Annotated in this window: 47 protein-coding genes and 1 pseudogene (2 of these 48 only partly in view); 21 read left to right on the top strand and 27 right to left on the bottom strand. The window is 64.3% G+C overall.

What is annotated here, in order from left to right:
* The 5 genes from AB4Y82_RS04010 to AB4Y82_RS04030 form a co-directional block, all read right to left on the bottom strand.
* A protein-coding gene (locus AB4Y82_RS04010; protein WP_441602516.1) for an Hpt domain-containing protein crosses the window boundary here: on the bottom strand, window positions 1–5,812 show its 5' portion. Its footprint begins 272 nt before the window's first position; 5,812 of the gene's 6,084 nt are visible here — the first part of the coding sequence; it begins with the start codon at window positions 5,810–5,812; the stop codon falls past the left edge of the window.
* A 73-nt stretch (window positions 5,813–5,885) separates the two neighbouring features.
* On the bottom strand, window positions 5,886–7,916 hold the full coding sequence (locus tag AB4Y82_RS04015; protein WP_441602515.1) for a methyl-accepting chemotaxis protein: 2,031 nt from the start codon (window positions 7,914–7,916) through the stop codon (window positions 5,886–5,888).
* 115 nt (window positions 7,917–8,031) lie between these two features.
* The gene (locus AB4Y82_RS04020; protein WP_441602514.1) at window positions 8,032–8,571 is read right to left on the bottom strand and encodes a chemotaxis protein CheW; all 540 of its coding nucleotides are present in this window, start codon (window positions 8,569–8,571) and stop codon (window positions 8,032–8,034) included.
* Between the two features lie 7 nt (window positions 8,572–8,578).
* Window positions 8,579–8,950 (bottom strand): response regulator, encoded by a 372-nt coding sequence (locus AB4Y82_RS04025; protein WP_046970385.1) that lies wholly within the window; start codon window positions 8,948–8,950, stop codon window positions 8,579–8,581.
* Window positions 8,951–8,981: 31 nt separating this feature from the next.
* Entirely contained in the window at window positions 8,982–9,338 is a 357-nt protein-coding gene (locus AB4Y82_RS04030) for a response regulator (protein WP_019464684.1), read from the bottom strand.
* A gap of 469 nt (window positions 9,339–9,807) precedes the next feature.
* Here AB4Y82_RS04030 and gshB point away from each other — a divergent pair, with 469 nt between their 5' ends.
* From gshB to AB4Y82_RS04070, 8 genes are all read left to right on the top strand, one after another.
* Window positions 9,808–10,785 (top strand): glutathione synthase, encoded by a 978-nt coding sequence (gene gshB / locus AB4Y82_RS04035; protein WP_441611118.1) that lies wholly within the window; start codon window positions 9,808–9,810, stop codon window positions 10,783–10,785.
* Window positions 10,782–11,648: an energy transducer TonB gene (locus AB4Y82_RS04040; RefSeq protein WP_441602512.1), complete on the top strand. Its 867-nt coding sequence runs from the start codon at window positions 10,782–10,784 to the stop codon at window positions 11,646–11,648. The genes gshB and AB4Y82_RS04040 overlap by 4 nt, the downstream gene beginning before the upstream one ends.
* Before the next feature lie 82 nt (window positions 11,649–11,730).
* Window positions 11,731–12,306, top strand: a complete 576-nt coding sequence (locus tag AB4Y82_RS04045; protein ID WP_046970387.1) for a YqgE/AlgH family protein — start codon at window positions 11,731–11,733, stop codon at window positions 12,304–12,306.
* Window positions 12,303–12,737 carry a Holliday junction resolvase RuvX gene (ruvX, locus tag AB4Y82_RS04050; RefSeq protein ID WP_441611119.1) on the top strand — a complete coding sequence of 145 codons (435 nt, stop codon included), beginning with the start codon at window positions 12,303–12,305 and terminating at the stop codon, window positions 12,735–12,737. The genes AB4Y82_RS04045 and ruvX overlap by 4 nt, the downstream gene beginning before the upstream one ends.
* Before the next feature lie 19 nt (window positions 12,738–12,756).
* Window positions 12,757–13,683, top strand: coding sequence for an aspartate carbamoyltransferase catalytic subunit (locus AB4Y82_RS04055; RefSeq protein WP_121878116.1), 927 nt, complete (start codon window positions 12,757–12,759; stop codon window positions 13,681–13,683).
* Window positions 13,684–13,807: 124 nt separating this feature from the next.
* Window positions 13,808–15,964 carry an alpha/beta fold hydrolase gene (locus tag AB4Y82_RS04060; protein WP_441611120.1) on the top strand — a complete coding sequence of 719 codons (2,157 nt, stop codon included), beginning with the start codon at window positions 13,808–13,810 and terminating at the stop codon, window positions 15,962–15,964.
* A 97-nt stretch (window positions 15,965–16,061) separates the two neighbouring features.
* The gene (locus tag AB4Y82_RS04065; protein ID WP_441602509.1) at window positions 16,062–17,687 is read left to right on the top strand and encodes a type VI lipase adapter Tla3 domain-containing protein; all 1,626 of its coding nucleotides are present in this window, start codon (window positions 16,062–16,064) and stop codon (window positions 17,685–17,687) included.
* Between the two features lie 252 nt (window positions 17,688–17,939).
* On the top strand, window positions 17,940–19,703 hold the full coding sequence (locus AB4Y82_RS04070) for a hypothetical protein (RefSeq protein WP_441602508.1): 1,764 nt from the start codon (window positions 17,940–17,942) through the stop codon (window positions 19,701–19,703).
* A 69-nt stretch (window positions 19,704–19,772) separates the two neighbouring features.
* Here AB4Y82_RS04070 and AB4Y82_RS04075 read toward each other — a convergent pair whose 3' ends face one another.
* Complete coding sequence (locus tag AB4Y82_RS04075; RefSeq protein ID WP_441602507.1) at window positions 19,773–20,516, bottom strand: MHYT domain-containing protein; 744 nt, start codon at window positions 20,514–20,516, stop codon at window positions 19,773–19,775.
* A 61-nt stretch (window positions 20,517–20,577) separates the two neighbouring features.
* On the bottom strand, window positions 20,578–21,375 hold the full coding sequence (locus tag AB4Y82_RS04080) for a hypothetical protein (RefSeq protein WP_441602506.1): 798 nt from the start codon (window positions 21,373–21,375) through the stop codon (window positions 20,578–20,580).
* Between the two features lie 407 nt (window positions 21,376–21,782).
* On the opposite strand from AB4Y82_RS04080, the gene AB4Y82_RS04085 reads away from it, so the two are divergent.
* Complete coding sequence (locus AB4Y82_RS04085; protein WP_441602505.1) at window positions 21,783–22,145, top strand: BON domain-containing protein; 363 nt, start codon at window positions 21,783–21,785, stop codon at window positions 22,143–22,145.
* A gap of 80 nt (window positions 22,146–22,225) precedes the next feature.
* On the opposite strand, the gene AB4Y82_RS04090 is transcribed toward AB4Y82_RS04085, so the two are convergent.
* Window positions 22,226–23,392: a PilT/PilU family type 4a pilus ATPase gene (locus tag AB4Y82_RS04090; protein ID WP_046970393.1), complete on the bottom strand. Its 1,167-nt coding sequence runs from the start codon at window positions 23,390–23,392 to the stop codon at window positions 22,226–22,228.
* Window positions 23,393–23,501: 109 nt separating this feature from the next.
* Window positions 23,502–24,542 (bottom strand): type IV pilus twitching motility protein PilT, encoded by a 1,041-nt coding sequence (locus tag AB4Y82_RS04095; RefSeq protein WP_441602504.1) that lies wholly within the window; start codon window positions 24,540–24,542, stop codon window positions 23,502–23,504.
* A 305-nt stretch (window positions 24,543–24,847) separates the two neighbouring features.
* Here AB4Y82_RS04095 and proC point away from each other — a divergent pair, with 305 nt between their 5' ends.
* The 3 genes from proC to AB4Y82_RS04110 all read left to right on the top strand — a co-directional run bounded on the left by proC (window position 24,848) and on the right by AB4Y82_RS04110 (window position 28,423).
* On the top strand, window positions 24,848–25,672 hold the full coding sequence (gene proC / locus AB4Y82_RS04100) for a pyrroline-5-carboxylate reductase (RefSeq protein ID WP_441602503.1): 825 nt from the start codon (window positions 24,848–24,850) through the stop codon (window positions 25,670–25,672).
* Window positions 25,669–26,244: a YggT family protein gene (locus tag AB4Y82_RS04105; RefSeq protein WP_441602502.1), complete on the top strand. Its 576-nt coding sequence runs from the start codon at window positions 25,669–25,671 to the stop codon at window positions 26,242–26,244. Before proC ends, AB4Y82_RS04105 begins: the two co-directional genes overlap by 4 nt.
* A gap of 106 nt (window positions 26,245–26,350) precedes the next feature.
* Complete coding sequence (locus AB4Y82_RS04110; RefSeq protein WP_441602501.1) at window positions 26,351–28,423, top strand: M13 family metallopeptidase; 2,073 nt, start codon at window positions 26,351–26,353, stop codon at window positions 28,421–28,423.
* A 165-nt stretch (window positions 28,424–28,588) separates the two neighbouring features.
* On the opposite strand, the gene AB4Y82_RS04115 is transcribed toward AB4Y82_RS04110, so the two are convergent.
* From AB4Y82_RS04115 to pdxH, 3 genes are read right to left on the bottom strand one after another with little or no spacing between them, the layout of a single operon-like run.
* Window positions 28,589–29,413 (bottom strand): cobalamin-binding protein, encoded by an 825-nt coding sequence (locus tag AB4Y82_RS04115; RefSeq protein ID WP_441602500.1) that lies wholly within the window; start codon window positions 29,411–29,413, stop codon window positions 28,589–28,591.
* Window positions 29,414–29,417: 4 nt separating this feature from the next.
* Complete coding sequence (locus AB4Y82_RS04120; protein ID WP_441602499.1) at window positions 29,418–29,855, bottom strand: secondary thiamine-phosphate synthase enzyme YjbQ; 438 nt, start codon at window positions 29,853–29,855, stop codon at window positions 29,418–29,420.
* Between the two features lie 20 nt (window positions 29,856–29,875).
* Window positions 29,876–30,463 carry a pyridoxamine 5'-phosphate oxidase gene (gene pdxH, locus AB4Y82_RS04125; RefSeq protein WP_441602498.1) on the bottom strand — a complete coding sequence of 196 codons (588 nt, stop codon included), beginning with the start codon at window positions 30,461–30,463 and terminating at the stop codon, window positions 29,876–29,878.
* 42 nt (window positions 30,464–30,505) lie between these two features.
* On the opposite strand from pdxH, the gene AB4Y82_RS04130 reads away from it, so the two are divergent.
* A complete protein-coding gene (locus AB4Y82_RS04130) occupies window positions 30,506–31,336 on the top strand; it encodes a kinase (protein WP_441602497.1) in 831 nt (276 codons plus the stop codon).
* Here AB4Y82_RS04130 and AB4Y82_RS04135 read toward each other — a convergent pair whose 3' ends face one another.
* Both AB4Y82_RS04135 and AB4Y82_RS04140 read right to left on the bottom strand, forming a co-directional pair.
* On the bottom strand, window positions 31,337–31,681 hold the full coding sequence (locus tag AB4Y82_RS04135) for a YbjQ family protein (RefSeq protein ID WP_046970402.1): 345 nt from the start codon (window positions 31,679–31,681) through the stop codon (window positions 31,337–31,339).
* 69 nt (window positions 31,682–31,750) lie between these two features.
* Window positions 31,751–32,584: an NAD-dependent epimerase/dehydratase family protein gene (locus tag AB4Y82_RS04140; RefSeq protein ID WP_441602496.1), complete on the bottom strand. Its 834-nt coding sequence runs from the start codon at window positions 32,582–32,584 to the stop codon at window positions 31,751–31,753.
* Between the two features lie 58 nt (window positions 32,585–32,642).
* Between AB4Y82_RS04140 and AB4Y82_RS04145 the strand changes: the two genes are divergently transcribed.
* The 5 genes from AB4Y82_RS04145 to AB4Y82_RS04165 all read left to right on the top strand — a co-directional run bounded on the left by AB4Y82_RS04145 (window position 32,643) and on the right by AB4Y82_RS04165 (window position 38,889).
* A complete protein-coding gene (locus AB4Y82_RS04145; RefSeq protein WP_441602495.1) occupies window positions 32,643–33,170 on the top strand; it encodes a shikimate kinase in 528 nt (175 codons plus the stop codon).
* A gap of 4 nt (window positions 33,171–33,174) precedes the next feature.
* Complete coding sequence (gene aroB, locus AB4Y82_RS04150; protein WP_441602494.1) at window positions 33,175–34,278, top strand: 3-dehydroquinate synthase; 1,104 nt, start codon at window positions 33,175–33,177, stop codon at window positions 34,276–34,278.
* A gap of 216 nt (window positions 34,279–34,494) precedes the next feature.
* Entirely contained in the window at window positions 34,495–34,755 is a 261-nt protein-coding gene (locus AB4Y82_RS04155) for a WGR domain-containing protein (RefSeq protein ID WP_046970406.1), read from the top strand.
* Window position 34,756: 1 nt separating this feature from the next.
* Entirely contained in the window at window positions 34,757–35,824 is a 1,068-nt protein-coding gene (gene hemE / locus AB4Y82_RS04160) for a uroporphyrinogen decarboxylase (RefSeq protein WP_441602493.1), read from the top strand.
* Window positions 35,825–36,081: 257 nt separating this feature from the next.
* Window positions 36,082–38,889 carry a valine--tRNA ligase gene (locus AB4Y82_RS04165; protein WP_441611121.1) on the top strand — a complete coding sequence of 936 codons (2,808 nt, stop codon included), beginning with the start codon at window positions 36,082–36,084 and terminating at the stop codon, window positions 38,887–38,889.
* A 670-nt stretch (window positions 38,890–39,559) separates the two neighbouring features.
* On the opposite strand, the gene rimI is transcribed toward AB4Y82_RS04165, so the two are convergent.
* From rimI to pssA, 3 genes are read right to left on the bottom strand one after another with little or no spacing between them, the layout of a single operon-like run.
* A complete protein-coding gene (rimI, locus tag AB4Y82_RS04170) occupies window positions 39,560–40,030 on the bottom strand; it encodes a ribosomal protein S18-alanine N-acetyltransferase (protein ID WP_441602491.1) in 471 nt (156 codons plus the stop codon).
* Window positions 40,031–40,037: 7 nt separating this feature from the next.
* On the bottom strand, window positions 40,038–40,520 hold the full coding sequence (locus AB4Y82_RS04175) for a hypothetical protein (RefSeq protein WP_441602490.1): 483 nt from the start codon (window positions 40,518–40,520) through the stop codon (window positions 40,038–40,040).
* Complete coding sequence (gene pssA, locus AB4Y82_RS04180; RefSeq protein ID WP_441602489.1) at window positions 40,520–41,290, bottom strand: CDP-diacylglycerol--serine O-phosphatidyltransferase; 771 nt, start codon at window positions 41,288–41,290, stop codon at window positions 40,520–40,522. Before pssA ends, AB4Y82_RS04175 begins: the two co-directional genes overlap by 1 nt.
* A 200-nt stretch (window positions 41,291–41,490) precedes the next feature.
* Here pssA and AB4Y82_RS04185 point away from each other — a divergent pair, with 200 nt between their 5' ends.
* The 3 genes from AB4Y82_RS04185 to AB4Y82_RS04195 all read left to right on the top strand — a co-directional run bounded on the left by AB4Y82_RS04185 (window position 41,491) and on the right by AB4Y82_RS04195 (window position 44,368).
* Window positions 41,491–41,922 (top strand): DUF4124 domain-containing protein, encoded by a 432-nt coding sequence (locus tag AB4Y82_RS04185; RefSeq protein ID WP_441602488.1) that lies wholly within the window; start codon window positions 41,491–41,493, stop codon window positions 41,920–41,922.
* A gap of 92 nt (window positions 41,923–42,014) precedes the next feature.
* Entirely contained in the window at window positions 42,015–43,712 is a 1,698-nt protein-coding gene (locus AB4Y82_RS04190; protein ID WP_441602487.1) for a proline--tRNA ligase, read from the top strand.
* 329 nt (window positions 43,713–44,041) lie between these two features.
* Window positions 44,042–44,368 (top strand): H-NS histone family protein, encoded by a 327-nt coding sequence (locus AB4Y82_RS04195; protein ID WP_441602486.1) that lies wholly within the window; start codon window positions 44,042–44,044, stop codon window positions 44,366–44,368.
* A 76-nt stretch (window positions 44,369–44,444) separates the two neighbouring features.
* Here AB4Y82_RS04195 and AB4Y82_RS04200 read toward each other — a convergent pair whose 3' ends face one another.
* The 10 genes and pseudogenes from AB4Y82_RS04200 to AB4Y82_RS04245 all read right to left on the bottom strand — a co-directional run.
* Window positions 44,445–45,779: a porin gene (locus AB4Y82_RS04200; RefSeq protein ID WP_441611122.1), complete on the bottom strand. Its 1,335-nt coding sequence runs from the start codon at window positions 45,777–45,779 to the stop codon at window positions 44,445–44,447.
* A 93-nt stretch (window positions 45,780–45,872) separates the two neighbouring features.
* The gene (locus AB4Y82_RS04205) at window positions 45,873–47,201 is read right to left on the bottom strand and encodes an MFS transporter (protein WP_441602484.1); all 1,329 of its coding nucleotides are present in this window, start codon (window positions 47,199–47,201) and stop codon (window positions 45,873–45,875) included.
* Window positions 47,202–47,546: 345 nt separating this feature from the next.
* Window positions 47,547–48,224, bottom strand: coding sequence for a response regulator transcription factor (locus tag AB4Y82_RS04210; RefSeq protein WP_441602693.1), 678 nt, complete (start codon window positions 48,222–48,224; stop codon window positions 47,547–47,549).
* A 153-nt stretch (window positions 48,225–48,377) separates the two neighbouring features.
* Window positions 48,378–49,652 carry a threonine/serine ThrE exporter family protein gene (locus AB4Y82_RS04215; protein WP_441602483.1) on the bottom strand — a complete coding sequence of 425 codons (1,275 nt, stop codon included), beginning with the start codon at window positions 49,650–49,652 and terminating at the stop codon, window positions 48,378–48,380.
* A 735-nt stretch (window positions 49,653–50,387) separates the two neighbouring features.
* Window positions 50,388–50,834 (bottom strand): NfeD family protein, encoded by a 447-nt coding sequence (locus tag AB4Y82_RS04220; RefSeq protein WP_441602482.1) that lies wholly within the window; start codon window positions 50,832–50,834, stop codon window positions 50,388–50,390.
* Between the two features lie 19 nt (window positions 50,835–50,853).
* Complete coding sequence (locus tag AB4Y82_RS04225) at window positions 50,854–51,807, bottom strand: SPFH domain-containing protein (protein WP_441602481.1); 954 nt, start codon at window positions 51,805–51,807, stop codon at window positions 50,854–50,856.
* A 68-nt stretch (window positions 51,808–51,875) separates the two neighbouring features.
* A complete protein-coding gene (locus AB4Y82_RS04230; RefSeq protein WP_441602480.1) occupies window positions 51,876–53,258 on the bottom strand; it encodes a sensor histidine kinase in 1,383 nt (460 codons plus the stop codon).
* Window positions 53,259–53,748: 490 nt separating this feature from the next.
* Window positions 53,749–54,957, bottom strand: a pseudogene (locus AB4Y82_RS04235) (sigma-54-dependent transcriptional regulator); the annotation flags it as partial.
* 147 nt (window positions 54,958–55,104) lie between these two features.
* Window positions 55,105–56,910, bottom strand: a complete 1,806-nt coding sequence (locus AB4Y82_RS04240) for a DUF885 domain-containing protein (protein WP_441602477.1) — start codon at window positions 56,908–56,910, stop codon at window positions 55,105–55,107.
* 81 nt (window positions 56,911–56,991) lie between these two features.
* Window positions 56,992–57,671 carry the 3' portion of an ABC transporter permease gene (locus AB4Y82_RS04245; protein WP_441602476.1) on the bottom strand. 571 nt of this gene lie beyond the right edge of the window, so only the last 680 of its 1,251 coding nucleotides appear in the window; the start codon falls outside the window, past its right edge; it ends in the stop codon at window positions 56,992–56,994.

Raw genomic sequence — 57,671 nt, forward strand, 5'->3', positions numbered from 1 at the left:
TCTCGAGTGCGTCCACGCCGTCCTTCGCCGTGGCCACTTCGTACTCGTGGCGTTCCAGCACGCGGCCGGTGACCTTGCGCATGGTGATGGAATCGTCGACCACCATCACCAGCGGGCGCACGCGCTGTTCTTCCACCACCGGCGTTGCCACCGCGGTGAGACCTTCGTCCAGGCGCTGCAGGCGGCGGGAGATGCCGTGACGGACCAGCGGGGCGAGATCAAGAATGATCAGCACCGAGCCGTCACCCATGATGGTCGCGCCGAGGATGCCCGGCACCGAGCTGATCTGCGGGCCAACCGACTTCACCACGATTTCGCGCGAGCCGATCACGGCATCGATGCGGATCGCGGCACGCAGGTCGCCTGCTCGGGTCAGCAGCAACGGGATCTGCTCGTCGTCGCCCACATGCGTGGTCACCGCGCCCAGCAATTCGGACAGGTGATGGATGTCGAAGCTCTCGCCACCGTACAGGAAGGTCGGCTCCGGCTCGGCCATGCGCTCGGCCAGTTCCGCCGGGCTGATGCGCGCCACGCCCTGCACCGAGGTCATCGGGATGGCGTAGTTGGATTCGCCGATGCGAACCAGGATGGCCTGGGTGACCGCGAGCGTGAAGGGCAGTCGCAGCACGAAGGTCGTGCCCTGGCCTTCCTTCGATTCGATCGACAGCGCACCGCCGAGCTGCTTGATTTCGTTCGCCACCACGTCCATGCCCACGCCGCGACCGGCCAGCTGGGTCACGCTGCTGGCGGTGGAGAAGCCAGGCTGGGTGATGAGGGCAAGCACCTGATCGTCGCTCAGGCGCGTGTCGTTGCGGATCAGGCCACGCTCGATGCCGCGCTTGCGGATGGCGTCGCGATCCAGACCGCGGCCATCGTCGGTCACGCGCACCACCACCTCGGTGGCTTCGCGCGCCACGCGGATGCGCACGGCGCCTTCTTCCGGCTTGCCTGCCTTGCGACGATCCTTGGGCGATTCGATGCCGTGCGCCACAGCGTTACGCAGCATGTGTTCGAACGGCGCCTTGATGCGGTCGAGCAGGTTGCGATCCATTTCGCCGTGGGCGCCTTCCACGTACAGCTGGGCGCCCTTGCCTTCTTCCTGCGCGGCCTGGCGCAGCGTGCGGCGCAGGTTCGGCACCATCGTGTCGAACGGCAGCATGCGCGTGCGCAACAGGCCTTCCTGCAGCTCCGAGCTCACGCGCGACTGCTGGATCAGCAACGTTTCGGCCTGGCGGGTCAGTTCGTCCAGCATGCCCTGGATGGACACAAGGTCGGATACCGACTCGGCCAGCGCACGCGAGTACTGCTGCAGCTGGGAGAAACGATCGAGCTCGAGCGGATCGAATACCGAGATACCGGCTTCGCGATGCTCGCGCTGGAAGCGCGCGATGATCTGCGCTTCCGTTTCGATTTCCATCATGCGCAGCTGGCTGCGCAGACGCTGCACGGTCTGGTCCAGTTCGACCAGGTTGAAGCGGTAGCCGGCCACTTGCTGTTCGAGGCGCGAGCGGTAGATCGCCACCTCGCCTGCATGGTTCACCAGCGTATCGAGCAGTTCGGCGCGGACGCGGATCTGTTCCTGCGGCGTGCTCGGTGCGTCGTCGCGGTCTTCCGGCAACAGCTCCGGCAAGAGTTCGGGCAGCGGCTCGGACAACACCACCGGGCGAGCCGGGAACGGCACCACGTTGGGAGCTTCCGGCGCCTCGGCGGGCACCGCCGCCTCGCCTTCGCCGGACATCGCCAGGAAACGGTCGATGAGAGCCTTCGGGTAGGCCACCGCGCGGCCTTGCGAGACCAGTTGCACCAGACCGTGGAGCTTGTCGAAGCCCACTTCCAGCGCGGCAATCAGCTCGCCGATATGCGCCGATTCGGCGTGGATCGGCCGTTCCAGCGCGGTTTCGATGGCGTGCGTGAGATCGCCCACCGGCACCATGCCGGCAATGCGCGCACCGCCCTTGAGCGTGTGCAGGTCGCGCAGGATCTCGCCCAGATGTTCGATCGCACTCGGCTCGGCGCGCCACAAGGCCAGCACGCCGTCGGAGTGATCGAGAATCTCGCGTGCTTCCTCGATGAAGATTTCCAGCAGGTCCGGATCGATCTGGCTGGGCAGCAGTGCGTTCTCGTCGAATTCTTCTTCCGGCGCAGCCTGCGTCGGCGTCGCTTCGACCTCCGCTTCGGGGGCCGCCGCGGCTTCGACCAAGGCCTCTTCTTCGCTCGGCAGTTCCGGCGCATCGAGCACCGGCGCTTCCAGCACGATCTCTTCGATCGGCGTTTCCTCGAGCGTGACGATTTCCTCGACCGGCTCGATGTGTTCGATCACCGGCTCGGCAAGCTGCTCGAGTTCCGGCTCGGTCGACTCGATCTCGACGGACGGCGCCGTCTCCTCGAGCTCAGCTTCCGGCACCGCGACGTGTTCGACCGATGCCTCGTCCTCGTCGGCCACCGGACCGATTTCCAGCGTCTCGGCGTCGTCGAGCAGGTCGGCATAGGCCTTGCTGAAGTCGTCTTCGTCGATCGCCGGCACGTGGGTCGTTACGTGATGCGAGCTTGGCTCGCCCGTCGGCAAGTGGGCATCGAGATCGAACTCGCCCAAGGCGGCGAGCAGTTCGTCGGTGTACTTGTCGGTCTCGGATACGGCCGGCGGCGAGGCCAGCTCGATATGCTCGACCGGCTGCGAGGCGTCGGAGAGCGCTTCGTCCAGCGAGGCACCGAAAGTTGCTTCGTGCGAGGCTTCGGCGGCGTGCAGCGGTGCATCGTCCGAAACATCGGCAGGGGTTTCGAACAGCACGTGCGCCACTTGCGGCTCGGGCTGGCTGTCGCGCAGCTCCGTCAGGCGATGGATCAGATTGTCCAGATCCGGCAGCTGCGGCGACGGCACATCGAACTGACCCATGACGTGATCGACTGCATCGGCGCTCTGGCTCAGCAGCATCACGCCTTCCGGCGACAGCGGCAGGCCCGCGGCGCGCAGGCGCTTGAGCAGGCTTTCCAGCGGCGACAACAGCTGCGTCAGCACCGGGATGTCGACCATCGCGATGGCGCCATGCAGCGTGTGGACGGCGCGCAACAGGCTGTCCTCCACGCGCAGTTCGCCGTCGACGCGGTTGATCGCGGTGCGGATGGTGGCCAGGTACTGCGCCACTTCGCTGCGCAGGATTTCCAGCAGCACCGGATCGATCGGCGGCATCACCGGCGCGGCGATGAAGTCATGCACAGGCGCCACCGGCTCGGCCGGCGAGCTTTCGATCCCGGCCAGGCTGGACGCCGGAATGGCTTCGGCGGAGGTGTCCACACGCGGCACGCGACGGCGCACCACGCGTCGCACCGTCTCGGTGCCACTGACGGGAGCAATGTCGGCCAGGCGGGCATCGACCTGACCGGACGACAGGCGCTCGGAAATTTCCATGATGGCCGTGAGCGGGGCCGTGACCAGGCCATCGCCCGTCAGCGCGGTACGCAGTTGCGGCAAGGCGTCGATGGCGGCGCTGACCACTTCCTGCACGCCCTGGCTCGGCGGGATCGACTGATCCAGCACGCGGTTGAGCATGTTTTCGACCTTCCACGCGAACTCGCCGAGCATGGTGGCGCCGACCAGGCGGCCCGAACCCTTGAGCGTGTGGAAGGAGCGACGGATCGAGGTGAGCGAGTCCAGCTGTTGCGGATCGGCCAGCCAGGTCTTGCGCGCGGCATGCAGGTTGTCGATCTCTTCCTGCATTTCTTCCAGGAAGATGTCGCGGATGTCGTCGTCGATGCCGGCGGTGCTGGACTGGAAGCCCGCTTCGACCGCGGCGTAGCCGGAAACCGTCACTTCCTCGACGATTTCTTCTTCGATCTCGATCCAGTCGTCTTCGCTGGTCTGTACCGGTTCCTGCGGCGTGACGTGCACGGTATCGGCCAGGCGCAGGCCGGTGATCTCCTGCGGCACCGGCTCGGGCGTCTCGCTGTGACCCACGATCAGACCCGACAGGTCTTCACCGTGACCCAGGCTGACGCTTTCGGAAAGTTCCGGCTGGTTGGCGAGCGTGGCGGCAAGTGCGGCGTCCGCGGCGCGTGCGACGTCTGCCGGCGGCTCGTCCAGCTCGTCTTCCGACGGCGCACGGACGGCCGGCGGCGGCCAGTAACCGAGGCTGCTGAGGCTGTGCTCGGCGACATCGAGAATGTGTTCCAGACCGCCACGATGTTCGCGCGCGGCTTCGAGGTAGTACTCGAGGGCGGCGAGTGCGTCGGCGAGGTGATCCATCTGCGCGGTGCTGGGCACGCGGCGGTCGGCGAGCAGTTCGTTGCCGACGAAGCGGCCAATGCCCTCGGCCAGTTCGGCCGGACGCGGCGCGGACAGCATGCGCATCGCACCGGCGACTTCGTCCATCAGCGCGCCGACGTCGGCCAGCTGCGTCGCCTGCCAGCCCGATTCGACATAGGCGACGATGGCGTCCTTCACCTTGCCGGTGTTGGCGGTGGCCTCGTGCATCAGCGTGGCGAGGATGTGGCGCGCTTCGCTGCGCGGCAGCATTGCGGTCGGCATTTCGGCGGCGGTTTCGCCGTCGGCGCCGAGGCTCTCGATGTGATCGTCGAGCGAAGCTTCCACGTAAAGCAACGCTCCGGCGACATCGAGCAGCAGCTCTTCGTCCGGCGCACGCACGCGGCTGGCGATTTCTTCCAGCACGCGACGCTGTTCATTGACCACGCGACGCGGCACGCCCAAGGCAAGCATGCCCAGGGTGTCGCCCACGCGTTCGAGCACTTCGGTCTGGCTGGACAGCTGACCCGGATCGGCGTCGGTCTGGCGCAGGAACAGGTCGAGCGCTTCCTTGACCCGCAGCAGGTCGTCCTTGAGCGCCTTGGCGACGGAGTCCAGCAACGCGCGGTTGTGGCCTGCCATCGAACCGCGGGCGTGTTCGATCTCGCTTGCTTCGGGCAGCAATGCGTCCAGCGAATAAGTCTGGCGCAGCAGTTCCATGCGCGGGCTGCCCTGACGGACTTGCCCAACCACGTACAGCAGCTTGCGTGCGAGCTCATCGGCGTCGCCGCCGCGCAGGTTCGCTTCGCCGTGTTCCACCAGCTGGCGAATACTGCGGTCGACCTTGCCGATCAACTGGCGCACTTCGCCGGCCTGGGCCTTGAGTGCACCCTGCTGCACGCCTTCCAGCACGCCGGCCGCAATCCACCACAGGCGACGGCCCGGGATGGTGTGGCAGCGCGCGGTGATGGCGTCCAGCGTCTGGATCATGCCGCCCAGCTGCTGGTCGTTACCCTGGCCGCGGAACCACGACAGCAGCTGCTGCTGGAAGCGCAGGCGCAGCGCGGTGACTTCGCTGCGTTGACGCTCCACCAGCAATTCCGCCGGCGGCGTCGGCGCCTGCGCCGGCAGCGGGAATTCGAGATTGGGCGTGAACAGCGCCGATTCGTGCAGCGCCTGCTGGCCGCGGCTGGAACGCAGATCGTTGAGCAGCGGCAGCAGCACCACCGGCACGTCGCGATGACCGCCGGACAGGCGCTCCAGGTAATCGGGCAGCTGCATCAGGCCACGCATCAGCGCGGCGTAGGCTTCCTCACGGTTCGCCACATGGTCTTCGAGCAGCGAGATGGCGAGTGTTTCCATCTCCTCGGTGACCATGGCGGCGCCGTATAGCTCGACCATGCGCAGCGTGCCGTGCACCTGGTGCAGGCTGTCCGCACAGGAGCGCATCGCATCCCGGTTGCCCGGGTTGTCGACGTAGGACTCCAACGCCTCGCGGGCCACGGCGAGCGTCTCATCGAGCTCGGGCTTGACCCACTGCAGGGTGGTGAAATCGATATGGTCTTGAAGTCTCATGCGCCCCTCTCACCGATCACGTAACGGTTTGTCACGCAACCGCGAGGTTGCCCCCCGTGAAAAACGTTTTGTGTCAACCCGGCAGCTTAAAGTGCGCCACCGAGCGCCGCAGGTCACTCGCCAGCTGGGCCAGGTAACCGATCGAATCGGCCGTCTGGCTTGCGCCCTGCGAGGTCTGCGAAGTGATTTCCTGAATTGCGTTCATGGAAACCGAGATGTCCGATGCCGCGGTGGACTGTTGGCGCGCCTGGGTGGAGATGTTTTGAATCAGCGCCGACAAGTCATGCGACACGCGCTCGATATCGCCCAGTGCGCTACCCGCGTCCTCCGCGAGTCGGGCACCAGCCACCACTTCGGCGGTGGTCTGTTCCATCGAGTTCACCGCTTCGTTGGTATCGGACTGAATGGTCTGCACCAGCGTTTCGATTCGCTTCGTCGCGCTCGCCGAACGTTCGGCGAGGCGCTGCACTTCGTCCGCCACCACCGCGAAACCGCGACCCGCTTCACCCGCCGACGCGGCCTGGATGGCGGCGTTCAAGGCGAGGATGTTGGTCTGCTCGGCAATGTCGTTGATCAGTTCCACGATCGAGCCGATTTCCTGCGACGACTCACCCAGGCGCTTGATGCGCTTGGAGGTTTCCTGGATCTGGTCGCGGATCGAGTCCATGCCCGAGATCGTTTCGCGCACCACTTCGGCGCCGCGCGAAGCGATTTTCACCGAGCGCTCGGCCACGTCGGCCGACTCGGCCGAATCCTTGGACACCGTATCCATCAGGCTGGCGATCTGGTTGATCGCGGTGGTCGCCGTGCTGATGCGCTGCGCCTGGTTCTGCGCCGATTCGGCCAGGTGGCGCGCGGTGGTCTGCGTTTCCTGGGCCGAGGAGGACACCTGCTCGGAGGTTTCGTTGATCGTCGTCACCAGGGTGCGCAGCTCGTCGATGGCGTAGTTCACCGAGTCGGCGATGGCGCCCGTGATGTCTTCGGTCACGGTGGTCTTGACGGTCAGGTCACCTTCGGCGAGCGAACCCATTTCGTCCAGCAGGCGCATGATGGCCTCCTGGTTACGCTGGTTGAGTTCGGTCGACTCCTGGAAGCGGCGGCGTTGGTCGGAGACCAGCTGCACGATAAGCACGGCCAGGAAGGCCGCCGCGCCGATGGCGCCGAGCACGCCCCACCACAGGTTCGGGAACAGGCGGCGGGTTGGCAGCTTGCCGATCTGGTCGGCCAGTTCGTTGGCACGCAGCAGTACGTTCTGGGAATCGAGCGAGGCCTGGTTGCCGGCGCGCTTCACGTCGCTGAGGTTACCGGCGGCGCCTACCAGCTTGCCGACCGGGTCCTGCAGGTTGTCCCACTGGCCCTGCATGTCGGTGAGGATCTTGCGTGCATTGGCGTCGCCCATCGAGCGCACGCCCACTTCGGTGTTGCCTTCCAGCAGACCCTTGAGCACCGAGCCGTACAGCTGGCCGTCGCGGGCCAGGCCGTCGGCGGCGGGCTGCGAGGCGTCGCCACCCTGCAGCACTTCCTGCACTCGGCGGATCATACGGTCGGCCAGCAGCATCTGGCGGGCGGAGGTGTAGGTCTGCTCTGCGCTACCGCCGCGCTGCTGCAGGATGTTCACCACCTGCTCCATGCTGGAGTTCAGCACCGGCAGTTCGCGGCCCAGGGTGGCGGCGCGCTGCGAGGAGTCCACCACCAGCGCCTTGTTGGACAGGATCTTGCCGATGTCGGCGTCGAGCTGGCCCCAGGCATTGGTCAGGGCGCCGACGGCGCGACCGGCCGGCGTCGCGTTGTTGTCGGCATAAGGCTTCATGCCGCCCTTCTCATCGCCCTTGTTGAGGCGCTGGATGGCAGCATCGATGGTGTTGCGGTTTGTTTCGAGTTCCTTGAAGGAATCGACGTTACCGTCCGCGGCTTCTAGGGCAAGCTTTGCCGTCTGCTGCGACAACACCTGGATCTGGGTGGTGAGACCCGTCGCCTGTGTATCTTCGCGGCCACGCAAGGTAAGCATGGCGAAGTCGACACCCGTGAAACCGAACGCAATGACCAGCGCAATGATGAGGCCTGTATAGCCCCGCTCTTTGCCCATGCCCCCTGTAGTGCTCATTTCGTTCACCTCGCCCTTCTACGCCTCGCCGCCCATGCCGGCGAAGGCGTCGGATCATCGCCCTGATTCCGGCCTTGAGCAGCGCCGGTCCTACTTGTCGTTCAACGCTTGCGCGTCAGGCCGCAGCCTGACGGAAGTCCGGCGCACGAACCAGCTTGCCCATACTGAACACAGCCAGTCGCGAATCGCCTACACGATCATCCACGAAACGTGCCAAACGCGGGTCGTCTTCCTGCTCGGCCTGACGACGCTGCTCGGCGTCGACCGTACGCTGCCCGAAGACTTCATCCACCATCAGCGCCACGCTGCCTGCACCCTGGCGCACGACGAGCAATCGCGTGCGTTCGGTGGACAGTGTGCGTTCGCCAAACAGGAAACGCGCCAGATCGATCACCGGCACGAGATTGCCGCGCACGTTCGCCACGCCCATCAGCCAGGGCTGCGTGCCCGGCACCGGGGTCAGCGAGGGCACCGCCAGCAGTTCGCTGATCTCGTCGATTCCGCTGACGAATAGACGACTGCCTGCGCGATAGCCGATGCCGCGCCAGAGACCGGGAGCCTCCAGGCTTTCCTGCGTGCCGGAGGCATGCGCCAGCGAAAGACGCTCATACCGGGCAAGGATTTCGAACGGCGAGAGCGAGGCGGTCTGGCTCATGCTTGCCTCACGCGGCGTTGGGTAGCAGATCGTTGATGCATGCCAGCAGGTCCTTCTCGTTGACCGGCTTGGTGATGAAGGCACGCGCACCCTGGCGCAGCCCCCAGACCCGGTCGGTCTCCATGGACTTGGTGGTGATCATCACGATCGGAATATTGGAGGTCATCGGATCGCGCGTGAGCGTGCGGGTGGCCTGGAAGCCATTCATGCCGGGCATGATGACGTCCATGATGACCAGATCCGGTTTCTGCTCGCGTACGCGCTCGATGCCGTCTTCGGCGTTGCCGATGGAATCAACCTGATAGCCCGCACGTTCGAGCAGCGTGGTGAACACGCGCACGTCGGTCGGTGAATCGTCGATGATGAGAATATTGGCCACAGGCCCCCCTCAGACCCTGTAGTCGTCCGACTTAAACCGTAACGACATGTCGATGGATTGCACCCAGCAGTTCATCGCGCGTGAACGGCTTGGTCAGATATTGTTCCGCGCCCACGATGCGCCCGCGTGCCTTGTCGAACAGGCCGTCCTTCGAGCTGAGCATGATCACGGGCGTGCCGCGGAACTGCGGGTTGTTTTTGATCAGCGCGCACGTCTGATAGCCGTCAAGTCGCGGCATCATGATGTCGACGAAGATGATCGCGGGCTTCTGGTCGGAGATCTTGGCAAGCGCCTCGAAACCGTCCACCGCCGTAAGCACGTCGCAACCTTCTTTCTTGAGCAAGGTTTCGGCGGTTCGACGGATGGTTTTCGAGTCGTCGATAACCATGACCTTGAGGCCGGCCAAGCCATTTCCACTTATGTTCAAGTTCACAACACCCCCCTGCGACCCGCCCCTGGCTCAGGTAAATCCTGCGACCGCCAACCAATGGGCTAGCGGTCCCATGTTTGAGATACAAACCCGCACGTCCGTGAGGACGTACGGCAACCATTCAGCCGGCAGGCACTCGTGCGTAGCTGTTTACCGCCTGCCTGACCTAACGTCAAGCTGATTTCTTAAGTTAAGCGGGCTACGTCATTGAATCGAACGGTTTGCCTGCCTCGGGAGCCGACCGAGGGGCCGGTCGGCAATGTTTCCCTTCGGGGACAATCCGGACTTTCCTGCGCCTTTGGCGGACCACTTGATCGTTGGATCGATCAACGCAATCTCCGCCTCGGACGACATACACTGCCATGCTTTCGCCTGGCCGGCACGCCGGTCGCGAATGGTGAACAAGCACTACTACCGGAGAATGACGATGGCCCTCAAGGTCGCCGTGCTGATGGACCCGATCGGCTCGATCAAGATCGCCAAGGACACCACGTTTGCCATGCTGCTGGAGGCCCAGCGGCGTGGCCACAGCCTGTTTTACATGGAACAGGGCGACCTGTCCGCGCGCAGCGGCGAGCCCTGGGCGCGCCTGGCGCCACTGTCCGTGCGCGACGACCCCAGCGGCTGGTTCATGCTCGGCGAACCCCAGTGGCGCGACCTGCGCGAGATGGACGTGGTGTTGATGCGCAAGGATCCGCCGGTGGATCCGCAGTTCATCTACGACACCATGGTGGCCGAGCTGGCCGAGCGCGCCGGGGTGACCGTGGTCAACCGCCCGCAGGCGCTGCGCGACTGCAACGAGAAACTTTTTGCGATGCACTTCCCGCAGTGTATGGCCCCGACCCTGGTGACCCGCGACGCCGCCGAGCTGCGCGCCTTCTCCGCCGAGCACGGCGAAATCGTGCTCAAGCCGCTGGACGGCATGGGCGGGCGCGGGATCTTCCGCGTGAAGGCCGGCGACAGCAACTTGAACTCCATGCTGGAAACGCTGATCGCCGCCGGCCCCAAGGGCGAGCACAAGCAGTTCACCATGGCGCAGAAATTCATCCCGGAAATCACCTCGGGCGACAAGCGCATCCTCGTCGTCGACGGCGAACCGGTGCCGTACGCGCTGGCGCGCATCCCTCAGGGCAGCGACTTCCGCGGCAACCTGGCCGCCGGTGGCCGCGGCGTGGGCGTGCCGCTATCCCACCGCGACCGCTGGATCGTCTCCCAGGTAGCGCCGGAACTGCGCCGCCGCGGCCTGCTGTTCGTGGGCCTGGACGTGATCGGCGACTACCTCACCGAGATCAACGTCACATCACCGACGTGTGTGCGCGAACTGGACGCACAATTCGGGCTTAATATTGCCGGCCAGCTCTTCGATGTGATTGAGCAGAACCGACTCGGAACCCGCGCCGCGTGAGCCAACCTGCTGTCCGCACCGGCGCCGACATGTTCGGCGCCACGATGCTTTTCTCGCTATTGCTGCACGGCGTGGTGATCCTGGGCATCACCTTCACCTATGTGAAGGCCAAGCCCAGCCTGCCGACCCTGGACGTGACCCTGGTCGACGTGGCCAATCGCGAAGCGCCGGACAAGGCCGACTTCCTGGCCCAGGCCAACAACAGCGGCGGCGGCGAGAGCGACAAGGCCGCGCGCCCGTCGCAGCTGGTGTCCGGCGCCCTGCCCCGTCCCTCGCAAGGGGTGGCCCCGCAGCCGATCGAAGCGAGCGCACCGCGCCCGCAGGAAGCGACCGACGACAAGTTGCTCACCACCACGGGCAACAGTCACTACAGCGTCAGCACCAACAGCGCCAAGCTCGAGCAGACGCCGCAGGACCTTCCCGAGTCGCCGTCGGACATCAAGCGGCGCCAGGAAATGGCCCAGCTGGCCGCCGAAGTGCGCGATCGCAGCGAGCAATACGCCAAGCGGCCCAAGAAGAAATTCATCTCGTCCAACACCAAGGAATACGCCTATGCGGCGTATATGCGCGGCTGGGTGGACCGGGTGGAGCGCGTGGGCAATATCAACTATCCCAACGAGGCGCGTCGACGCGGCCTGCACGGCGACGTGCTGCTGACGGTGACGCTCAATCGCGATGGCTCGGTGAAGGGCATCGAGGTCGTGCAAAGCTCGGGCCAGCCGCTGCTCGACGCCGCCGCGCAACGCATCGTGCGCCTCGCCGCGCCGTTTCCCTCGCTGCCGGCGGACAAAGAGCGCATCGACGAGCTCAACATCACGCGCACCTGGCAGTTCATGCCCAACGACACGCTGCACAGCCGCTGAGTGAGGAGCGGGTGAACGTGTCACCTAAAGGGCCCGAACATGGCTGCGGACGCCCGGCGCATTCAGGGCATACAATGCGGCCATGGCTTCCCCACTATCCAGCCCGCAGTCTCTCGCCGGTCAGTTCCTGATCGCCATGCCCAGCCTGGCTGAGCCGCCGTTTTCGCGCGGCGTCGCTTTCATCTGCCAGCACGATGAAGACGGTGCCGTCGGACTGCTGGTGAACCAGCTCTCCGAATACCGCCTGGGCGATGTGCTGACCCAGATGAAACTCGAATGCAGCGACCTCGAACTTGCCGACGCGCCCGTGCTGATCGGTGGCCCGGTACAGCAGGAGCGTGGTTTCGTGCTGCATCGCGAGCCCGGTCATTGGGAATCGAGCTATCGCATCAACGACGAATGGTCGGTGACGACCTCGCGCGACATCCTGGTCGCCATGGCCCATGGTGAAGGCCCGCGCCTGGCCATGATGGCGCTGGGTTATGCCGGCTGGAGCGCGGGTCAGCTGGAGCAGGAACTGAAGGACAACACCTGGCTGACCGTCGAAGCGAGCGAGCGCGTGATCTTCCACACGCCGCTCGAAGAGCGCTGGAGCGCTGCCGCAGGCCTGGTCGGGGTCGACCCGTTGCAGTTGCCAGGTTACGCGGGACACGCATGAGCTGTGTGTTTGGTTTCGACTACGGCAGTCGTTTGATCGGCGTGGCCGTCGGCAATCGATTTACCGGAAGCGCGCGTGGGCTGGCCGCCATTGCGGTGCGCGAGGGCGAGCCCGACTGGTCGACGCTCGACACATTGCGCAAGGAATGGCTGCCCGACACCCTGGTGGTCGGCCTGCCGCTCGGCCTTGATGGCGAGGAGCAGCCCGCCAGCAAGGGCGCCCGCCGCTTTGCCGACAAGCTCAGCCAGCGTTACAACCTGCCGGTGCAGCTCACCGATGAACGCTACAGTTCGCAGGAAGCCGCGCAGCGCTTCGCCAGCGCGCGTGCTGCGGGCCTGAAGAAAAAGCGCGATGCTGCCACGATCGATGCCGAAGCCGCCGCGGTCATTCTTGAGCGCTGGCTGGCTACTCCCGACACCACCGGACCTTAAGCACGGACTTCCGCCCGCCATGAGCTCTCGCCTGCGCCACCTAACCACCCTGGAACACCTGCCCCGCGAGACCATCGAGCGCCTGCTCGATCGCGCCGAGTCCATGCGCGAAGGCTGCGCCCACGGCACGCGCAAGCTGGACCTGCTGTCGGGCCGCACCATCCTCAACCTGTTCTTCGAGCCGTCCACGCGCACGCGCACCTCGTTCGAACTGGCCGCGCGCCGGCTCAGCGCCGACGTGATCAATTTCGACATCGGCTTCTCCTCCACCAGCAAGGGCGAAGCGCTGTTCGACACGCTGCACACGCTGGAGGCGATGCACCTGGATGCCATCGTGGTGCGCCACAAGATCTCCGGCACGCCGGAGGAACTGGTGCGCCATGCCATGAGCGGCGTGTCGGTGATCAATGCGGGCGACGGCAATCGCGCCCATCCCACCCAGGGCCTGCTCGATGTCCTGACCATCCGCCAGCATCGCCCTGATTTCCGGCAGCTCACCGTGGTGATCTGCGGCGATGTGAAGCACTCGCGCGTGGCGCGTTCGGACGTCCATGCGCTCAAGGCGATGGGCGTGAAAGAAATCCGCCTGTGCTCGCCCAACGCGCTGATGCCCGATGAGTCGGAATTCCCCGGCTGCGTGATCACCGACGACTTCGACGCCGCCATCGAGGGCGCCGACGTAGTCATCATGCTGCGCCTGCAGAAAGAGCGCATGGCGGTGACCGACCTGCCCGACGAGGCCGCCTACTTCCACCGCTACGGCCTGGACAACCGCCGCCTCGCGCGTGCCGCCAAGGCCGCCCTGGTGATGCACCCCGGCCCGCTCAACCGCGGCATCGAGATCGCCCCGGAAGTGGCGGACGGCCCCCAGTCGCGCATCCTCGAGCAGGTCGGCAACGGCGTGTTCGTGCGCATGGCGGTGCTGGCCGAAGTGCTGGGGCGCTAAGCCCACCTAGGCAGGCCCGGCAGTACGCTTCAATCGAAACGTACAAAGACATCAGCCTTAGCTGATAGCGGGGCTCCCCCTCGCACTGACAGCGTTGACCACTGATCCTCAGTGGAGTCGTGTCATGCCCCCTTCCACGCGCCCTGTCATTGGTGAAGCGAAGGCGTTGCTTCTTCCGGGCGGCGGCGATGTCTATATTTACGTCATTCAGCCCAAACCCTGCATCACCATCCTCGTGCATGGGGTCAACGACCTGGCCGGCGTTTACGCCGACATCGAAGAAGGGCTCTGTACCGGCCTCAACGAGCGCCTGGACCACCTCACCAGCGCGCGCGGACGCATCAATGGCTCCGCCCTAGTGCCTGCCCGCTACTCGCTACCCACTCAGGACGATCACCTCGCCAAAAACCCCGACACGGTCTACTACCGTCGCCTGGCCAATGCCGGCCGCGGTGGCGGCAACTCGCGCAGCGTGGTGATTCCGTTCTATTGGGGCTTTCGCGAGGACAGCGGTTATGACCCAAACACGAAGAAGGATTACGTACAGAAAGACACCCCGCACGGCGAATGGCTGGACCGTCACGGCAACCGCCTGGACAAAGCAGCCACCAAGGAAGGTGGCATGTTCGCCAACGCCACCACCACCCTGCCCGACATGTGGATACAAGGCTTCAGCGGCATGGTGTTCGGCTTCCTGCCCATGAACGCCATGGCTGGTACGGCACGCCACCCACTCCTCCCTGCCCCACCGCGCAACTACATGCTGCTGGCCGCCAAGCGGCTGGCCATGCTGGTGAAGATCATCCGAGCCAAACATCCGGACGACACGGTCAATGTGGTCGCGCACAGCCAGGGCACCATGCTGACCTTGCTGGCCAATGCCTTTCTCAAGGATGAGGGTCAACGCCCCATCGACAGCGCGGTCCTGATGAACTCGCCCTACAGCCTGATCGAGCCACGGCTGGAACACATGGAGCTGCACGACCAGCAGCAGACCTTAGCTGCGCGGCGGGCGACCTTGGGCAACATCCTGCGCTTCATCGGCGAGCGGCCGCACACCACCCCCTCAATGGCCGACATGGCCAACACCGCCAAGATCGACAGCTACATCGGTGGCCGGCGCTGGACCGGCCAGCGGTGCGCCACGACCTTGCAGAACAACGAGGTGAACTTCGACGAGCGCGACAATCGCGGCCACGTCACTTTGTACTTCACGCCCCAGGACCAGACGGTCGGCTTACGCAACGTGCAGGGCATCGGCTGGCAAGGTGTGCCTGATGATGTACTGGGCGGACTCGGCGCCCGTTTTCAGCAGCGGATTTTCACACTGCGCGAACGCGACGGCCAGGCTGAAGCCGTGGGCCTCCATCCATCGGGGTACCGCTATGTCATGCGCCTGCCCGGCGAAAGAACCTGGGCCGGCAACGGCCAGGGCTTTAGCGGCAACCTGATCAAGGCCGAACTGCAGGTGGGGCAAACCGTGACGCTCAATGCGCCGCGGCTCCCCACGGCGCTCGCAGTCGATTTCGATAGCGGAGGCACCGTCGGCGCGCGTGACCCGAAAGACGGCATCCACATGGTGAAGGCCCCCATGGATCCCATCGATGCCTCCATCGGCATTACCAACGGCGGCTGGGATCCGGATGACCGCAAGCAGTTCAAAACCATCGTGATGGGAAGAGGCGAGGCCCTGGCCCGGGGAACGACGGCCCGCGACATCGAGGGCGTACTCAACCAGGGCAAGGAGCCAGCCGATTGCGCCAAGTTCAAGCACATCGACCTGATGGACGACGGAACGGTTCGCATCTTGCGCAGCGAAACGCCCAACGAAGCACGCCAGCGTCTGATGGAAACCCCGCCAGACAAGCTCACCAAGGACGATGCGCTGTCATTTCATTCGGCGATTCCGGCCAACCCGGAACACAGCCGTTTGGCGGTGGCGTATGACCTGGCGATCGGGCAGGCCAAGAGCATCGATGATGGGGGGTTTTATACCTACTTGTGTCGATTGGCCGATTGGCGCTTGGGATGGGGAGAAACGTCTAAATCACCATTTAGTGATGCTCGCCCGTCCGGCCAAGTGAAATCTGACAGTGACCGCGTCTTCGACGATGAAGGCCCGGATGCAGACACGCTGGCGTTCTATCGCGAAGAACATCCCGACAATACAAAGCTGATTGTCGCCACCGCGAACTACCGCGCGTCAGGCAAGCCCGAGGCCTATCCGCAGTACTTCGCCCCGCCGGTACCCTCACTGGTCAAGCGTGAAACCCGTGGCTAAGGCGTCATTTTCTTGCCTACTACGAGATCGCACCGGTAGTGGTTTGTTAATGCTAGCGCTCACTGCGAGCACTTACGCCGCAACACCGGATCTTCTTGTGCGTCGCCCGCCCGACGCCGATCAGGCCCTCCGCGACACCTTCGGAACGCTGAGCTGCTTCAAGTCCCCGTCGCTTTATTCCAGGGACGCCGACTTTGTCTACGCCACCTCGCCATCTGCCAAGGACGCTTCCTCCATGGGTACCTCGCCGCTTTACAGCGCTCCAACCGAATCAGCGCATCTGGATACGTTGGCTATTGTCAGCGTAGGTCTGAGTCTAGACGTCTATAGGCAAGGGCAAGCATGGGCGCAGATGCAGCAGCAGGATGCGCGCGAACCCAACAGCTTGCATGTGGGCAACATCTTGCCGACGGACCCAAAGAAATATCCAGTGACTGTCGACACCAAGAACATGGCATGGGATCAACGTATGCAGGATGCTCTGGAGCTGGGGCTCAAAGACTTCCCGGAGGCATGGCCAATTCCAACGATCACGATTGTGCGCGGCTGGAATCGCAATGCCACAAATCTGCGATTTCCGCAGATAGACGAGATCCAGAGTGGGCTTACCCGCATGGTGAACAATCTTCGTCCTGAAGCAGGCCTGCATTGGCACGAAATCGACCAACTCCCCAAYGGCGTAATCTGCAGCGATACACCGGACGACGTTGTTGAGGATATCTTCCGCACGTTCGAGGACCATCCCGACATGCCGGCAATGCTGGTGTACGTGCTGGATGGTTACAACGCGGCCTATAAATTCTCCACCAAAGACCAAACCCTCATCGGTGTCGGCAATGGTCCGCGTGAACGCGGTGAGCTCACTGACGCGATGGTTGCCCTCGTGGTCGCCCGCCCCGAACGCCTCGACTGGCTGCGCGGCTATGCCCGCTACACCAAACCCAACCCCAATCCCATCTCACCGCGTTTTGCCGGTTGGGCGCGCATGCCCCCTAGTCCGATGAACTTTCAGCCATCACCCTTTATTCCATTGCCTTGGAATAAACGCGCATTCGAGCAATGGGATGCGATGAAAACCCTCGCCGTACTGCATCGCCCGGTGACGGTATCGCTCGACAACCCGGACAAGCCCGGCAGGCGGCTGAAGAACGAAGCATTGACCACGGCACTCGCCGACGGTTGGAAAAAAGCGATCGGAGGCGTCACGCCACCGCCCGCACGCGTGTTCTACGACGGCGGCCAAAAGCCGGCGGTACCACCACTCGGCGACCTTATTCCGGCACTTAAGCTGGCCGGTAGTCCACTCGATTTGTTTGAGTCCAATGAGAGTTACGACCTTACCCAGCGCCTGGGGGATACCGGCGCGGCCTCGCCGTTTGTCGGCATTGCTGTGGCCACTATGGCAACCTATCTCAACGCCGACACCAGCGTGGTGGTGCCACTGCGCCGAGCCGATCAGGCCACGCTGATCACGCTCACTTCCGCCACGCCGGGCAAGAAGCCGACCAACGACCCCTTCGGCGTCAACCTGCTGCCACAGACCGCCACGAGCGAAGTCCCCTCTGCCCGGATACAGGCCGAGCAGTTCGCCGCATGGCAAGCGAACCAGACCCGCGAGCAAAACTATTCCCGCCCCTTCGATCCCGAACAGGCCGAACGCGATCGCAAGACGCTGGATGAATTCATTGCCAGTGGGCCAAGGGTGGACCTGGACAAGCTCTGATAGGCAGGAATGTCCGCTCCAGCGGCGAAGCCCCTTACGCGATGCGTTCGCGGCAGCGGGCGCTCGCCCCGCCATACCTGGGGCCTATGCCGGGTGACGTCTTCTGGACAGAGGGCGCACAAAGTCTCGGGAGCAAATCCCAGCCTTTCGCGCTGCAGCCGGGCTTTACCCCGGCGGCCCAAGGTCACCGCGAGATGCCTCGAATGCAGGCATAATGCGCGGCGCAACATCACTTCACTCAAGGGATTAGACATGCGATCGACGACGCGCATAGCCGCGCTAAGCCTCGCCGGTGTCCTGCTGGCGGCATGCCATCACAAGGACAAGGACGCTCCGCTGGCCTTCGTACCGGCCGATACGCCGTACGTGGTGGGCAACCTCGACGTGCTCGATGACGACACGCGCAAGGCGCTGCTCGCCCAGGCCGATGCCCAGCTGCCGTCGGAATTGGTCCAGCTGCGCTCCGCGGCGGACGAAATGGCGGAGAAAGACCCCGACCTGTCCCGCTTGCTGAAGGCACTGATCGCCGAGCTGGATGGCAAGAGCATCGAGGCGTTCGCGCAGAATGCGGGCCTCAACATCAAGGGTCGCTCGGTCGTGTACGGCCTGGGCCTCTCGCCGGTCGCCCGCTTCGAGCTGGTCGACCCCAAGGCTTTCGATGCCTTCGTGGCTCGCCTGGAAGCCGCCTACGGCAAGCCGTTCGACACGGCTACCGTCGGTGGCCTGAGCTATCGCAAGCATGTCACCGCCGATAGCGGGTTGCAGGTGGTGCTGGCCGAGGTCGGCAAGCAGGCCGTTGCCGCCATCCTGCCCGCCGATGCGCCGGAAGCCACGCTGCGCCTGGCCTTTGGCCTGGATCGCCCGGAGAAGAATCTGCAGGACGACGGTCGCCTGGAAAAACTCGCCAAGGCGAAGGATTACCAGCCCTGGGCCATCGGCCAGGTCGATCTGGCCCGCCTGCTGCCGCTCGCGGCCAGCGGCAAGGACCCGTTGTTCAACACCTTGATCAAGGCGCACGCCGAGGCCGAATCGGCCAAGACGGGCGAGCCGGTGTCCAACCAGCTGAAGGTGTCGCCGGTGTGCGAAAGCGAAGCCGTGCGCATTGCCTCGCGCGTGCCGTCGGTGAGCTTTGGCTACACCAAGCTCGACGAAAAGCACCAGAACATCCGCTGGGATGTGGCCCTGGCGGACGACGTCACCAAGGCCTTCAGCGGCCTCAAGGTGGAGCTGCCGGGCCTTGGCGCCGCCGGCACCGCGCCGTTCGACATCAGCCTCGCCGTGCCCATCGTCCAGCTGCGCAGCTTCTGGGGCGCACAGGCCGAAGCCGTGGCCGCCAAGCCGTTCACCTGCCCCTCGCTGACCCAGCTCAACGAGGGCTTCGCCAAGATCGGCCTGATGACGCAGCAGGCGGCCGTGCCGCCGATCGGTGATCTGCTCGGTCTGCGCGTCGCACTCGACAGCTTCGAACCCGGCAGCAACGACGCCATGCCGAAGTTCAGCGGCCGTATTTTGATCGGCACCTCCAATCCCGCCGGCCTGCTCGCGATGGCGCAGATGGCCGCTTCCGGCCTGCAGCAGGTGAAGCTGACGACCGACGGCAAGCCGGTGGCGCTGCCGCCCGAAATCACCGCTCCGCTCGGCGCACCCGTGTGGGCCGCGATGGGGCCCAAGGCGCTCGCCCTGGCCGTGGGCCAGGGCGAAGACGTGAAGCTGGGTGAATTGCTCAACGCCGCCAGCGGCGACGCCGGTCGCCTGGGCCGACTCAGCCTGAGCGGCGACATGTACCAGGCCTGGGTGAAAGCCATGGCGCAGAAGGCCGAGCACATCGCCGAGATCACCGCAGCCTCGCAGTCGGACGACCCGCAGGCCCAGGCGACCGCCAAGGCGGCGGCTGAGCGCTCCAAGGCGCAGTTCGAATCCATGCAGGCACAGGCCGCGCGCATCAAGTCGCTCAACGGCGAATTGCACATGGAAAGCGCTGGACTCGTGATCACCAGCCAGACCGAACTGAAGTAATACCTCCATCGCGATGGAAACAAAACGGGGCGCCCAGGCGCCCCGTTTTTTTTGGCCATGTCGGTCCGATCAGATCGACAGCGCGGCCCGACGCTGCTGGCGCACGATGCTCAGGCCCAGGGCCAGTGCAAGCAGGATCACCACCACCACGAAGATCACCAGGCCCAGGTGTTCGCCGTGCATGCCCTGCTCGAAACCGGCCGGCAAGGTGGCGCCCTGGGTCATCTCCATCGCCGACATGCCCGTATAGTGCATGCCGCATACGGCAACGCCCATCACCAGCGCGCTGCCCAGCATCTGCAGTTTTCCGCGCAGGTTGAAGGCCAGCCACAGCGCCGCCATCGAGGCCACCATGGCAATGCCCACCGACAGCGCCACGATGCTGCCGTCATAGGACACGATCGCCGAACTCAGCATGGCCGCCATGCCCAGATAGTGCATGCCCGCCACGCCCAGCCCCATCAAGACACCAGCCAACAGCAGGTTGATGAAGCGAAACGAGCCGCCACCGACGATCGCCAGACCCAGCGAACACGCAACAATCGCCAGCAGTGCCGAGGCGATCGTCAGCGGAATATCGTAGGTCACCTGCACGCCCATGTTGCAGGCAATCATGGCGATGAAGTGCATCGCCCAGATCGCGCCGCCACCCATGGCCGTACCGGCGGCCAGAATGGCACCCCAGCGCTGCCGGCGGCCCTGCGCCAGCGGTATGCCCAAGGCAAACTGCAGTGCGGTGAACGATCCCAACACGGATACGGCATACGACAACCCGACCAGCACTCCGTTGTAATGCTGATGCATGTCTTGCATGAAGTTCCCCTTGGTTGACTATGGATGCCCTGCGGTCACCGCCATGCTTCGCAGGCGGCGATCACTGGGATATGTCGAACACACACATGGCCGCGCCTTGGCTGTGGCAGCTGGTTTCGCGCACGAAGACCGCGCGTGCGCCCACCGATTCGGCCAGCAGGCCTTCGATGAATCCGCAGAAGAACCGCCCGCCCGACGCTCCGCCCGGCTGGCATAGCGGGCAAGCCTTCACGTGCAACTGGTGTTCCTGATGATCGACGGTCACCAGCACGCGCAGCGCCGGCACCGCGATGCGGCGTATCGCATCGGGCAGGCTCAATCTGGCGCCCAGCGCGAAATCGCGCTTGAACACCCAGTTGCCGGTACGCCGGCCGGCGAGATAGAGCGATGCATCGCGCGCCTCTTCGGCCACCGCGTATTCCAGGTTGATCAGCCAGGGAAAGATGCGCGGATAGTCCTTCGCCATGTTCGGCAGCATGCGCTCGACGCGCGCGACGTCGGCGCCTGCAGCGATCGATGTGGCCTCCTGCACTTGAGCCGGTTTGGCTGCACTGACGCAAGCCATGGCCGGGACAGGCGCAGGCCTGGTCGCACTGGCCGTGGCGCCCTCGTCGAATGGCGCCAGTTGCGGTCTCAAGGATTCGAAACTGAGTACGCGCGGATGGCTGCCCAACGCCTCCTCCAGTGCCAGCTGCCGATCATCCGGCCCGCGCAGCAGCAGGGTGAGGCAAGCGCCTTGTGCTTCCTGGACCAGGCGTTGGCGCAGCAGCACGTGGCCGTACTCCGTCACCACGCGGCCGAGCTCGACCAGCAGCCCTTCCCTACGCTCGGAAACTACCCGAACTTCCAACTCGGCCATGATTCCCCCCGAAATCAAGCCAGCACAGGTTTGTGCTATTGCTCGCAAATCTGCCGTATAGCCGTCTATTCCACAAGGCGGATTTTCAATTTGGCGACGTGGTTCACAGACTGGTTTTTTTATCGTTTCGTGAGCCTTTACGTCTGCGTCAGCGCGCAGAAAGCTAGCTCACGCCTCCTCACGCGATCATTGTGATCTCGATCACAGCTGCCACGATCTTAGTATCGCCAACACCGTTCCAACACATTCATGACATCGCCTTGGCATGGGTAATCGCGTGCTGAACAGGTTCCCCTTCCAGCCATGATTGATTCATACCCAAACTGTTTGGATGGAGTCACGGAGGCCGCGGCGAGCGGCAACCGTCTGTCTTATGGACAGCGATTCCCCACCACAGGAGATTCCCCATGCGCATGAACAACCTGTTCCGCAAGACGCTGATCGCCGCTGGTCTAGTGGCTGCCTTCTCGGCCATGCCTGTCGCACAGGTTGCCGCCCAGGACGCCATGCAGAAGTCGTCGGACAACCAGACCGTGCCCGATAAAACGGCCGATACCTGGATCACCACCAAGGTGAAGTCGGAGCTGGCGACGACCAAGAACGTCAAGAGCACTGATATTTCGGTGACCACGATGGACGGCGTGGTGACACTCACCGGCACTGCCAGCAGCGCGGCCGAAAAGGCCAAGGTCGAAGGCGTGGCCAAGAAGGTGAAGGGCGTGAAGAGCGTCGACGCCAGCGGCCTGACCGTCGCCGATACCGCGAAGTAAGCCCTGCGCGCCGCACAGCGGCCGCCAAAACGAAGAAGGAGCCCTGTTGGGCTCCTTCTTTTTGCATCGTTACGACAATCTCAGCGGTGCAGCAGACCGCCGCCGAAGTTCTGCGAGTCCTTGGTTTCTTCCAGCTCCACGCCGTCCAGGCCTTGCGACAAGGTGTGTGCATCGCCGCCTTGTGCAAGCTTGATGCGCAGGCGCACTTCGTTGGAGCTGTCCGCGTGACGCAGGGCATCCTCGTAGGAGATCTCGCCGGCGTGATAGAGCTCGACCAGGCTCTGGTCGAAGGTCTTCATGCCTAAGTTGGTGGACTCCTTCATCACTTCCTTGAGCTTGTGGATCTCGCCCTGGCGGATGTAATCCTGCACCAGCGGCGTACCCAACAGCACTTCCACCGCCACGCGACGCGCCTTGCCGTCGGGCGTGGGGATCAACTGCTGCGCGACCACGCCCTTGAGGTTGAGCGACAAGTCCATGAACAGCTGGGAGCGGCGGTCTTCGGGGAAGAAGTGCAGGATGCGGTCCATCGCCTGGTTGGCGTTGTTCGCATGCAGCGTGCACAGGCACAGGTGACCGGTTTCGGAGAAGTTGATCGCGTGTTCCATCGTTTCACGCGTACGCACTTCGCCGATCATGATCACGTCGGGCGCCTGGCGCAGCGTGTTCTTCAGCGCGTTGTCCCAGCTGTCGGTATCGATGCCCAGCTCGCGCTGCGTGATGATGCAGCCCTCGTGCTTGTGCACGTATTCGATCGGGTCTTCGATGGTGATGATGTGACCGGTCGAGTTGGCGTTGCGGTAGCCGATCATCGAAGCCAGCGAGGTCGATTTACCGGTACCGGTACCGCCCACGAAGATGATGATGCCGCGCTTGGTCATCGCCAGCTGCTTGATCACCGGCGGCAGGCTCAGTTCCTCGATGGTCGGGATCTTCGACTCGATGCGACGCAGCACCATGCCCACGCAGTTGCGCTGGTAGAAGCACGACACGCGGAAACGACCCACGCCCTGCGCCGAGATGGCGAACTGGCATTCGTGGGTCTTTTCGAACTCTTCGCGCTGCGAGGGCGTCATCACGTTCAGCACCATGTCGCGCGACTGCTGCGCGGACAGCGGGCTCTGGGTGATCGGCACGACGCGTCCCTGCACCTTCATTGACGGCGGCACGCCGGCCGTGATGAACAAGTCGGAGGCCTTCTTGTGCACCATCAACTTGAGGAAGGAGGTGAAATCGAAGTCGCTCATGGGAACCCCCGCAAATCGTGAATAGCAAACAGCGAATGGGAAAAGCAGGAACCGCGCAGGATGGAGTAACCCAATGTGCTTTGACTGTTCCCGATGTGCTTTGCCCTAGTTACCCCTTGAAGATGTCCTTGTTGCGCGCATAGCCAATCGCCTGCTGACGCGTCACCAGGCCGCGCTTCACCAGGTCTTGCAGGTTCTGGTCGAGCGTCTGCATGCCGTGCTGCTGGCCGGTCTGGATGGACGAGTACATCTGCGCCACCTTGTCCTCGCGGATCAGGTTACGGATCGCGGGGATGCCCACCATGATCTCGTGCGCGGCGATACGACCGCCGCCCACCTTCTTCAGCAGCGACTGCGAGATCACCGCGCGCAGCGACTCGGACAGCATCGAGCGCACCATCGGCTTTTCGCCGGCGGGGAACACGTCGATGATACGGTCGATGGTCTTGGCGGCCGAACTGGTGTGCAGCGTGCCGAACACCAGGTGGCCGGTTTCCGCCGCGGTCAGCGCCAGCCGGATGGTTTCCAGGTCGCGCAACTCGCCCACCAGCACATAGTCGGGATCTTCGCGCAGTGCCGAACGCAGCGCCTCGTTGAAGCCGTGCGTGTCGCGATGCACTTCGCGCTGGTTGATCAGGCACTTCTGCGAGGTGTGCACGAATTCGATCGGATCCTCGATGGTGAGGATGTGGCCGTATTCGTTCTTGTTGATGTGGTCGACCATCGCCGCCAGCGTGGTGGACTTGCCCGAACCGGTCGGGCCAGTCACCAGGATCAATCCCTGCGGCTGCTCGATCAGCTCGCGGAACACGCCCGGTGCGGCTAGGTCTTCCAGCGTGAGCACTTCGGACGGAATGGTACGGAACACCGCACCCGCGCCGCGGTTCTGGTTGAACGCATTGACGCGGAAGCGCGCCAGGCCGGGTATCTCGAAGGAGAAGTCGACCTCGAGGAATTCTTCGTAGTCGCGGCGCTGCTTGTCCGACATGATGTCGTAGATCAGCGAGTGGACCTGCTTGTGCTCGAGCGCGGGGATATTGATGCGGCGAACGTCGCCGTCCACGCGGATCATCGGCGGCAGGCCGGCGGACAAGTGCAAGTCCGAGGCCTTGTTCTTCACCGAGAAGGCAAGCAGTTCGGCGATATCCATCTGGTTTCCCCTTGAACCCAATCATCTGGATGGCAAACGCCCGGGCGGGAGGCGGTTTTCCCCAGACGCGGCAACGCGGCGCATAGGCGCCGAGCCGTGCGACAGGTCCGTTCCCCGTTCCCAAGCTGCTGGCCGATACTACTCGCCGCGCGGGCCGTGCCACCAGTCTTTCCTTTGGCCGTAAGCCGCAAACTGCGGACCAGGTTGGATGTTGCTGTGCTTAGGCCCGTCCAGAGGGCACTTCCGCCACAGGACGCGCGGCCCCGGGCTCCGGTAAGGTACGGACCCATTAGTGAGGACCCTGCATGACACGTATCGCTTTCATCGGCGGCGGCAACATGGCGCGCAGCCTGATCGGCGGCCTGCTCAAGACCGGCGTGGCCGCCTCATCGATCACCGTGGCCGAGCCCCGCGCCGACGCGCGCCAGGAGCTGGGCCGCGAGTTCGGCATCGCCAGCTATGCCGAGAACCGCCTCGCCGCCGCGGAGGCCGATGTGCTCGTGCTGGCGGTGAAACCGCAGATCATGCCGGCCATCCATGCCGAGCTGCTGGACACCCTGGTGCGCCAGCGCCCCATGCTGATCTCCATTGCGGCAGGCGTGCGCATCGACCAGCTCGAACGCTGGTTCGGCCACGCCCTGCCGATCGTGCGCTGCATGCCCAACACGCCCTCGCTGATCGGTGCGGGCGCCACCGGCCTGTTCGCCAACCGGCGCACCAGCCCGGAACAGCGCGCCAAGGCGCAGCACATCATGGATGCCGTGGGCCTCACCCGCTGGGTCGAGGACGAATCGCTGATGGACACCGTCACGGCGGTGTCCGGCTCCGGTCCGGCCTATTTCTTCGCCATGGTCGAGGCGCTTGAGCACGCCGCGTTCGCCCAGGGCATGTCGCGTGAAACCGCGCGTGCGCTGGCCGCGCAGACCTGCCTTGGCGCCGGCCGCATGCTGGTGGAGAGCGGCGAAGACCCCGGCGTGCTACGCCAGCGGGTGACCTCGCCCAACGGCACCACCCAAGCTGCCCTGGAAAGCTTCGCCGCCGATCATTTCGCCCAGACCGTCGCCCACGCCGTGGCTGCCGCCACGCGCCGTGGCGCCGAGCTGGCCGCTGCCCTGGACAATGCCTCGTGAGTTACCTAGTCAACGCCCTCTCCTTCCTGGTCGAACTGGCCTTCGGCGCCGCCGCCGCGCTGTTCGTGCTGCGCCTGCTGGCCGAAGCCAGCCGCGTGGACTTCCACAATCCGCTGAGCCAGTTTGTCTACCGCACCACCAACCCGGTGCTGGCGCCGATCCGTCGCCTGCTGCCGAACTGGCGCCGACTCAATGTGGCGGCCCTGCTGATCGTGTGGCTGCTGATGCTGATCAAGCGCATCGTGCTGTTCGCCCTGCTCGGGCTGTTTCCGCACGTGCTGGGACTGTTGCTGCTGTCCATTGCCGACACTCTGGACTTCATCGCCATGTTCTACGTGGTGCTGATCTTCATCTGGTCGCTGATGAGCCTGTTCCAGGTCGAGACCTACCATCCGGTCTATCGACTGGCCGGCAGCCTGGTGTCACCGCTGCTGCGTCCGCTGCGCGGCAAGCTCACCGCCGGTGGCCTGGATTTCGCGCCGTGGGTGGTGATGATCGTGCTGATCCTCGCGCGCCTGCTGCTGGTCTCGCCGCTGACCGACCTCGGCGCGCGCCTGGCGCTGGGTCTCTGAACCCTTTCCACGTCCATGACGCTCTCGTTGCCGGCACACATCGCCGGCCGTCGCGCCCTGGACGCTTCATCGTCATGTCAAACCTCTCTCCTGGAGAATTCACCGCATGAAAGCGACCCTGCCCAACCTGCGCCGCAGCTTGCTGGTGCTGGCCCTTGCCGCCGCCTCGGTCGGCAGCGCGTATGCCGCCAGCTCCACCGCAGCACCGACGACGACCAAGCCCGACGTGGTCGCCGATCACATCGACACTTCGGTCAAGCCCGGCGACGACTTCTTCGAATTCGCCAACGGCGCATGGCTCAAGGCCCATCCGATCCCGCCCGAGGAATCGCAGTGGGGCATCGGCCAGGTGGTGCAGGACGAGCTGTACGCCAAGCTGCGCAAGATCAGCGAGGACGCCGCCGCCAACAAGAGCGCCGCTCCCGGCAGCGACGAACAGAAGATCGGCGATTTCTGGACCATCGCGATGGACCAGGCGCTGGCCGACCAGCTCGGCATCACCCCGCTGAAGGACGAACTGGCGCGCATCGATGCCGTGCACGATGTCAATTCCGCCCTCGACGAAGCGTTCGCCCTGCAGCTGCTGGGCGTGGGGCCGTTCTTCGACTTCTCCGTGCAGCAAGATGAAAAGCAGAGCGACGTGATGGCCGTGCACCTGTGGCAAGGCGGTCTTGGCTTGCCGGAGCGCGACTATTACTTCAACCAGGAAAAAGGTGTCGCCAAGGTGCGCACCGCGTATGTGGAACACCTGCACCGCACCTTCCGCATGCTGGGCAAGAGTGACGCCGACGCTGCCAACAGCGCCAAGCAGGTGATGGCTCTGGAAACCGCGCTGGCCAAGGTATCGCGCCCGCTCGCCGATCTGCGCGATCCCGAGAAGAACTACAACAAGATGGCGCCGGCCGAAGTCACGGCCAAATACACGCCCGCCATTGCATGGAACACGCGCCTAGCCGGATGGAAGCTGCCGGCCAGCACGGTGATCGTCGGTCAGCCAGAATTCTTCAGCGGCATGCAGGCCCTGCTGTCCAAGACGCCCACGCCCGTCTTGCGCGACTACATGCGCGCGCGCCTGGTGGACGCATACGCCAGTTACCTCAGCGCGGATTTCGACAACGAACACTTCGACTTCTACGGCCGCACGCTCAAGGGCCAGGCGCAGCAGAAGCCGCGCTGGAAGCGCGCCTTGCGCGCCGAGAACAATGCGCTCGGCATGATCCTTGGCCGCATCTATGTGAAGGACTATTTCTCCGAGGCCTCGAAGCAGCGCTACAACACGATGGTGGAAGCCATCCGTACCGCCTACGGCGAGCGCATCGACCAGCTTGACTGGATGAGCCCCGCCACCAAGGCCAAGGCGCACGAAAAACTGGCGGCGATCACCAAGAAGGTGGGCTATCCGGACAAGTGGAAGGATTATTCCAAGCTCACCATCGGCCGCACCTCGTACGCGCAGAACATGATGAATGCCACGCGCTGGCAAGCCGAAGACATGATCAGCAAGTTCGGCAAGCCGGTGGACCGCAACGAGTGGGAGATGACCCCGCAGACGTACAACGCCTACTACAACCCTTCCAACAACGAGATCGTGCTGCCCGCCGCGCAGTTCATGATCCCGGGTTTCGCCGACAACCAGATCGATGATGCGGTCGTCTACGGCTACGTCGCCGCCTCCACCATCGGCCACGAAATCACCCACGGCTTCGACGACGAAGGCCGCCAGTACGACGCCAAGGGCAACCTGGTGGACTGGTGGACCAAGGAAGACGCCACTCGCTTCAAGCAGCGCGCCGACGTGATGGTCAAGCAGTTCAATGCCTACGAACCGCTGCCCGGCCTGCACATCAACGGCGAAGCCAGCCTCGGCGAAAACATCGCCGACTTCGGCGGCATCATGATCGGCATCGATGCGTTCAAGAAGACCGAGCAATACAAGAAGGGCGAAAAGATCGCCGGCTACACGCCGATGCAGCGCTTCTTCCTCGGCTATGCCCTGGGTTGGCTGTCACAGGAACGCCAGGAACAGCTGCGCACCGGCCTGCTCTCCGACGTGCATGCACCGGCCAAGTGGCGCGTGAATGGTCCGCTGTCGAATGTGCCGGATTTCTATGAGGCGTTCGACGTGAAGCAGGGCCAGCCGATGTGGCGGCCGGAAAATCAGCGGGTGAAGATCTGGTAATGCCTTTTTGACCCCTCTTCCTTCCGGGAGAGGGATCGCTGGGTCTGTGGGAGCGCACCCTGTGCGCGACGGTCACGCTGCGGTGTATCGCTCCGTCGGCTTGTCGCGCACAGGGTGCGCTCCCACAGTGTTTTTGCGGCCTCCGGATGCGCCCTTGAAAGCAAGTCAGCTGCTTTGCTTTCTGTCCCACTCCGCAAAAATCCCATGCATGGCCTCAAGCCCATCGAACAACGCCGCCGGACCCGGCTGCAAAATGATCGGTGACTTGATCTCATAAAGATCACCATGCTGTACGGCCGGAATCGCATCCCAGCCATCGCGCGCCGCCACCTTCTCCGGGCGAAAGCGCTTCCCACACCATGACCCCAGGATGATGTCCGGCGCCGCGCGCACGACCTCCTGCGGATCGGCCAGGATGCGATGCTTGGCCAGGGACTCGCCCGACATCTGCGGAAACACATCCTCACCGCCAGCGATGCGGACCAGCTCCGCTACCCACTGGATGCCGGTGATCAACGGATCGTCCCACTCCTCGAAGTAGACCTTTGGACGCCGTGCGAACTGAGCTGCTGCAGCTTGGATGCGCTCGATCTGCTGCTCGGCCTTGCGCGCGTAGGCCTCTGCCTTGTCGAACGCGCCCACCATCGCCCCCAGGCGCCGGATATAGGCGAGGATGCCATCGACGCTGCGATGATTGCTGATCCACACCTCCACGCCGGCTTTGATCAACTCGCGCGCGATATCGGCCTGGATATCGGAAAACCCAACCACGAAATCGGGCTCGAGCTTGAGGATCTCGTCGATCTTCGCGCTGGTGAAGGCCGACACCTTGGGCTTCTCCTTGCGCGCCCGCGGCGGCCGCACGGTGAAGCCGGAAATGCCGACGATGCGATGTTCCTCGCCGAGCGCGTAAAGCACTTCGGTGGGTTCTTCGGTGAGGCAGACGATGCGCTGCGGATAGTGGTCGGTGTTGCTGCGAATTTCAGTCACGCTTTCAATGCCCCAACACGGTCACCGTGATCTTGCGCTGATGCGGATCGCGGCGGTGTTCCCATAGATAAATGCCCTGCCAGGTCCCGAGCTGCAGTTTCCCGGCGTGCACCGGCACCATCAGGCTGACGCCGGTGAGAATGGCACGCACGTGTGACGGCATGTCGTCCGGACCTTCCTCGTCATGCTGGAAGATGGCGTCGCCATCGGGCACGGCGCGCGAAAACCAGCGTTCCAGATCCTCGCGTACGGCCGGGTCGGCGTTTTCGCTGACCAGCAGCGAACAGCTGGTATGCAGGCTGAAAACATGGGCAATGCCCGTGTGCACGCCGCTGGCGGATACGACATCACTCACCTTGTCGCTGATGTCGGTGAAGCCGCGCCCGCGGGTGTGCACGACAAAACCATTCTGGGCGACGTGATCGGCGGGCGCTGCACGCATGCGGATAGCCTTGGTCGGGTTTAGGGGTATAGCAGACGGCTCGTCCAGGTCTGGCCGTGACGACTCCAGCGCACGCGCTCGTGCAACCGGTAGTCGGCGCCGTACCAGAACTCCACCATGTCCGGCTCCACCACGTATCCGCCCCAATGCGGCGGACGCGTCACCGGACGGCCTTCGAATTCGTGTTCGTAGCGCGCGTAGCGCTGCTCGAATGTTTCGCGATCAGGCAGCGTCTGCGACTGCAGCGACGCCCAGGCGCCGAGCTGGCTCTCGCGTGCGCGCGTGGCGAAGTACGCATCCGATTCTTCCGGCTGCACTTTGCGCGCCACACCTTCCACCCGCACCTGCACGGCGTTGCGCAGCTGCTTCCAGTGGAAGCACAGCGCCACCTGGGCATGCGCCTCGAGCTGGCTGCCCTTGTCGCTTTCGTAATTGGTGTAGAAGCGGAACCCGCGCTCGTCGGCACCCTTGAGCAAGACGATGCGCGAGCTCACCCGCCCGGCCGCATCGACGGTGGCCAGACTCATGGCCGTGGGCTCGGGTTCTCCCGTCGCCGCAGCCTCGTCCAGCAGTTGAGCGAAAGTGTCAAGAATTTCTGGTTTCAGCATGGGGGTCTTGAATCGTGGCTCGCGCGCGCCATCATGGCTGGCATGTCTCCAGATGCTAGCACGCAGAATTCAACCCTGGCCGGGCACCTGCTCGACCAATACGCCGGACGCATTGCCCGCGCCCGCCGCCCCTACGTACTGGGGCTTTCCGGCCTACAAGGCAGCGGCAAGAGCACGCTGGCGCGGGAGATGAAGGCACAGGCCGAGACCCGCGGCTGGCCTTGCGAGGTGCTGTCGCTGGACGACTTCTATTATTCGCGAAGCGAACGTGAAGTCCTTGCTCACCAGATCCACCCGCTGCTGCGCACCCGCGGCGTGCCGGGCACCCATGAAATCGAGCTGTTGCTGTCGGTGCTGGCCGCATTGCCGCAGGCTTCTGACAAATTGCCGGTGAGTTACCCGCGCTTTGACAAGGGTCGCGACACTCGTGTGCCGCCGTCGAAGTGGCCCAAGGTGATCCGACCGCCCAAGCTGGTGATCCTTGAAGGCTGGGCGCTCGGCCTGCGTCCGCAACTGCAGGCCGCGCTGGAAGAGCCGGTGAACTCGCTGGAACGCGACGAAGACCCCGAAGGCATCTGGCGCCACTGGGTCAACAAGCAGCTGCGCGCCTACCAGCCGCTATGGCGCAAGCTCGATGCCTTGATCGTGCTGCAGGCGCCCAACTGGGAAATCGTGCGCCGCTGGCGCAGCCAACAGGAAGAAGACCTGTTGGCGCGCCATGCGCCGCTGGCGATGGACGCCGACACCATGCTGCGTTTTCTCGCCCATTACGAACGATTGAGCCGCCACGCGCTCGCCACCTTGAAGGAACAGGCCGACACCTCGGTGGAATACGACGACGACCGCCACGTCATCGCGCTCAACCACAGCTGATCAGGCGACCGGCTCGACCACCACCGCCGTACCGTAGGCCAGCACTTCGGTCACGCCTTCGGCCACGTCGTTGGCGTCGTAGCGCATGCCGATCACGGCATTGGCGCCGCGCTCCGCCGCGTGGCGCATCATCAGCTCGAAGGCTTCTTCGCGCGCCTTCTCGCACAGTTCCGTGTAGATGGTGATATTGCCGCCCACCAGGGTCTGCAAGGCGGCGCCGAGATTGCCTACCACGCTGCGCGAACGCACGGTGATGCCGCGCACGATGCCCATCGGGCGCACGATGCGATAACCCGGCAGCTCGTTGCCGGTGGTGATCATATGGAGCGACACATTGCTGGGCATGGAACTCTCCGGGATGAGTGAAATATCACAGCTGATCTTGACCGGGCGGTGGCGCGCCCGAATCGTGACTCAAGCGTCGCCGTCCAGCAACGCAGCGTAGCCCTCGCGCGCATCGGGCCATTGCGGTACGAAGCCGCTGGCGCGCAAGCGCGCATTGCTCAAGCGTTTGCTGCCGACACCCGCGGGCGCCTCGCCTTCGGCGGGTAGCGGCGCCTGCACGCGCCGCGCGAGCGCGTCATAAAGCGCGTCCAAAGGCAGCGGCGTGTTGTCGACGCCAAGATAGAGCGGCAATGGGTCGCGCATAAACAGCAAGTGGACGATGGCCGAGGCGGCGTCATCGACATGGATGCGATTGGCCCAGTGCGGTGTCGCGCGCGGCACGCGCACCACCCCATTGCGCAGGCGTTCGATCAGCTGCATGCGTCCGGGCCCATAAAGCCCTGCGAGCCGCAATGCCACGGCCGGCGCGTGTTCCGCCGCGTAGCGCTCCGCTTCCATCAGCACGCGTCCGTTGAAGCCGGGCGGCGCCGGCGGTGTTTCCTCGTCGACCCATGCATCGCCATGTTCGCCATAGACCGCACTGGAGGACACGAACAGCAAGCGCTGCAGTGCCTGCGTGTCGATGGCGTCCAGCAGGTGTTGCAGGCCATCCACGAATACCGCGCGATACAGCGCCTCGTCGCGTGCATCGGGCGTCGGCAGGTAGACGATATGCGTAATGCCGTCAGGCAGCGCGCGCAGCGTTTCAGGCTTTGTCAGATCGCCCTGTATCCACTGGATGCCGTATTCATCGCTGGCAACGCCACGCCTCAGCGCCCAGACCTCGTCGCCGCGCGCCCGCAGAAGACGCGCTACCCGCAGCCCGACATCGCCCGCACCGGCAATCAGCACGCGCGCGCTCATGGCATGCTCTCCTGCCCTGGCCGCCACCGCGCGCTTTCGCGCCTGCTAGCATTTACCCATGAATCCATCGTGCAACCTGTTCATCGTCGGCCCTACCGGCGCCGGCAAGACGTCCATCGGGCGTCGGCTGGCGGACCATTATGGGCTGAGCTTCATCGATATCGACCAGGAAATCGAACGGATTTGCGGCGTGCCGGTCAGCACCGTGTTCGAGATCGAGGGCGAGGCCGGCTTCCGCCAGCGCGAAAGCGCGCTGCTGGAGGAAACCAGCCGCCGCAGCGGCGTGCTGATGGCCACCGGCGCCGGCGCCGTGCTCGATCCGGCCAACCGCCGCCTGCTCTCTGAACGCGGCTACGTGCTGTGGCTGCAGGCCACCCTGGAGCAGCAGCTTGAGCGCCTGGCGCAGGATCGCCAGCGACCGCTGCTCGCCGGTGTGGACCGCGCCGAGCGTCTTGCCGCCATGGCAAACAGTCGCACGTCGCTCTACGAGGAACTGGCGGATCTGGCGATCCCCGGCGCCCACGAAACCGTGCAGGCCGCCAGCGCGCGCAGCATTCTCCTGATCGACCAGCATTGGCAACGGTAGCCGCATGACCACCACGACGCACACCCAGCCCCGCACCATCGACGTTGCCCTCGGCGATCGCAGCTATCCCGTGTGGATCGGCCCCGGCCTGCTCGCCGATGGCGCCCGCTGGCGCACCGCCCTGCGCGGCCGCCATGCGCTGGTGATCAGCAACACCACGGTGGCGCCGCTCTACCTGGAGCGCGTGGCAGCGGGGCTGCATGGCATGCACTGGTCGAGCTTCCTGCTCGACGATGGCGAAGCGCACAAGACCTTCGCCAACGTCGGTCGCGCACTGGAGGCGCTGGCACAACTGGGAGCGACCCGCGATGCCTGCGTGGTGGCCCTGGGCGGCGGCGTGGTGGGTGATCTGGCTGGCTTCAGCGCGGCCTGCTGGATGCGCGGCATCGACTTCATCCAGATGCCGACCACCCTGCTGTCGATGGTGGATTCGTCGGTGGGTGGCAAGACCGGCGTAAATCTGCCCGCTGGCAAGAACCTCGTCGGCGCCTTCCACCAGCCTCGCGCCGTGATCGCCGATACCGACACGCTCGCCTCTTTGCCCGAACGCGAATACCGCGCCGGCCTCGCCGAAGTGGTAAAAGGCGCGGCCATCGGCGACCCGGCCTTCTTTGCGTGGCTGGAAAACAACGCCCCAGCATTGAACGCACGCGACAGCGCACCGCTGATCGAAGCGATCGCACGCAAGGTGCAATACAAGGCCGGCGTCGTCGCGCGCGATGAAACCGAACAAGGCGAACGCGCCCTGCTCAACCTCGGTCACACGTTTGGCCATGCGCTGGAAACCGCTGGCAAATACCAGGTGCTGCTGCATGGCGAAGGCGTCGCCGTGGGCATGCTGCTCGCGGCGCAGTTGTCCGAGCGCATGGGCATGAGCGAGGCGGCCGATACCGCACGATTGCATCGATTGCTGGCTGCGATGGGCCTGCCCACCACGATTCCCGCCGGCATGGATCCCGAGCAACTGCTCGCGCTGATGCGGCTGGACAAGAAGAATCTGGCGGGCACGTTGCGGTTGATTCTGTGGCGGGGTGTTGGGCGTGCTGAAATTGTCAGTGGGGTGAATGAGAAGGATGTTTTGGCGGTGCTGGAGCGCGCTGCAACCTGATGGATCGGGCTTCGTCGTAGTCGCGCACAGGGTGCGCTCCCACAGGTGTCAGCCACTCATGTGGGAGCGCACCCTGTGCGCGACGCGGCACGCCAACAGACTCACAACACCCGGCTTTCGCCCTAGCGCGACACGCCGCCGCACTCGCCCCTCAGGGGCGAAGCCTTCTAGAATGCGGGTCTGCGGTTGACCGCCCTTATCTTCGAACCGGACTCCATGCGCCTTTACCTGCAAGCCATGACCGCCACCGCCGAGGCGCCGCGCTATGCCCAGATCACACTGGAGCAGGACTTGCTGGGCGGCTGGACGCTTTATCGCGAATCGGGTGTGCAGGGCGGCAAGGCCACCCTCAAGCGCGAGCAGTTTCTCGAGCGTGACGACGCGCTCGCCGCCTTCGAAAAAGCACGCGACGCGCAGATCAAGCGCGGCTTCCGCGTGATGTTCAGCCAAGGCCTGGATGGCCCGTACGGACCTTAAGATGACCCCAGCATTGAAGAACGACCGCTTCCTGCGCGCCCTGCGCCGGGAGGCCACCGACACCACGCCCGTATGGGTCATGCGCCAGGCCGGCCGCTATCTGCCGGAATATCGCGCCACCCGCGCACGCGCCGGCAGCTTCATGGCCCTGGCGCAAAGCCCCGAGCTGGCCTGCGAAGTAACGCTGCAGCCGCTGGAGCGCTTCGAACTGGACGCGGCCATCCTGTTCTCCGACATCCTCACCATTCCCGATGCGATGGGGCTGGGGCTGAGCTTTGCGCAAGGCGAGGGCCCGCAGTTTGCGCATCCCGTGCGCTCGCGCGCCGACATCGAGAAGCTTGGCGTGCCGGATATGGAAACCGAGCTGCGCTACGTGATGGATGCGGTGCGCGTGATCCGCAAGGAACTGGACGGCCGCGTGCCGCTGATCGGTTTTTCCGGCAGCCCGTGGACGCTGGCCTGCTACATGGTGGAAGGCCAGGGCTCGCGCGATTTCGCCCGCCTCAAGGCCATGTGCTGGAGCGAGCCTGCGCTCGCGCACCAGTTGCTCGACACGCTGGCCCAGGCCGTGGCGGCCTATCTGATCGCCCAGGCGGCCGCCGGCGCCCAGGCGCTGATGATCTTCGACACCTGGGGTGGCCTGCTGGGCCCCGCGCCGTTCCGCGAGTTCTCGCTGCGCCATATGACCCAGGTGGTCGAGGCGCTGAAGGCCCACCCCGCCAGCCGCGACCTGCCCGTCACCCTGTTCTCCAAGGGCGCCGGCCAGCACCTGGCCACCATGGCCGACACCGGCTGCACCGCGCTGGGCGTGGACTGGACCATCGACCTGGCCGACGCCCGCCAGGCCGTGAATGGCCGCGTTGCCCTGCAGGGCAACCTGGACCCGGCCATCCTGCAGGCCAGTCCCGAGGTGATCCGCCGCGAGGTGCGCCGGGTGATGGACAGTTACGGCAACCATCCTGGCCACGTGTTCAACCTGGGGCACGGCATCACTCCTGAAGTGAACCCGGAGCATGTGAAAGTGCTGGTGGATGAGGTGCACGCATACGGCAGGCAGCTGCGCGGCTGACGCTTGCTCCCTCTCCCCTGCGGGGAGAGGGCCGGGGTGAGGGGCGGGTGCTCGCGGAAGCCTTACCTACCCCAAGAAAAGCCCCCATATTCCAATCAAGCGTTCGGGCAAGCCCCGACCCCTCATCCCAGCCTTCTCCCCTCCGGGGCGAAGGAGCTAGAAGCGGGCTTTTGGCACCCCAGCCCCCCCGCCCGTACAATCGACCCTTTACCGACTATCCCCACGCGCCAGCCCCGGCGCGCAATCGCGAGCCCCTGATGGACAAGAGTTTCGAGCCCGGCCAGATCGAATCGAAGTGGTATGCCGCCTGGGAAGCCAGCGGCGACTTCAAGCCGTCCGGCCAGGGCGAGCCCTATTGCATCCTGCTGCCGCCGCCGAACGTCACCGGCACGTTGCACATGGGCCATGCCTTCCAGCAGACCGTGATGGACATGCTGATCCGCTACCAGCGCATGCGCGGCATGAACACGCTGTGGCAGGTCGGTACCGATCACGCGGGCATTGCCACGCAGAAGATCGTCGAGAACCAGCTCGCCCTGGACGACAAGACGCGCCATGACCTGGGCCGCGAAGCGTTCGTGGAACGCGTGTGGAAGTGGAAGGAAGAATCCGGCTCCACCATCACCAACCAGATGCGCCGCATCGGCGCCGCCGCCGACTGGTCGCGCGAACGCTTCACCATGGACGAAGGCCTTTCGGAGGCCGTGCGCAAGGTGTTCGTCGAGTGGTTCCGCGCCGGCCTGATTTATCGCGGCAACCGCCTGGTGAACTGGGATCCGCTGCTGGGCACCGCTGTCTCCGATCTCGAAGTGAACAACGTCGAGCGCGACGGCCACATGTGGTCGATCCGCTACCCCACCGCCGACGGCAAGGACAGCGTCGTGGTGGCCACCACGCGTCCGGAAACCATGCTGGGTGACGTCGCTGTTGCCGTGAACCCGGAAGACGAGCGCTACACGCACCTGACCGGCAAGACGCTGCGCCTGCCGCTGAGCGGCCGCGAGATTCCGGTGATCGCCGACGATTACGTCGATCGCGAGTTCGGCACTGGCTTCGTCAAGATCACGCCAGCGCACGACTTCAACGACTACGCCATCGGCCAGCGTCATCAACTGGCACCGATCAACATCTTCACGCTGGACGCGAAGGTCAACGAAAACGCGCCCGAAAAATATCGCGGCATGGACCGCTATGAAGCACGCAAGGCCGTGCTCGCGGATCTGGAAGCCGAAGGCCTGCTCGTCGAAACCAAGCCGCACAAACTGCAGGTGCCGGTGAGCCAGCGTTCGGATGCGGTGATCGAGCCGATGCTCACCGACCAGTGGTTCCTCGATCTGACCAGCGAGAAAGGCCGCAAGGAAATCACCGAGCCGGCGCTCGAAGCCGTGCGCGGCGGCGAGATCAAGTTCGTGCCGGAAAACTGGAGCACCACTTACACGCAGTGGCTGGAAAACATCCAGGACTGGTGCATCAGCCGGCAGCTGTGGTGGGGCCATCGCATCCCGGCGTGGTACGACGAAGCCGGCAATATTTTCGTGGGCGAAGACGAAGCCGATGCACGCGCCCATGCCAGCACGACGCCCGTGGGCGCGCTGCGCCAGGACGACGACGTGCTCGACACCTGGTTCAGCTCCGCGCTGTGGCCGTTCTCCACGCTCGGCTGGCCGATGGACGGCCCGGTGAAGGACGAACACGGCAACGTCGTGGCCGACTGGTCCAACGACAACGTGTTCCTGCCCAGCGCCGTGCTGGTCACCGGCTTCGACATCATCTTCTTCTGGGTCGCGCGCATGGTGATGGCGACCAAATACTTCACCGGTCGCGTGCCCTTCCGCCATGTCTACATCAACGCGATCGTGCGTGATGCGGAAGGCCAGAAGATGTCCAAATCCAAGGGCAATACGCTCGATCCGCTGGATTTGATCGACGGCATCGAGCTGGAGCCGCTGGTGGCCAAGTCCACCAAGTCGCTGCTGATCCCGCAGGTGCGCGACAAGGTGGAAAAGCGCATCCGCAAGGATTACCCGACGGGCATTCCCGCCATCGGCACCGACGCACTGCGCTTCACTTTCGCGGCGCTCGCCAGCTATAGCCGCACCATCAACTTCGATATCAAGCGCGCCGAAGGCTACAAGGCGTTCTGCAACAAGCTGTGGAATGCTGCGCGCTTCGTGCTGATGAACCTGCCCGAAGGCCAGCTGCCCGCACCGGGCGGCGCGCCGGTTACCGAAGCGGAGCGCTGGATCCTCACGCGCCTCAAGCAGACGCTGACCGACGTCGAACAACACTTCGCCAGCTATCGCTTCGACCTGCTCGCGCAAGAGTTGTACGAGTTCACCTGGAACGAGTTCTGCGACTGGTTCCTGGAACTGTCCAAGCCCGCATTGAATGGCGACGATGCTGCCGCTGCAGCGTCCACGCGCCACACGCTGGTGGTGGTGTTGGAAACCATCCTGCGCGCGCTGCATCCTATCGTGCCCTTCATCAGCGAAGAGATCTGGCATTCGGTGGCGCCCAAGCTCGGCCTCGATGCCAAGTTCCTGCTGGAACGCCCGTGGCCGAAGGCCGAGGAGATCGTGGCGGACGACGCGGCCACGGCCGAAGTCGAATGGTTCAAGAACGTGCTGAGCGGCATCCGCCGCATCCGCGCGGAAATGAACATCGCCCCTGGCAAAACCATCCCGCTCTTGCTCGCCGACGGCGACGCGAGCGATCGCGCACGCGCCGCCAAATTCGCCGCACAGATCAGCTTCCTCGCTCGCGTGGACGCGCCGCAGTGGATTGAATCGGGCGCCGACGAACCAGCCGCCGCAGCCGCCGTGGTGGGTTCGATGCGCGTGCTGATCCCGCTTGCGGGCCTGATCGATCTTGGCGCGGAGAAGACTCGCCTCGCCAAGGAAATCGGGCGCATCGAAGTCGAGATCAAGAAGTGCGAAGGCAAGCTGGGCAACGCGAATTTTGTGGCCAATGCACCAGCGGAAGTGGTGGCGCAGGAACGCCAGCGCATCGCCGATTGGGGCGTGCAGCTGACTGCGTTGCGCGAGCAGGCGCAGAAGCTGGGCTGAGGCGATTCAAGCGCCTCCTCTCCCCGCTACGCCGCAACGCGCCGTAGCGGGGAGACCTAAAGCGGAGTCTCGCTCCGCATCTGCATGAGCCCTTCAACCATTGGCCTGCCCGCTTGTCTGTGGGAGCGCACCCTGTGCGCGACAGCCACGCCTGGGCGTTCCGCTTCGTAGGTTTGTCGCGCACAGGGTGCGCTCCCACAAAAAGCCGACCGGCCATTTGGCCCGCTACAGAACTGCGTCTCCCTTGTAGGAGCGCACTTGTGCGCGACCGCAGCGCGTCGGCGTACGGCTCCGTCGGCTGGTCGCGCACAAGTGCGCTCCTACAAAAAGCTGCCGGCTCGGCAACGCAGAGCACTTATCGGCTCTTGATGTGGCTCTCCCCCGGGGTCCCCGTATGACGCGGCGGGCGGGGGGCCCTTCTCCGTTGGTTACTTTCTCTTGGGCAAGCAAGAGAAAGTGACCCGGCCTTCCCAAAAAGGGGACTAGCTTTGCGTCGCCGGCAGGAGGACGGAAGCCCGCGGCAGGCGAGCCAGGTCGCCGTATCGCGACAACTAAGCACCGAGGCTTTGAATGACCAGCCTTCGACTGTTGAAAAGCGCTTCCGACCTGCGCCGGGATGACGAGCTGGAGTACGGCACATGCGGAGCGATCAACCCGCAACCAGCAACCCCTACCCCGCCACTAAATCCAACGCCATCACAATCGCATCCTCCCGCCCATCCTTGGCCGGGTAATACTTCGGCCGCCGCCCAATCTCCTCAAACCCCAGCGACCGATAAAGATTCTGCGCCGAAGGATTGGACGGCCGCACCTCAAGAAAGACCCGCCCCGCCCCATTCCACCGCGCAATATCGAGCAGACGCCGAAACAGGAAGCGCCCCAGGCCCAGTCCACGGTGATCCGGCCCAACACACACATTGAGCACATGCGCCTCGCCCGCGGCCACCGACAACACGCCATAGCCAGCGATCACCCCGTCCACCCACATCACCCAGCAGGGATGCCCCGCCTTGAGGCAATCGCTGAAGATGCCCGCGGTCCAGGGGAAGTCGTAAGACGCGGCTTCCAGCGCAGCCACCATGGGCACGTCGTCGCGGCGCATGGCGCGGATTTCGGCGTGAGGGCGGGCCACGGCGACCATGCAGGGACTACTCCGCAGCAGCGACCAGCGCGCGGCGCAAACTGCGCAGCGCATTCCACAGGCGACGCTTGCCTGCACCCGAGGCGAGCACGCTCGCCGGTTCGTCGGCCAGCACGATATGGGCGCGACTCAGCGCCGCCGCCGGCAGTTCGCGCCCCAGCGCATGCGCTTGCGCCTCGCCGAAGACCAGATAGGCGCGGGCTTCCGGCGCGGCAGGCAATCGGCCATCGCTCACTTCAATACGCGGCGCGCGCGCGACGGCGGCACCGCAGGCCATCAGGGCGCGGCCCACCAGGTCGAGCTCACGCGGCGAGCAGCCCGCGGGCAGCACAACGATGCAGTCGCCAGACACGACCTCGGCCATGGCATCGACCACCGGCAATTCGCTCGCGACAGGCTCAGCCACCGCAGTGCGCCGCACCCATGGCGTGACACCCAGCGCGCGGAGCACGCGCTCACGATGCGACACGGCGTGCGCGAGCCCGGCCATCAGGCCACTCCCCGACGACGGCGACGCGTGGCGCGTCCCCACAGGGTCATCACCGGACCGGAAAGCAAGTAAAGGGTGAACACCACGAACAGCACACGCGGCGGATCGATGAAAAATGGCACCAGCACGAGTACGCCGATCAATACCCACAGGAACGGCACGCGGTCGCCCATCGGCAGCGATTTGAAGCTGTAGTAGCGAAAATTGCTCACCATCAGCAAACCCACCAGCACCGCCATCACCAGCGTGAGGAAAGGAACTTCGGCACCGAGGATGCCGAACTTGTCCATGGTCCAGACGAACGACATGCATACCGCTGCCGCCGCCGGACTGGCCAAGCCCTGGAAATAGCGCTTGTCGACCACGCCCACCTGGGTATTGAAGCGCGCGAGGCGCAGCGCCGCACAGGCGGCATAGATGAAGGCGCCGGCCCAGCCGATCTTGCCCCAGGTCGGGCCATAGTCCTTCAAGCTCGATAGCGACCAGGTGTACATCACCAGCGCCGGCGCCAGGCCAAAGCTGACCAGGTCCGACAGCGAGTCGTACTGCACGCCGAACTCGGTCTGGGTGTTGGTAAGACGTGCCACCCGACCATCCATGCCGTCCAGCAGTGCCGCCACGAATACGGCAATGGCGGCCGCACTGAAATCGCCGGCGATGCTCGTCACGATCGCGTAGAAGCCCGCAAACATCGCGCCGGTGGTAAACAGGTTCGGCAGCAGATAAATGCCCCGGTGGCGCGGGGGGCGGACGGGCGTACTGTCGCTCATGAATCAATCCGTGACGGAATGCGCGCAGTGTAAACCATCCCCCGCTTGAGTCCGGCTGGACGGGGTGCAAGGATGCTACGGCGTCGCAGGGGGACGCGGCCGGCGTCGCCGGCGCACCGGGTCAAGCCCGGCAAGTCCGCCCGGAACGACGACCCTTTCCTTAACAAACCCGCACACCGCCCAACGTCCCGGAGCCCACCATGCGTCGACTGTTGATCGCCACCGCGCTGCTGCTCGTCGCGCCCCTGGCCGCCGCCCAGGCCTACAAGTGGACCGATGCCGGCGGCACCGTGCACTACTCCGACGCGCCGCCGCCGCAGGGCACCAAGTACAACAAGGTCACCACCTCGGGCTCGGTCGAGCCTCTGGCCGCCCCCGAACCTTCCAATAGCAACAATAGCGAGCCCAAGAGCGACAGCCAGCCGCAGGCCAAGCCACAGCCGATGGCCGATACGCCCGAAAACCGCACCAAGCTCTGCGCCAATCTCAAGAACAATATGGAGACGCTCAAGAGCAGCGGGCCGGTGGTGATGCAGGACGGCGATCAGCAGAAGGTCATGAACACCGACCAGCGCAAGCAGCAACAGGCCGCCGCCGAAGCGCAATACCAGCAGTATTGCTCGGGCAACTGAGCCTGCTTCAGCGCGAAGAAGCTGCCGCGACCCGCGAGTTTGAGCATCGCGGGCCGCTATAATCGGCCTCTTTCTCCGCCGGATCCGCTCGCATGCGCCTCAGCCAATTCCACCTGGCCACCGTCAAGGAAGTCCCTGCCGACGCCGAAATCGCCAGCCATCGCCTGATGCTGCGCGCCGGCATGATCCGCAAGCTGGCTGCCGGCCTGTACACCTGGTCGCCGCTGGGCCTGCGCGTGCTGCGCAAGGTGGAGGCCGTGGTGCGCGAGGAAATGGATCGCGCCGGCGCCGTCGAGCTGCTGATGCCGACCATCCAGCCCAAGGAGCTGTGGGAGGAAAGCGGCCGCTGGTCCAAGTTCGGTCCGCAGCTGCTGAAGGTCAAGGATCGCAAAGAGCAGGAGTTCTGCTATGCGCCGACCGCCGAGGAAGTGATCACCGATTACGCTCGCAACGAGCTCAAGAGCTACAAGCAGCTGCCGGTCAACTTCTATCAGATCCAGACCAAGTTCCGCGACGAGATCCGCCCGCGCTTCGGCGTGATGCGCGCGCGCGAGTTCCTGATGAAGGATTCCTATTCCTTCCATCTCACGCAGGAATCGCTGCAGCAGACCTATGACGCGATGTACCAGGCGTACGCGCGCATCTTCACGCGCCTGGGCCTGAAATTCCGCGCCGTGCAGGCCGACACCGGCGCCATCGGCGGCAACGCCAGCCACGAGTTCCAGGTGCTGGCCGATTCGGGCGAAGACGCGATCGCGTTCTCCGATGCCTCCGATTACGCAGCCAACATCGAGAAGGCCGAGGCACTCGCACCCACCACGGCGCGCCCTGCCCCGGCCGCCGAGCTCACGCGGGTGGATACGCCCACGCAGAAGACCATCGAGGACGTCGCCAGCTTCCTCAAGGTCTCGCCGCAGCAATGCGTGAAGACCATCCTGGTGCGCGGCACCGATGGTCTGGTCGCGCTGTGCGTGCGCGGCGATCACGAAGTCAATGAAGTGAAGGCCGGCAAGCTGGCCGAGATGCCGGGCGAATCCGTGCTGGCCACGGAAGAGGAAATCCTCGCTCTCACCGGCACCCGCCCGGGCTTTATCGGCCCGGTGAAGCTGCCCGCGGAAATCCCGGTCATCGTCGACCGCGACGCCGCCGTGCTCGCTGATTTCGTCTGTGGCGGCAATCAGGACGGCACCCACTACACCGGCGCCAACTGGGATCGCGACGCGCGCGTGACCCGGGTGGAGGACATCCGCAAGGTCGTGGCGGGCGACGCCTCGCCCGATGGCAAGGGCACGCTGCACATGGCCCGCGGCATCGAAGTGGGCCATGTGTTCCAGCTCGGCACCAAGTACGCCGAGGCGCTCAAGGCCACGGTGCTGGACGAGAACGGCAAGGCCCAGGTGATGATGATGGGCTGCTACGGCATCGGCGTCAGCCGCATTGTGGCGGCCGCCATCGAGCAGCGCCACGACGACGCCGGCGCCATCTGGCCCGAGCCCATGGCGCCCTGGCGCGTGGCCGTGTGCGTGATCAATCCCAAGAACGCTCCGGAGATCGCACAGGCGGCCGACGCGCTCTACCAGGCCCTGCAGGGACGTGGCATCGACGTGGTGCTGGACGATCGCGGCCTGCGTCCGGGCGCCATGTTTGCGGATATGGAACTCATCGGCATCCCGCATCGCGTGGTGGTCAGCGAACGCGGCCTGGCCGCCGGCACGCTGGAATACCGGGCGCGCCACGAAGCCGAGGCCCGCGCCATCAGCCAGGACGAGCTGTTTGCACTCCTGGGCTGATCGCCACTGAAAGCCCCAGAAAGCGGCCGCCTAGCGGCCGCTTTTTTTATGTGAATCCGCGCAATAACCCGGGTCGCTGGTGGGCGACGCGGGCGCTGCCGGAGTGCGGGAGGCCAGCCTCCGATGTCGCTCTGCCCCCCCTCAGGCTCGATACGGGCTTTGGTCCCTATTGGCATTAATGTCCTGGCGGATCGCTAAGAATTTTTCCCAATCAGTACTATTTGCTTTGCAACAGTTCAGTTAATCGGTAAAAATCAATAATCCAAAAGAGGTACTGCTTAAGTCGCAGTACCCAAGTCAGGCAGTCACACTCACCCCGGGAGTTACGCATGGCAGTTGATCTCAAGAGTCTCAACCATAACCAGCTCAATGACCTGATCAATAAAGCGCAGGTTCGCCAGCAGGAGTTGCGCAAGGAAAAAGTCGGCAAGCTGCGCGAGAAAATCCACGCACTGATCAAGGCCGAGGGTTATTCCTTCGAAGACATCTTCGGCAATGCACGTGGCGCCAAGACGCGCCGCAGCGGCGGCACGGTGGCACCGAAGTATCGCAATCCCGCCGACCCCGAACAGGTATGGTCCGGCCGCGGCAAGCGTCCGCGCTGGTTCAACGATGCGCTGAAGGCCGGTAAAAAAGAAAAGGATCTGGCGATCTGATCGCTAATCAGCGCCATAGAAAGAGCCGGCCATTGGCCGGCTTTTTTTTATCCGTGCACGTTGATTTTCAGAGCGCCTAGAACTGAAAGCGCACGCCTACCATCGGATCAATCGTCGACCTGTGCAGGTAACCTGCGGCGAGTCCGTCCGAAACACTCGAGAACATCGCACCTGTATAAGCGTCGAAACGCTTGGCGAAGTTGTGCCAGACCAGACGCACCGAATAGGCATCGAGCTGGCCGCTGCAATTGGCCGCGCTGCGTTCATGACAAATCGTTTTGCCGTAGGCGTTCTGGTTGTAGTGATAGTAGGCGCCGGCAAGGTCGAAATCCTTGTTGATGGCGTATTTCACGCCAAGCCACGATACGTCGAGGTGCTTGGCATGTGGAAATGCCTCGTTGTTGACCACGCTGAAGGTATAACCCCCGAGGCCGGTGAAGCCCGGCCGGAGCGGGCGCGAAGGATTTTCGAATTCGATGCGCTCGAAGCCACCATATAGCTTGAAAGCGCCGAGTGTGTAGCTTCCGTCGATCGTCCACGCAGTGTTGTCCGAAACAACGGCGGCGAGCGAACCGCGCGGCATGATCCTGGCTTGCGCGGCATTGAGCGAGGCGGCGGACACGCCATCCTTTTTGCTCGCGTAGACCGCATCCACCGAGAAGTTCTGCCCATCGAAGCCGGCATTGAGTTGCCAGCCCGTGCCCTGGCCGCCATGTCCACTGTCGACCTGGTACAACGCGGCCAGACGCACGCCGCCCCACTTCCCGTTGTACTTGAGCGAGTTGTCGGCCCGCGCATCCTGCGTATAACCACCACCTGAGGTGGCGCCCTGCAGGCCGATCACCGAGAACGCATATGAACTGTTCATCGGATCGTAGCGACCGATATTGTCGAGCAACACCGTATTGTTGCGTCCGGCCGTCAGCGTTCCCAGCTCCTTCGAACTCAAACCAACGAATGCCGGGCCGTTGAACAGCTGGCCTGCTCGCGACGCATCGCCTGCCGACCTCTGCTGGTCCAGCGCGCGACCGTTGTTGTAGGCAAGCGAAGCCAGACCATCGGAAAGTCGAGCCGACTGCGGATTGAAGCCGACTTCGAGATTGAAGACGAAGGCGACGCCGCCGCCCAGATCCTGCTTGCCCTTCAGGCCGATGCGCGATTGCGAAAGCCCATTCGGCGCGATCGTCGTCTGCGGCTTGTCGCTGTTCTTTGCAATCAGATACGCCGTGCCAACGCCCCAGTCCTTGCTCACTGGCGCACCATGGGTCTGGTGCACAAGGCCGATGTCGTACGTGCCATACAGCGTGAGGCCATGCCAGGTCAGTTCATCGGCGGCCTGCGCCGTGGTCGTAAAACCGGCCGCGCTGAGCAACGCGGCCAACGATAAGGCATTGCGCATTCTGTTCTTCATCAACCGGCTCCTCGACTGTTCGCGGGAAAAAGGGCCGCACTTCCCCACGGCCCGCTTGCGCGGACCGGGAGATGCGGAGGGAAAAGCTGCTGCTTAGTCCTCGATCAACGAGGTCTTCTTGGTATCGGGGAGGAAGAGGTAAACCAGCAACGAGCAGCCGATGCACGCCGTGACGTACCAATAGAACCCGCTCTCATGGCCGCTCTGCTTGAACCACAGCGCGACCGTCTCTGCGCTGCCGCCGAAGATCGCGACCGCCAGGGCATACGGAAGACCCACGCCGAGGGCGCGTATCTCGACAGGAAACAGCTCTGCCTTCACGACCGCGTTGATCGACGTGTAACCCGACACGACCACCAGCATCAGCATGATCAGTGCAAAGGCCTCGTAAGGACTCGTGACGCCACGCAGCGTGCTGAGCACCGGCACCGTCAACAGCACGCCGAGTACGCCGAATGCGATGAGGATCGGACGCCTGCCGATATGGTCGGAGAGACCGCCCACCAGCGGGTGCAGCAACATATAGACCAACAAGGTGGCGGCGTTTATCAGGGTCGCCGTCTCCTTGCTCAGGCCGACGCTGAGCACCAGGAACTTCGACATGTAGGTCGTATAGGTATAGAAGGCCAGCGTGCCGCCCATGGTCAAACCGACCACGATCAGCGCCGGACGCCAGTGCTTGATCAACAAGCCCAGCGAACTCGCCCGCTGAACGGTCGCCGCCTTGGCCTGACTGCTCACGAACGCAGCGGTTTCGGCCATGTTCCGACGCAGGAACAGTGCGACGAGGGCCACGACGGCACCAATCGCGAAGGGAATACGCCAGCCCCAGGCCTTGAGCTGTCCCTCGGTGAAAAACCACTGCTGCATGACGATCAGCACGGCCAGCGCCAGCAATTGGCCCGCGATCAGGGTGACGTAGAGAAAGCTCGACCAGAAGCCCCGCCGCTTGCCGGTAGCCATTTCGGACAGATACGTCGCCGAACTGCCGTACTCGCCGCCCAGGCTCAAGCCTTGCATCAAGCGTGCAAAGACCAGCAATACAGGCGCGGCGACACCAATCGTGTCGTAGGTCGGGCACAGCGCGATCAGCAGCGAACCCGCGCACATCAGTACGATCGAGCGCATGAGCGACGCGCGCCGCCCATGGCGGTCGGCGTAACGGCCGAAGTACCAGCCGCCGATGGGCCGCATGAGAAAGCCGACCGCGAAGATGGCCGCGGCGTTGAGCGCCTGCGATACGGCATCACCTTGTGGAAAGAACGCCTTGGCAAAGTACAGCGAGAACGACGTGTAGACGTACCAGTCGTAGTATTCGACCAAGTTGCCGATCGAGCCGCCCACGATCGACTTCAGTCGTTGCAGGGACGACAGCGACGGCGCCGCGTCGACGCCTTGGAATTCCTCAACCTTTGCTCTCATCGTCTCCCCCGTGTTTGATCACGCATGGCGCGCGACGCGACTTGCCCGTGGCAACCGCGTGGTGTTCATTCATCCTAGGGAAGCGACGCTGCAGCGACCTATAGCTAATTGGTACTAACGCACTGCAACATCAATCAAGCTCGCGCGATCTCACGCACGTACGCGCATTAGATTTGGACGTCCAAAGAACGATCGAAGCCAATCATTTCAAGCACGACCATTTGCCCTATTTGAAGCCTATGCGGGCGCCCCTACTGATTTCTTTTGTGATCATGGGCGTACATCGAGGCCCCTCCCGCCCATGATCCATCTGCCCGATCAAGGCCGCGCCATAGCGATGCGTTGTCAGCTGACGCCTTCACCGCGAATCTGCAAAGACGCGACCGGCGAGTCCAGCATAAGGCTGCGTATCAGCACCGCCGCCTGTGTGCGCGTAGTGCATTGGAGTTTCTTGAGGATCGCGTTGACATGGACTTTGACGGTGTTTTCAGACAAATGCAGTTCGTCGGCGATCTGCTTGTTGAGCAGACACTCGCCAACGCACAGCAACACTCGAAGTTGTTGTGTTGTCAGGGAGGTGAGGCGTCGCCGGGTGCGGGCGTTGGCGCTGCCATCATCGATCTTATCGGCCGGGAACCAAGTGCCGCCGGCGAGCACGATCTCGATCGCATGCCAGATGTCCCTCGCCGTGGCGGATTTCGGCACGAAAGCGGCAGCACCGAACTGCCGTGCCCGGCCCACGGTGTAGGGGTCCTCGTAGGAGGAAATCACGATCACCGGCATATCCGGGCGCTCGCAGCGCAGATGCACCAACGAGGAGAAACCGTTGGCGCCGGGCATGGCCAGATCGAGCAGGACGAGATCGAACTCGTCCGCCGTGATGGCCGTCTCCAGTGCTGCGTGGCTCGCCGCCTCGACAATGTTCACATGCGCATGGCGCGTAGTCAGCGCATAACGCAAGGCCAGCCGGAACATCGGATGGTCATCGACGATCAGAACGCTGCGCAGCTGCCCCTCCGCCATCGCATCCGGCTGCAAGGTTCTTCTCCATTCGACAGATGGCCGTTGCAGCCCAAGTAAGAATCGTAAGGTGCATCCTGCCGGAGATACTACGATGCGACGTACAGGCTATTGGCGTGCTGTCCTGTCAGCGAATACCGGCTCGGCGGGCATGTTTCAAAGCGAGCGGCGTGGCGCGATCAACAGGTCGCCAAACAGCAACCCTGCCACCAGGGCAATGAGCAGCGTGATCAGCAGCATGGTGCTGTCCATGCCCAGGGTCGTATCGCGTTCCAACATATACGACACGCTGCGAAACCCTACGCTACCGGGCACCAGCAGGATAATGCCTGGTTCGCGAATCAAGGCGCCCGGCCGATGCACGAAGCGCGCATAGAGATTGGCCACGCTGCTGAGGATCAATCCTCCAAGAAACACACCAAACGGCGCCGCCGGCAATTTGCCGGCCAACGCACCGCCCCAGCGTGTGGAGAGATAGCCCAGTACCACGGCCGCCATCACCACCAGCCAGTCGCGTCGTGCCGCGCGGAAGGAAATGGCGAAGGCGAAAGCGCCGACGAGCAGTGCCGGATAGTCCGTCCATGCGGGCAACGGCGGCAGTGCGTAATCACGCCCTTCGATGCCGAACGCGCTGCATAGCTGCGTGGCGGCGACGGTACCGAAGGTGAGTTTGATCAGCGTGGCGATGGCGCCGCCCATGCGTGCCACGCCAGCCACCAGATGCTGGCTGGAGATTTCGCGCACAGCCGTCGTGAGGGCCATGCCGGGCATGAGGACGATCAGTCCCGCCAGAATCACCGACTTGATCGCCAGCGGCACCACGAACTGGCTGACGACGATGGCGATGGTGGTCGCGACCAAGGCGCTGATCGCCTCACTCGCCACTGCCAGGCGCGGACGCGTGGCCGACAGCACCGTGATGGTGCCGATGATCAGTCCGATCAGCGCGGCCGTCACCAGGTCGGCCCACGAACTGTGCAGCAGCAGCGCCACCACACTGGCGGCGGCGAGGCCGTAACTGGCGATCACCCCGGCTTGCGCGCGGCGCGTATCGGGTCGACCCAGCTCGCGCAACAGGCGAAAACCCTCGCGCAATTCGATGTCGCCAGCGATCACCTTGTCGGCGATGGCATCGGCGTCGCTAAGGCGTCCGAGGTTCACATCACCGGGCGCCAGCCGCATCACCTGCGTCACCTGCGCCACTTCGTCCTCACCCTGGGACAGGTCGGTGAACGAAATGATGATGGCCGTGGGACTGGACCACACGTCCGCCACCAGCCCCAACCGCTGGGCCGCGCCCCAGATCGCCCCCTCCAGACGTGGCGCCGCCGTGCCGTACTGATGCAGCCGTCGCGCCAGCTCCAGCAGGAACGCGATGCGCGTATTGAGCGGCGCCAGGGCAAGCGGGGTGGGGACGGTCGAAGGATTCATCGCGTGACCGTGGGGGCGGCGTTGGCCGCGGATGATGAAGGTGGGGTCATGGGCATGACCCTAGTAAAACTGATTTGGATGGCTTTTTGTAGGAGCGCACTTGTGCGCGACCAGCCAACGGAGCGGTACATCCTCGCTCCGCGGTCGCGCACAAGTGCGCTCCTACAAGGGTTAGGCAGCTTCGTGGGTTGCGGATCAACCTTGCCGGTCGRCTCTTTGTGGGAGCGCACCCTGTGCGCGACAAACCTACGGAGCGGTACACCGCGGCGTGGCTGTCGCGCACAGGGTGCGCTCCCACAGACAAGCCCGCGTGGCAAAGGGAAGCGGGACGACTAAAGCCGATGCGCAGCGAGGCCCCGCTTTAAGTCCTCTCCGATTCGGGCGCGTTGCGCAGCGCTTGGAAGTATCCCCTGTGTACCCTCGGAGGTTGTCCCACAACAGCGCGCCTCGAGCGTTCGGGCTTATCCCAACACGATGCTGCGGGCGTTATCAGGCCATTTCTTTGGGTTACTTTTCTTTGGGCCAGCAAAGAAAAGTGACTCGAGCGGCGGCAGCCGTTCGAAACGCCCGCCGCGTAGGCGGCACCCTGGCCTCAAGGCGGCAACCGGAGACTGACGAATCTGGATGACCAGCTTCTCTGTCGAAAAGCGCCTCCGGCCCGCGCCGCGGCGACGAGCAAGAGGCAGCCGACCCCGAGATGACGAGCAGATGGGATCGACTCAATCCAACGACAACCTAATCCGCCACCTTCACCAGCAACGTCGTCCCCTCCACCCCAACCACCTCCACCATCGCCCCCGCCGGCAAATCCGGCCCACTCACCAGCCACAGACCGTCGCCCACCTTCGCCTTGCCCCGCCCATGAACAATCGGTTCCACCAGCACGTAGCGCTGGCCGATCTTCTGTTCACCGCGGCGATTGAGCAGCGCATCGCCCGGCTCATCGCGCATCAGGCGAGGGCGCAGGCCATACCAGTAGGCGGCGCACGACAGAAAAGCGAGCACCGCGAATACCAGTGCCTGCCCCAGCATCGGCAAATCCGGCGCCACCAGCACCACGACGCCGGTGATGCCGGCGGCAATGCCGATCCACAACATGAAATAGCCGGGCAGGATCACTTCGATGGCGATCAACACCAGCGCAAGAATCCACCATAGGTAGTGAAGGGCGATCTGTTCCATCGTCGTCGCGTCCCTGGTCTCAGCTGATCGAGGGCGGTGTACGGCGGACCGTAGTGCTCGCCTGCTGCTGGCTGAGCGAATCCTTGGCCAGTTCGGCAATGCCGGCGAGCGAGCCGAGGATGCCGGTGGATTCCATCGGCAGCAGCAACATCTTCTGATTGGGCGAGTTGGCCATTTCCTTCAGCGCCTCGACGTACTTGGTGGCGACGAAGTAGTTGAGCGCGTTGACGTTGCCGTTGGCGATCGCCTCCGACACCATCGCGGTCGCCTTCGCCTCGGCTTCGGCGGATCGTTCGCGGGCCTCGGCGGCGCGGAAGGCGGCTTCTTTTTCGCCTTCGGCGGCGAGGATGACCGACTGCTTTTCACCTTCGGCCTTGAGGATGGCCGCCTGACGGAAGCCCTCTGCGTCGAGAATATTGGCGCGCTTCTCGCGCTCTGCCTTCATCTGGCGGGCCATCGAATCGACCAGGTCGCGCGGCGGCGCGATGTCCTTGATCTCGATGCGGTTCACCTTCACGCCCCACGGATGGGTGGCTTCGTCGACCACTTTCAGGAGCTTGGCATTGATGGCATCGCGCTGGCTGAGCGATTCGTCCAGATCCATCGAACCGAGCACGGTACGGATATTGGTCATGATCAAGGCCAACGCGGCCTGCTCAAGATTGGCCACCTCATAGGCGGCCTTGGAGGCATCCAGCACCTGGTAGAACACCACGCCGTCCACGCGCACGACCGCGTTGTCCTTGGTGATGACGTCCTGCGAGGGCACGTCCAGCACCTGTTCCATCATGTTCATCTTGCGCCCGATGTTGTAGATGAAGGGCGCCAGGAAATGCAGGCCGGGTGAGAGCGTGCGCGTGTAGCGTCCGAAGCGCTCCACTGTCCATTCGTAACCCTGCGGCACGATGCGCACCAGTTTGGCGAGCACGATCACCGCGACCAGGATGATCACCAAAGCAAACAGCTGTCCCATTGCCACATCCCCGTTCCATGAAGGTTGCCTCCGAGTATAGGCGAGCGCGGAGACAAGCGATCAGGGGCTCAACGCGGCCCCAGGGGCAGGAGCAGGCTCACCCGCAGGCCGCCCTCTTCCCGGTTGGCCAGGGCGATGCGGCCGCCATGGGCTTCGGCGATCTCGCGCGCCAGGGCCAGGCCCAGACCCGTGCCCGAGCGCTTGGTGGAATAGAACGGCAGCAGCGCCTGCGCCAGCACGGTTTCGCTCATGCCGGGGCCGCGGTCGGCCACTTCGATGCGCACGTCGCGGCCGATGATCCCGAGCGATAGCGAGACCTCGTCGTCGGCACTGCCCGATTCGTGCGCGTTCTTGACCAGGTTAATCAGCACCTGCTCGATCTGTGCGGCGTCGAACCAGCCCGCTTGTTCGGGAACCGAGCCGCGCAGCTGAAACTTGCAGTGCAGCGACAAGCCGTCGAGGAACGGCTTCCAGTCGATCGCCACCGGTTGCGGCGCGGGCAGCTTGGCGAAGCTGGCGTAGCCTGCGATGAATCCATGCAGATGGCGCGCGCGCTCGCCGATGGTGGCGAACACGCCCGGCAGGCGCGCGGTATCACCGCGACGCGCCAGTTCCGCACCCGAATGCGCCAGCGAGGAAATCGGCGCCAGCGAATTGTTGAGTTCGTGGCTGATCACGCGGATCACGCGTTTCCACGTCGCCACTTCCTGGCGCGACAACTCGCGCGTCATGCGGCGAAACAGCTGCAGGCGATGCGGCCTGCCATGCAGGCGGAAGCTGCGTTGCGAGAGATGGAAGGTCTCTTCGCCGCCATCCATTTCAACGGTGAGCAGCGCATCTTCGCCGCCTTCCACCGCACGCCGCAGCGCTTCCGGGCTGTCGCTGATCAGCTCGGCAAAGCTCAGGCCATGCAGCGTGCGGCCTTCGTTGAACAGATGGCGCGCGGCAATATTGGCGTAGGTGACGCGGTTGCTCGCATCGGTGAGCACGAGCGCTACCGGCGTGTTCTGCACCACGGTATCGAGCAGCAATTCACGCTGGGCGAGGTTCTGCCGCTGTTCGCGCAGGGTCTGGCCCAGCGCGTTGTGCATGCGGATGAGTTCGCCCAGTTCGTCGCGACGCGTGGCGGCGATGGAAAAGCTGAAGTCGCCGTCGCGATAACTGGCGACGGCACCTTCGAGCGCGCGCAGCAGTTTGGTGATCGGCGACATCACGCGATGGCCCAGCCACAGCGACAACGGCAGCAGGAAGGCGAGCGAGACGATGATGCCGCCATAGAAACCAAAGCGCGCCGGTGTGCCCAGATCGATGCCCAGGTCGTGCCGCATCCACACCAGGATCTGCGGCAACGGCCATTGGGTGACGCCGGCGTAGATGAGTGCACCGGTCAGGCCTGCAAAGCCCAGCAGGATCACCATGCGCGACTCGAGCGAACGCAAACCCAGCCGCATCAAAAGTCTCCTCCGTGAGCCATTGGCATCAGTGGCATCCCGCACCCGGCCCCATGGGCACGCAGTTGACGTTCGGCCCGTGACCGTTGTTGATGATCACGCGGATCGGCGACTGATCGGGCGGCGCCTTGTCCTTGGCGGGGTTGGCGCTGAAGTTGAAGCGTTGCGCATCGTTGGCTGCGCTGCTCAAGGTGTCGCGATAGCCGTCTGCCACCGTGCTCGCCGGGGCGGGCGGCATCGTGGGCAGCGTGAGATTGGGAGTTTTGGGGGGCGCGCTGCCCTGGGCCCAGGCTGCAGCATTCAGGCAGCACAAGCCGATGACGAGTAGCAGGGTGCGGTGTCGCATGGCGGACTCCTTCTGCACGGTCAACATCATCCTCGGGCTTAGGGCCATGGGCAATCGCCGGGCGGTCTTGCAGCATCTGTGGGAGCGCACCCTGTGCGCGACAGGGGCTCGCGAAAGGCTGTCGCGCACAGGGTGCGCTCCCCTGGGTTCATCCAGGTTGCGCGCGCCGGCTACGGCAATCTGAGGCAGGTTCAGCTGTTCGGGCGTGATGCGGCCATCACTCACCAGCAAAGCGGCGCGCTCGATGGAGTTCTTCAATTCACGCACGTTGCCCGGCCACGGATAGCTCAGCATCGAATCGCGCGCGGCATCGGTCAGTTCAGCGCGGCCACCGAGGAAGAATTCGGCCAGCGGCAGGATGTCGTCGACGCGATCGGCCAGCGGTGGCAGGTTCACTTCGATCACGTTGAGGCGGTAATACAAATCTTCGCGGAAGGTGCCTGCACGGATCATCGCCTTGAGGTCGGCATTGGTGGCGCTCAAGACGCGCACTTTCACCTGGCGCGTGCGGCCTGAGCCCAATCGCTCGAACTGCCCGGTCTCCAGCACGCGCAGCAGCTTTACCTGACCCGACAACGACAGGTTGCCGATTTCGTCGAGGAACAAGGTGCCGCCATCGGCCATTTCGAAGCGGCCTTCGCGCGCCTTGTTGGCACCGGTGTAAGCGCCGGCTTCGGCGCCGAACAATTCGGCTTCGATCAATTCCCCCGGCAGCGCACCGCAGTTCACGGCGATGAACTGGCCACGTTTGACCGCCGAGTTGGCGTGCACGATGGCGGCGATGCGTTCCTTGCCGGCGCCGTTGGGGCCGGTGATGAGCACGGGCACATCGGAGCGCGCCACCTGGCAGGCCAGGTCCAGCGTGCGTGCCATCGCTTCGGAGGCGAACACGATGCCGTCGAGGTCGTAGCGGCGCTGCAGGTCCTCACGACGCTTGCGGCGCTCGTTGCGGGCGCGCGTGACTTCGCGGGTGGACTCGGAAAGCTCCAGCAGGTTTTCCACCGTGGCGAGCAGCTTGGCGTCGTCCCACGGCTTGGCGAGATAGTCGGCCGCCCCCGCCTTGACCAGTTCCACCGCGGTTTCCAGGTGGGTCCAGGCCGTGAGCAGGATCACCGGCATATCGGTATGGCGCTGGCGCAGCTCGCGGAACAGCGCGATACCCTCCTCGCCCGAGGTGGTATCGGCGGTGAAATTCATGTCCTGGATCACTACGTCCACCCGCTCGGTCTCGAGCATGGCCAGGCCTTGCTCGGGCGTGAGCGCGATCAGCGGGCGGATCTCATGGAGGGAGAGCGCCAGGGACAGCGCCTCACCCACGGCCGGGTTGTCGTCGATGATCAGTACGGTTCGCATTCGTCGCTTGCACATGTAGACGTGGATGCATCTCCACGCCAAAAGGTTGCCATCAATCGGTCGATTCGTGGCGATTCGTCGTTCATATTCCCGTCCATCCTGGCCAGGGATGCGTGCGCCGCCCCGAGGGCGACGCACGCAGGTGGATCAACCAGCGACCGGATGTACCGGCGCCTTGCCGGCCTTCACCGCGGCGATCCAGGCATCGGTACGCGATTCCAGCACGTCCAGCGGCAGTGCACCGCCGCCCAGCACTTCGTCGTGGAACGAGCGGATGTCGAACTTGTCGCCCAGCTCCTTCTTGGCGCGCGCACGCAGCTCGAGGATCTTCAGCTGGCCCATCTTGTATGCCAGCGCCTGGCCCGGCCAGGTGATGTAACGGTCGGTTTCGGCCTGCACATCCGGCTCATCCTCGCTGGAATGGGCATGGAAGAAGTCCACCATCTGCTGACGCGACCAGTGCTTGTAATGCACGCCCGTATCGAGCACGAGGCGGTCGGCGCGCAGCAGTTCATCGGACAGATGACCGTAGTAGGACAGCGGATCCTTGTAGAAGCCCACTTCCTTGCCCAGCTGCTCGGCATACAGCGCCCAGCCTTCGATATACGCGGTATAGCCCGCCTGCTGGCGGAACGGCGGCAGCTTGGGCAGGGTCTGCGCGATCGAGATCTGCATGTGATGGCCCGGGATGCCTTCGTGATAGGCGGTGGACTCGATGCTCAGCACGCTGCGGTTCTGGTAGTCGCCGGTGTTGACGAAGATCTGGCCCGGACGCGAACCATCCGGCGTGCCCTGGTGATATTCGGCCGCAGCGGCTTCCTTCTCGCGGAAGGCTTCCACCGGCACCACTTCCACCTTGGTCTTGGGCAGCAGGCCGAACAGCTTGGGCAGTTCCGGCTGCATGCCAGCCAGGTAATTGCGATAGCGGTTGAGGATGTCCTCACGCGAGGTCGCATGCACCTTCGGGTTGGTCTTGAGCGACTCGCGGAAGCTCGGCAAATCCTTGAAGCCCTGCTGCTTGGCGATCTCGGTCATCTCGCCTTCGATGCGCTTCACTTCGGACAGGCCGATCTCGTGGATGCGCTCCGGGCTTTCCTTGGTGGTGGTCATCTGCTCCACCTGGAAGGCATAGATCGCCGCGCCGTTGGGCAGCTGCCACACGCCCGGCTCGCTGCGGCCGTGCGGGGCGTAATCGTTCTTCACGAACGCGCCGAGCTTCTGGTAAGCCGGGCGCACCTGCTGGTCGATCGCGGCGAGGATGGCGTCGTGCAGGCGCTTCTGGTCAGCCGCGGAGACCGACTTGGGGAAGTGCTTCAACGGCTCGGCAAACACGCTGTCCATGCCGGCCGGCTTGCCGATGCTGTCGATCTGCGTGACGACTTTTTCGAGCAGGTACTTCGGCGGCATCATGCCGTCCTTCAGGCCCTGCTGCGCGACCGCGGTGACCTGGTCGAACAGGGCCGGCACGGCCTTCAGGCGCGCGAGGTAGTCGTCGTATTCCTTGGTGTTGTCGAACGGGATGGAGCTGATGAAACCGGCGAGCTGCAAGTGCGCGCCGCTCATCTGGTCCAGCGGCATCTCGTCGAGCTTCAGCTGATGCGACTTGAGCGCGTCCTGCAGCTGGCGAACCATCAGTTGCTGGTTGAGCTTGTCATCGGCGGAGAAGCCGGTGGTGTCGATCGCCTGGAAGCGCTTGAGGAAGTCCTGGGCCTTGGCTATTTCGGCCTGCTGGTGCGCCAGCGAGGCGTCGGTCCAGCGGTCGTTGTAGCGCAGATCGCCGAGGATGGTGGCGAACTCCGGCGAGTTCTCCAGATTGTGCTGCCACTGCTCGGCCAGCAGATCGTTCAACGCCTTTTCGCGCGTGGAGACATCCGCCGTGGCGGCCTGCACCGAGGCGGCACAGGCCGCAGACAGTGCCAGGCTGACCAGGAGCATACGTGGTCCAATCTTCATGGGTACATCCTCGGGTTGAGATAACGTCTATTCTGCACACCGCGGGCCGCGCTGCCCGTGCCGAACTGCACGGCCCCTCGTTCAGATAGCCCGCGTGGCCACCACCGGGGGCACCTCAGCCGCCCGCCTGGCCGGCGCCAGCACGGCCAACTGGCCGAGCAACAGCACCACCGCGCCGCCGATGGGCAGGTAGTTCCAAGGCAGATGCGGCAGCTCGTAGTAATGCATCAGCAGCCCATTGGCCACATAAGCCAACGCCATGCCGACCACCACGCCAGCGCCGGCAATCAGCAGGTTCTCCAGCATGAAATAGCGCAACACCTGCGAACGACGCGCCCCCAGCGCCCGCTGGATGCCGATCTGGCGCGTGCGCCGCTGCACCCAGAAGCCGGTGAGGCCCATGATGCCGATGGCGGTGACCACGATCACGGCGATGGTGACGCCGGCGAAGAGCCACAGGGCGGCGCGTTGGCTGGCCAAGGCATCGTGGCGGCGCTCGGCGTAGGTGGTGATCTTCACCGGGAAATCGCTGACGGCCATCGCGCCGAACTGTTGCTTAATGGCGGCGCGGATGCCGCGCAGAGCCACCTCACGCATGGCCGGGTCAATGCGCACCGCATAGCTGAGCATCGCCGTGTCACCGATGCGCTTGGCGGCCAGCACGGTGTTGTCCGCGCGACCGTCCGTGGCCAGCGTCAACTGGTTGCGCATCAAATGGCGCACCACGCCCACCACTTGATAGCCGTGCCCGTCAGGCTCAT

It is taken from the genome of Dyella sp. 2YAF14 (assembly GCF_052114725.1).
In the GTDB taxonomy this organism is placed as follows: domain Bacteria; phylum Pseudomonadota; class Gammaproteobacteria; order Xanthomonadales; family Rhodanobacteraceae; genus Dyella.

Excerpts from the sequence above, each read along its gene's own strand:
- proC (WP_441602503.1), top strand. The coding sequence starts at position 24,848 with ATGACACGTATCGCTTTCATCGGCGGCGGCAACATGGCGCGCAGCCTG.
- AB4Y82_RS04175 (WP_441602490.1), bottom strand. The coding sequence starts at position 40,520 with ATGGCCGGGCTCGCGCACGCCGTGTCGCATCGTGAGCGCGTGCTCCGC.
- AB4Y82_RS04110 (WP_441602501.1), top strand. The coding sequence starts at position 26,351 with ATGAAAGCGACCCTGCCCAACCTGCGCCGCAGCTTGCTGGTGCTGGCC.
- AB4Y82_RS04020 (WP_441602514.1), bottom strand. The coding sequence starts at position 8,571 with ATGAGCCAGACCGCCTCGCTCTCGCCGTTCGAAATCCTTGCCCGGTAT.
- hemE (WP_441602493.1), top strand. The coding sequence starts at position 34,757 with ATGACCCCAGCATTGAAGAACGACCGCTTCCTGCGCGCCCTGCGCCGG.
- AB4Y82_RS04085 (WP_441602505.1), top strand. The coding sequence starts at position 21,783 with ATGCGCATGAACAACCTGTTCCGCAAGACGCTGATCGCCGCTGGTCTA.
- AB4Y82_RS04210 (WP_441602693.1), bottom strand. The coding sequence starts at position 48,224 with ATGGCGGAGGGGCAGCTGCGCAGCGTTCTGATCGTCGATGACCATCCG.
- AB4Y82_RS04060 (WP_441611120.1), top strand. The coding sequence starts at position 13,808 with ATGCCCCCTTCCACGCGCCCTGTCATTGGTGAAGCGAAGGCGTTGCTT.
- AB4Y82_RS04055 (WP_121878116.1), top strand. The coding sequence starts at position 12,757 with ATGAGCTCTCGCCTGCGCCACCTAACCACCCTGGAACACCTGCCCCGC.
- AB4Y82_RS04165 (WP_441611121.1), top strand. The coding sequence starts at position 36,082 with ATGGACAAGAGTTTCGAGCCCGGCCAGATCGAATCGAAGTGGTATGCC.
- AB4Y82_RS04080 (WP_441602506.1), bottom strand. The coding sequence starts at position 21,375 with ATGGCCGAGTTGGAAGTTCGGGTAGTTTCCGAGCGTAGGGAAGGGCTG.
- AB4Y82_RS04120 (WP_441602499.1), bottom strand. The coding sequence starts at position 29,855 with ATGCGTGCAGCGCCCGCCGATCACGTCGCCCAGAATGGTTTTGTCGTG.
- aroB (WP_441602494.1), top strand. The coding sequence starts at position 33,175 with ATGACCACCACGACGCACACCCAGCCCCGCACCATCGACGTTGCCCTC.
- AB4Y82_RS04095 (WP_441602504.1), bottom strand. The coding sequence starts at position 24,542 with ATGGATATCGCCGAACTGCTTGCCTTCTCGGTGAAGAACAAGGCCTCG.
- AB4Y82_RS04135 (WP_046970402.1), bottom strand. The coding sequence starts at position 31,681 with ATGCCCAGCAATGTGTCGCTCCATATGATCACCACCGGCAACGAGCTG.
- AB4Y82_RS04130 (WP_441602497.1), top strand. The coding sequence starts at position 30,506 with ATGTCTCCAGATGCTAGCACGCAGAATTCAACCCTGGCCGGGCACCTG.
- AB4Y82_RS04220 (WP_441602482.1), bottom strand. The coding sequence starts at position 50,834 with ATGGAACAGATCGCCCTTCACTACCTATGGTGGATTCTTGCGCTGGTG.
- AB4Y82_RS04200 (WP_441611122.1), bottom strand. The coding sequence starts at position 45,779 with ATGAAGAACAGAATGCGCAATGCCTTATCGTTGGCCGCGTTGCTCAGC.
- AB4Y82_RS04140 (WP_441602496.1), bottom strand. The coding sequence starts at position 32,584 with ATGAGCGCGCGCGTGCTGATTGCCGGTGCGGGCGATGTCGGGCTGCGG.
- AB4Y82_RS04240 (WP_441602477.1), bottom strand. The coding sequence starts at position 56,910 with ATGAAGATTGGACCACGTATGCTCCTGGTCAGCCTGGCACTGTCTGCG.
- AB4Y82_RS04015 (WP_441602515.1), bottom strand. The coding sequence starts at position 7,916 with ATGAGCACTACAGGGGGCATGGGCAAAGAGCGGGGCTATACAGGCCTC.
- ruvX (WP_441611119.1), top strand. The coding sequence starts at position 12,303 with ATGAGCTGTGTGTTTGGTTTCGACTACGGCAGTCGTTTGATCGGCGTG.
- AB4Y82_RS04205 (WP_441602484.1), bottom strand. The coding sequence starts at position 47,201 with ATGAGAGCAAAGGTTGAGGAATTCCAAGGCGTCGACGCGGCGCCGTCG.
- AB4Y82_RS04145 (WP_441602495.1), top strand. The coding sequence starts at position 32,643 with ATGAATCCATCGTGCAACCTGTTCATCGTCGGCCCTACCGGCGCCGGC.
- AB4Y82_RS04190 (WP_441602487.1), top strand. The coding sequence starts at position 42,015 with ATGCGCCTCAGCCAATTCCACCTGGCCACCGTCAAGGAAGTCCCTGCC.
- AB4Y82_RS04225 (WP_441602481.1), bottom strand. The coding sequence starts at position 51,807 with ATGGGACAGCTGTTTGCTTTGGTGATCATCCTGGTCGCGGTGATCGTG.
- AB4Y82_RS04155 (WP_046970406.1), top strand. The coding sequence starts at position 34,495 with ATGCGCCTTTACCTGCAAGCCATGACCGCCACCGCCGAGGCGCCGCGC.
- pssA (WP_441602489.1), bottom strand. The coding sequence starts at position 41,290 with ATGAGCGACAGTACGCCCGTCCGCCCCCCGCGCCACCGGGGCATTTAT.
- AB4Y82_RS04045 (WP_046970387.1), top strand. The coding sequence starts at position 11,731 with ATGGCTTCCCCACTATCCAGCCCGCAGTCTCTCGCCGGTCAGTTCCTG.
- AB4Y82_RS04075 (WP_441602507.1), bottom strand. The coding sequence starts at position 20,516 with ATGCAAGACATGCATCAGCATTACAACGGAGTGCTGGTCGGGTTGTCG.
- AB4Y82_RS04070 (WP_441602508.1), top strand. The coding sequence starts at position 17,940 with ATGCGATCGACGACGCGCATAGCCGCGCTAAGCCTCGCCGGTGTCCTG.
- rimI (WP_441602491.1), bottom strand. The coding sequence starts at position 40,030 with ATGGTCGCCGTGGCCCGCCCTCACGCCGAAATCCGCGCCATGCGCCGC.
- AB4Y82_RS04185 (WP_441602488.1), top strand. The coding sequence starts at position 41,491 with ATGCGTCGACTGTTGATCGCCACCGCGCTGCTGCTCGTCGCGCCCCTG.
- pdxH (WP_441602498.1), bottom strand. The coding sequence starts at position 30,463 with ATGCTGAAACCAGAAATTCTTGACACTTTCGCTCAACTGCTGGACGAG.
- AB4Y82_RS04230 (WP_441602480.1), bottom strand. The coding sequence starts at position 53,258 with ATGCGGCTGGGTTTGCGTTCGCTCGAGTCGCGCATGGTGATCCTGCTG.
- AB4Y82_RS04215 (WP_441602483.1), bottom strand. The coding sequence starts at position 49,652 with ATGAATCCTTCGACCGTCCCCACCCCGCTTGCCCTGGCGCCGCTCAAT.
- gshB (WP_441611118.1), top strand. The coding sequence starts at position 9,808 with ATGGCCCTCAAGGTCGCCGTGCTGATGGACCCGATCGGCTCGATCAAG.
- AB4Y82_RS04030 (WP_019464684.1), bottom strand. The coding sequence starts at position 9,338 with ATGGTTATCGACGACTCGAAAACCATCCGTCGAACCGCCGAAACCTTG.
- AB4Y82_RS04090 (WP_046970393.1), bottom strand. The coding sequence starts at position 23,392 with ATGAGCGACTTCGATTTCACCTCCTTCCTCAAGTTGATGGTGCACAAG.
- AB4Y82_RS04195 (WP_441602486.1), top strand. The coding sequence starts at position 44,042 with ATGGCAGTTGATCTCAAGAGTCTCAACCATAACCAGCTCAATGACCTG.